This window comes from Halorubrum sp., from assembly GCF_046498025.1.
GTDB lineage: Archaea > Halobacteriota > Halobacteria > Halobacteriales > Haloferacaceae > Halorubrum.
Window position 1 is genome coordinate 1 of sequence record NZ_JAWOBM010000034.1, and the last position, 46,373, is coordinate 46,373.

Genomic DNA, 46,373 nt, shown 5'->3' on the forward strand with positions numbered 1-46,373 from the left:
GGCCGGTTCCGGCCGAAGCGCCGTGGCCACTCATACACGTAGCAGGTCACACAGGGAGACGGATAAAGGCATCTCCCTGCCGCGGGACGTGGTAGCACGAGCCGCCGCTGCTCGGGCCTCGAGACCGCGAAGAAGCCTCGTCTATAGCACCACCTTGTCACCAGAAGCACTTAAAAGAACGGCGCGCTCGAGTCCCCGTCGGGTTCGAAACCCGAGCGGGCGGACCGACGTTCGCCAGCGGGTTCCCCGTAGCGGATACTCCCGGTGATCGTATCCGGCATGCCGGCTTAATCGTCAGCAGCCGTGTGACGACGTCCGACGCCGTGGCTTGGCCTCGCGGGTACGGAACGAACGGCGACGAAAAACCCCGTCTGTATCTCCACCTTATCGCCAGAAGCACGTAAAGGCCGGACGCGACTCGAGTTCGCTCGGCGAGCGTGCGGCCGCCTCGAGCGTCGACGGGTCCCTCACGGCTCTCGATGGACGTCCGGCCAGGGAGCGATAGACCGTACGGTGGTCGAGGTCGTGACAGCTGGAGACGGCAATCGCTCGGGACGTCGAGAGGCGGTGAAAACCGGGTGGAACCCCGTCTATATCTCTACCTTGTCGCCAGAAGTACTTAAGGCCGAACCGGACGATCGACGCGACGATCGGCGACGCTCGAGTTCACCGGTGAAACCGAACGGACCGCGAGAATCTCCGTCTATAGCACAACCTTGTGACGAGAGGTACTTAAAGGACGACCCGACGTTCGTCGAGCCGCGGCCGGGAGTGCTCCTTCCGAAAGCCCTAATCGCGCGCTTCCCCGAATGGCCCTCAATGAGTCACCAGTTGCCGGACGTGCAGGCGACGGCACCCGACGTCACCGTCGGGCTGAGCCAGGTCGGCGTCACCGACGTCACGAAGCTCGTAAAGATCGCCCGCAACGGCAAACGACCCCTGATTCTGATGGCCGACTTCGAGGTGTTCGTCGACCTCCCCTCCTGGCGGAAGGGCGCGGACATGAGCCGCAACATGGAGGTCATCGACGAGATTCTCGAGGAGGCGACCCGCGAGGAGGCCTACCGCGTCGAGGACGTCTGCGGCGACACCGCCGAGCGGCTGCTCGAGAAACACGACTACACCTCCCGCGCCGAGGTCTCGATGTCCGCCGAGTTCATGCGCCGCGAGGAGACCCCCGCGACCGACCGGGAGACCCAGCACACCGTCGACATCGTCGCCTCGGCGACGGCGACCGACGAGGGCACCCGCGAGGAGGTCGGCGCCCGCGTCACCGGGATGACGGTCTGTCCCTGTTCGCAGGGGATGTCCGTCGCCCGCGCGAAGCAGAAACTCGAGGAGCTCGACGTCGCGGAGGCAAAGATCACCGAGTTCCTGGACGAGATTCCCCAGCCGGGCCACTCCCAGCGCGGCCACGCCACCCTGACCGTCGACTCCGACGGCGACCCCCAGGTCGACCTGAACGACGTGATCGACATCGCCCGCGACGCGATGAGCGCGCGGATCTACAACCTCGCGAAGCGCCCGGACGAGGACCACATGACGTTCCACGCGCACGCCGACGCGAAGTTCGTCGAGGACTGCGTCCGGGCGATGGCCGAGGGCGTCGTCGAGCAGTTCGACCACCTGCCGGACGACGCGGTGATCACGATGAGCCAGTCGAACGACGAGTCGATCCACCAGCACAACGCCCACGCCGAGCGCGAGGTCACGATGGGCGACCTGCGAACCGAGCTGAACGCTCGCTAGGCCGACGCGCGGCTCGGGCGCCGACGCGGACGCTCCCCGGCCGACCCGTCCGACCGACTCAGCCGAACGACAGCGGCTCCGCCTCCGCCCACCGCGGCTCGAACTGGTCTTTCACGCTCGTGGCGAACTCCGCGTCCTTCACGTCGATCATCGCGAACGGCTCGTCCCCCGAGAGCGGGTGCGGCACTTCGATACACACCTCGATCCCGTCGAACACGTTGAACGTCCCGTCGACGCCCGCGATCGTCCGAACCGCGAACCCCTCCATGTCCGAGAGACCCGCGGTGTACCGTCGACCGACGCTCCGCGGCAGCGCGTCGACCGTCTCCGGCGAGAGCAACACCCGGATCTCGACGCCCCGTTCGAGCGCCGCCTCCAGTTCGGCGGTGACCCGTTCGCCGATCGTCCCGAGGTCGAAGCCGGTCGCAGGCGCCCCGACGACGACGACCATCCGCCGCTCCGCGGCCGCGATTCGCTCTAAGAGGAGGTCCGTCGCCTCCTCCGCGCCGACGGCCGCGGTCCAGAACTGGCCGTCGACCGGCTCCCCCGCGTCGAGCTCCGTCGAGAGGTCGGCGACCACCTCCTCGTACTGCTCCGCCTGCGTCTGGAGCTCTCGCTTCTTCTCGTCGAGCAGCCGGTCGAGCGCGGCGTCGGGCTCGACGGCGGCGTACTTCTTCGGCCGGCTGGCGGCCTGACTCCGGACGAGGTTGTGCTGCTCCAAGCTGTTGAGCACGTCGTACACCCGTCCCATCGGAACCTCGCTGGCCCGCGAGAGGTCCTTCGCCGTCGTCGGTCCGGTACGCAGCAGCGCGCGGTACGCGCGCGCCTCGTACTCGGAGAGCCCCAGGTCCCGGAGAGATGCCATGTCCCCCCGATCATGCGGCTCCGATATAAACACGTCGCCCGTTTACACGCTTGTGTCGTGGGAAGCCGCGTTCCGGAAGCGCGACTCGATCGGCCGAACCGGGGAAGAGGACCGATGACGGCGGAAAACCTCGGATCCCGTCTGCTACTCGGCGGTATCGGCGACCCGCCGCATCAACTCGTCCGGCGTTTCCGCGGGCTCGGACGCCGCGTCTCCGGCGAGCACGACCGCCGAGCCCGCGGGGACGGCCCGCGGCGACGGCGAGCCATCCACCTGAGCGTTCGGGGCGACCACCTTCTCGTGGTCCGCGACGCGCCACGCCGCGCGGTGGAGGTCGCTGCCGGGGTCGTCGCCCACCGCGATGACGGTGGTACCGCGGAGGAGCCGCCCCACGAGGCTCCCGTAGCCGGCGACCTGCACCCCGAGCCGCTCCGTGGCCCCCGCGAACGACTCCGCCGTCTCGCGAGCGAGGTCGCGGTACCGGTCCTCGCCGGTCAGCGCCGCCAGGTCGAGGAGCGCGGTCGCCATCTCGACGTTGCCGTCGAGCGGGCGGAACGGTCGGTCGAGGAGGCCCGGTCCCGACCGCAGCCCGTCCACGAAGGACCCGTCGACGCGGAGGCGGTCGATCGCCCGGTCCGCGACCGCGCGGGCGACGTCGGCTCCCTCGCCGAGGACGCCGGCGGCCCGCACGTACGCGCCGACGACGCGAGCGACGTCGGTGAGGAGGTCCGACTCGCCGACCGCGTCGGTCCCGCGGTAGCGGGTCACCTCGCCGGAGTCGGCGTCGATCAGGTCGCGTTCGAGGCCGTCGAGGATCCGGTCGGCGTACTCGCGGGCACGCTCGTCGTCGGTGTAGGCGGCGACCGCGAGCAGCGCGTCGGCCGCGAGCGCGTTCCCGCCCGCGAAGACGGTCAGGTCGCGGCGCGGCGGGTCGAGCTCCGCTCGATCCTCGGCGGGCGCGGCGTAGTAGGCGCGGCCGAGCCCGGGGCCGAGACTCCCGCCGACGCCGTAACCGGTCCAGAGGTCGTCGGTGAGGAACGCGACGGCGTCGGTCGCGGGCGACAGGTACGCCTCGTCGCCGGTGTAGAGGTACGCGTTCGCGAACGCGCGCGTGACCGCCGCGTTCGTGTCGATCGGCTTCTCGTAGGCGACGTCGCCCCAGTCGCGGGTCCCCGCGAACCGGAAGAAGCCGCCGGCGACGTCGTCGGCGAGGTGGTCGCGCACCGCGTCGAGCGTCCGGAGCGCGCGGTCGCGGTCGCGCTTCAGCGCGAACTCCACCGTCCGCGGGAGCGGGAACTTCGCGTCCGTTCCCCAGCCGGCGTACTCCTCGTCGTACTTCACCTCGAGCTGCCCGGCGAGGTGGCTCTCGATAGCGTCGGTCAGCTCCCCGCGAGGCGGGAGGTCGGCGTCGAGCGCGCGGGGGACCCGTCCCGCCGAGCGCCCCTTATCAGCCCACATCCGCCGGACGGATTCGAGCACCTGCCGCATCCCGTCGACGTCGAGGTAGCCCGCGCCGGTGAGCAGCTCGCCGTCGGGCGTGAGGAAGGCGGTCGTCGGGAACCCGCCCATGTTGTACCGCTCCCGGACGCGGGGGTGGCGGTCGACGTCGACGCGGACCGGGACGAACCCCTCGTTGACGTTGGCGGCGATCCGGGGCTCGGCGTACGTGACGGCGTCCATCTCGTGGCAGCCCTCACACCAGGTGGCGGATAACGAGAGGAGGACGGGACAGTTCCGGTCGTCCGCCTCGGCGAACGCCTCGGCCCCCCAGTCGCGCCACTCGACGTGCGTCTCGTCGGTCATACCCGAGGTCGGGTCGGACAGTGGGTAAGCGCTTCGAGACGGGGCGGGGGACCGATCCCCGGAACGAGCGAGGAGGGAGGCGATCGGCGGTCGACAGACGAGCGAGCGAGGCCGGACTTCGGCGGCGCGATGGGAGAGCGGGCGCGGTCGAACGGTGCGGTGCGGCTGGAGGGCGGCGCCTCGGTCCGTCGGTCAGCGCTTGTAGTCGTGTCCGATCGCGAGCGCCAGCGCGTTCGCGAACAGCAGCCCGACGAACAGCAGGCCGGTGCCGCCCTCGAGCCCCATGTACAGCAGCACGGGGTACGTGGCCGGGATGGCGATCGCGGCCCAGAAGGCGGCGGCTTTCACCGTGCCGGACATCAGCCCGGCGACCCGTCGACCGGAGGCGAGGCGCGTGGGAGCGGGGATCGACATGGACACTACTCCGTACAACGGGGGATGTGATATAGCCGGGCGAGGGTTCATGGATTTTCATCACGCTTCTCAGCGGGTTAGTAGCCTTTTAACACCGCCTCAGAGACGGTTTAATCGTTTATACCAGAATCTAATCCTTTTTGTCCAGATCGTGAGATCGACGAGAGACGCTTCTGCTCGACCTCGAATTCGGTGAGTCGCCGTCGATCTCGGGACAGTAACCTCGCCGATCCCGCGACGCCGATCCCGCGGCTCGCAACGTCGACCCCGCGGCCCGCCCGGCTGCCGCGGGACCAACCGCTTTGGTCATCCGGGAGAACCTGAGGGCATGAGAGACACCGAGCCGACGGCGGGACGCGAGGCGCGCGACGAGGAGCGGACCGCGACCGACGACGGGACGAGACCGCACGTCGCGGTCGTCGCCTGCGGCGGTACCATCGCGTCCGAGCCGGACGACGACGGCGCGGCGCCGGCGAAGAGCGGCGACGACCTCGTCGCGGCGGTGCCGGGCGTCGAGCGACACGCGACCGTGAGCGCCCGCGAGGTCTGCTCGCAGCCGGGCTTCGACGTGCGGTGGCGCGACGTGCTCGCGACCGCGGCCGCCGCGCGCGAGGCGGTCGCGGACGGCGCCGACGGCGTGGTCGTCACCCACGGCACCGACACGCTCGCCGACACCGCGTTCGCGCTCGACCTGCTCACCGACCTCGACGCGCCGGTGGTCGTCACGGGCGCCCAGCGCCGGCTCGACGAGGCCTCCAGCGACGCGCCCGCGAACCTGACGCTCGCGGTCCGGGCCGCCGCGGACGACCGGTTCGCGCCGGGCGTCCACGTCGCGTTCGACGACGAGCTCCACGCCGCCCGCGACGCGGTCAAAGGCCACAGCAACGCGCTCTCGACGATGACGTCCCCGGGGACCGGCCCCGTCGCGACGTTCACCCGCGCCGGGTCCAGACTCGTCCGCGAGCCGCGACGCGGGGTCGACGCCGACCCGCTCGCCGACGCGATCGAGGGCGCGGATCGAGTTCCCGAAGTCCCCGTGATCCACTCCGGGACGGGCGTCGGCGCCGGAGCCGTCGATCGCGCGCTCGACGCCGGCGTCGGGGGACTCGTGATCGAGGGGACCGGCCTCGGGAACGCCACCGCCGCGATCGGCGACGCCGTGGGCGACGCCCTCCCGGAGCTGCCGGTCGTCGTCGCCGGACGCCCGCCGGCGGGCCCGACCGAGCCCGTCTACGGCACGCCCGGCGGCGCGGTCACGCTGGCGGAGCACGGCGTGACGTTCGCCGGCCCGCTCCCGGCGTCGAAGGCGCGGGTCGCGCTCGCGCTCGGGCTCGCGGCCGACCTCGACCGCGAGAGAGAGACCGCTGCGGGCGGCGCGCTCGTCGACCTGTTCCGGGCGCCGGAATCGGCCTGAACTCCCGGAAGGGACAGAGAGGTCTTTGCGCCTCCACGAAGCCCTTACGTGCGTCTCGCGTAGCGGCGGGTATGAACGAATTCACGCGGCGAACGGCGCTGTACGGTCTGGGCGCGGGGAGCGTCGCCGCGCTCGCCGGGTGCACGGGCGACGGCGGCCCCGGGGCGGGCGACGGGAGCGACGGCGGGGACGGCGGCGGTTCGGACGGCAGTGACGGCACCGACGACGGCAGCGACGGCGCTCCGGAGACCGAGGTGCATCAGGTCGGCGCCGCGCTCTCCGGTCCGGCGTGGCACCGCGAGGGACGGCGGGGCTTCGTCGCGCTCATCACGGAGGAGCGCGGCGCCTCGTGGCTGCTGCGGGAGGCGCCCGCGGAGACGACGGCGTTCGTCGAGGAGACCGACTTCGACGCGTCCGTGCTCGCGTACGTCGAGTCGGTCGGTCCGACGACGTGTCACGGCGAACTCGCGTTCGCCGACGTCGACGTGGCGGACGGGACGCTCGTCGCGAGCGCGACCGTCGAGGGGCCGGAGGACGACGACGTCGCCTGCGGGGAGGCGATCACCTTCTCCGGCGCCTTCCTCAGGGTCACGACCGACCCCCGTCCCGACGCGGTCCGGCTGTCGATCACGGACGGCTGGGGAGACACGAGCGAGGTGACCGGTGCGGACGGGATACTCGACCCCGAGATGCTCCCCGGCGGCGTCCGCCCCGACGACGAACCGGCCGCCGTCCCCGAGGCGTTCGAGTGCGAGACCGAGGGGTTCGAACGGCACCCGCGGATGTACGAGGACGAGGTCAACTGGGGCGGTGGCGGCGGGGTCGGGAGCGACGATGCCCGAGGCGACGCGGACGCCCCGCTCGCGCTCCGAGCCGTGATCCCGGGCGACGACGACCCCGCCTCCGAGCCGCTGGCGATCGGCCGCGGGACCGCCTTCCGGATCGAACTGACGAACGTCTCGGGACGCGTGGTCTCCGTCGGCAACCAGGGGAAGTACAACCTCGAACTGCGGACCGAGTCGGGGTGGACGGAGGTCCGCGGCGCCGACGGCGACGCCGCGTTCGAGTACACCGACGAGGCGATCGCCGTCCCGCCGGGCGAGACCCTCACCTGGGAGTTCGAGATGACCGAGACCGGACTGATCGAGGGCGGCCCCCACGCCGACGACCTCCGGGTCTGTCCCGACCTCGTGCCGGGGCGCTACCGGTTCGTCTTCTTCGGGGCCGACGACCTCGCGGTCGCGTTCGACTACGCGGGGTAGTTCGGCGGTCGCGTTCGATTACGCGGGGTAGTTCGGCGGTCCCGTTCTCGTCGCTACACGCGGACCTCGATCAGGAGGTCCGACTCCGGCGACTCGCCCATCGTCTCGCGGACTCGGTCCCACGAGAGGTCCGCGCGGGCGGTCACCGTCTCGGCCGCGATGGCCCCGCAGGCGTTGCCGACGAGCAGGGGCACCTGGTAGTCGCGCGGGTCGTGCGAGAACCCGCCGTCGACGATCTCGGGCCCCCGGAGGGCCGCGCCGAGGAACCCGGCCGCGAAGGCGTCGCCGGCGCCGGTCGTGTCGACGGGGTCGACGTCGAAGCCGGGGTGTGAGACGTCGCCGTGGGGCGTCCGAATCGTCGCGCCCTCGCGTCCGAGCTTGATCGCGACGACGCGGTCCTCGGGTTCCCACGGGTCGATATCGGTCGAGTCGGCGAGGGAATCGGCCTCGCGGTCGTTTAAAAAGAGCACGTCGGTGGCGTGGAGCGCGGCGTCGAACTCCCGGTCGCCGACGCGCCGGCCGGGGTCGAAGCTGCGGGTCGTGCCCGCCTCGCCGGCCGCGGTCGCCAGCGCGGCCGCCGTCTCCGGCTGCTGACCCGTCAGGTGGAGGTGGTCGGCCGCCGCGAGGGTGTCGCGGTCGAGCCCGACGGCGGTGAACGACTCGTTGGCACCGTCGTTCGCCAGCATCAGCAGCTCGCCGCCGCCGTCGACGATCACGTACTTCACCGAGGTGGCCTCGTCGGCGTCGACGAGCACCTGTCCGGGGTCGACGCCGGCGCTCGCGAGCTCGCGAAGCGCGAGCGCGCCCGACTCGTCACCGCCGACGCTCCCGTAGACGACGGACTGACCGCCGAGGTCGACGAGCCCCGCCGCGACGTTCGCGGCGCTGCCGCCCCCGGACTGCTCGAGGCGCTCGATCCGGGTCTCGCCGTCCGGCTCCGGCAGCTGAGCGACGTGGATCGTCACGTCCCAGTTGATGTGCCCCGCGGCGACGACCTTCGGCACGCGGCTCGACTCCTCGGGCGCGAGGTCGGGGTCGCCGTCGACCGAGTCGGGATCCTCGTCGACGGGGTCGGGGTCGCCGTCGACCGGGTCGGACCCCCCCGCCGAGCCGGCGTCGTCGCCGGGCTCCCCGCCGCCGCTCATGGTTCCGCCCACGGCTCCGCGGCGCCCTCGCCGAACAGCTCGCGCATCAGCGTCACGATGCTTTCGGGCGGGAACTGGCCGTGTTCGGTGACGATCGCGTCCATGTACCGCGGCGGCGTGACGTCGAACGCGGGGTTCTCGACGGCGATACCGCCGATCTCCTCGCGGGCCTCGGGCTCGATCACCTCGCTCTCCGAACGCATCTCGATCTCGACGGTGTGGCCAGTCAGCGTCTCCGGGTGGAGCTTGATCGTCTGGGCCGCGGTCATGATCGGGACGCCGCGCTCGCGGGCGTTGACCGCCAGCCCCGACGTGCCAATCTTGTTGATCACGCCGCCGTCGGCGGCGATCGAATCGGCTCCAACGATGACGTGATCGACCTCGTCGAGGTACCGCCGCGCCGCGGAATCGACGATCAGGGTGACCGGAACCCCGATGTCGCGGAGCTGCTCGGCGGTGATGTGACCCTGCTGGCGCGGTCGCGTCTCCTTGACGACCGCCGAGATCGACTTCCCCTGGTCGACGGCGGCCCCGACGCACGCGAGCGCGTCCGTCGAGTGACAGTGGGTCATCACCGTGTCGCCGTCGGCGAGGCGGTTCGCGCCCACCTGCCCGAGGTCCTCCTGCGCGCGGTCGAGCTGGCGGACGAACGCCTCGCTCGCGTCGACCACGCTCCGGCGGAGGGCGTCGACGTCGCCGCCGCTCATCCGCTGGAGGACGTATCGGAGGGCGTTCGGCAGCGAGACGGCCGTCGGGCGCGTCTCGCGGAGGTCCCGGGCGGCGGCGCGCATCGACGCGCGGAACGCCGCCGGGTCGCTCGCGGTCGGGGCGCTCGCCGCGGCCGCGCGGGCCTGCTCGGCGAGCGCCTCGGCCGCCGCGGACGCGATGGTCGCCGCCCCGCGGATCTCCATCGTCGCGATCTCCTCGGCGGTCTCGCTCACCGCGGCCGCTGGTTCGTACTCTGTCATACCGACTCGGTGGCCCTCCGGGTATTTATATAGCCGGGCGGTCGCCGACGGCGCCGGCGCTACTCGGCGTCCGGCTGCTGCCCGTAGCTCTCGAACCGCTCCTCGACGGTCGCCAGCTGGTCGTCGGTGAGGATGTTCGGCTCGCCGACCGCCGACGCCCGGAGGTAGAGCCGACAGAGGTCCTCGACGTGGTGGGTGTTCTCCACCGCCGTCTCCAGGTCCAGCCCGGTCACCACGAGCCCGTGGTTCGCGAGGATGGCCGCGTCGGAGTCGGCCTCCGCCATCGCGGCGACGACGTTCGCGGCCAGTTCCTCCGTCCCGTACGGCGCGTAGTCGGCGAGCGGCACCTCGCGGCCCACCGAGACGATCATGTAGTGGACGGGCGGTAGCTTCCTGCCGAGCGTCGCCATCGTCGTCGCCCACGGCGAGTGCGTGTGGACGATGGCGCCCGGCCGGCCGTGTTTGTAAATGCCCGCGTGCATCGGCACCTCGCTCGACGGCGCCATCCGACCCGCCAGCCGCTCGCCATCCAGACCGACGACCGGCACGTCGTCGGCGTCGAAGGAGTCGTACGGGACGCCCGTCGGCGTCACGGCGACCGCGTCGCCGTCGCGGACGCTGAGGTTCCCGGTCCGACCGGGCGTCAGGTCGGCGAGCGCCGGCGCGTACTCGACGACGGCCTCGCGGGCCTCTCGGAGCAGGTCCGGGTCGGGGTCCGTCGCGTCCCGGGTCACGCCGCCACCTCCGTCAGGTCGGCGAAGGCGTCCGGCCGGTAGTCGGGGCGTCGGTGCTCCGGGAGCTCCTCGTCGGGGGGCGCGTCGCCGTCGGCGGCGAACAGCGCGGTGTCCATCCCGACCGCGTTCGCGCCCGCGACGTCGGTGTCGACGTTGTCGCCGACCATCAGCGCCTCGCTCGGCCGGCAGTCGAACATCGCGAGGGCGGTCGTGAACGGGAGCGCGCTCGGCTTCTCGCGACCCACTTCCTCGGAGGTGACCAGCCGGTCGATCCGCTCGTCGATCGCGAGCCGCGAAAGCTTCTGCAGTTGGACGCGGGTGGTGAGGTTCGTCACGACCGCGACGTCGGTCCCCGCCGACGCGAGGGCGTCGAAGACGCGTTCGACGCCGTCACAGAGCGTCATCTCGGTCGCGTACCCCTCCCAGTAGGCGTCGCCGAGCGCGAGCGCGGTCGCGGCGTCGTGCTCGTCCGCGTGCCGGTGGAGCGCGCGCTTGAAGTAGATGTGCCGGTCGTGGGAGGCGGCGGTGCCCTCGGTCTCGCGTTTGGCCTCCCGCCGCGCGGTCGCGTACAGCTCGTCGAACGTCTCGCGGTCCATCTCGTAGCCGCGCTCGCGGAACGCCGCGAGCGCCGCCCGCTTGCCCGCCTCGTTGCAGGGCGGGTACGGGTACAGGGTGTTGTCGAGGTCGAAGAACACCGCCTCGTAGCTCATGGCCTCACTCGACCCGGCGGCATCTTAAGCGTGGTTCGACGTCGACGCTCGGTCTCTTTATCACCGATACCGCGACCATCGCGCCCGTGAGCTGATCCGTCGTCCGCGGCGGCCGAGGCGGGAGTCCGGCGCACCGCCGCGGAGACCGGGAAGTGCGCCGGCTGTTCGCCACGCCCCACAGCGGCGCGGAGCCCCGACGCGCTACTGCTCGTTCATCGCCTCGCTGGCGATGTTGCGGCCGCGGGAGTTGAGCGCCACCTCGCGGCGCACCCGCACTTGCTCGACCACCTCGAGGTCGACGAGCCGCTCGAACGTCTCCTCGACGGCGTCGACGTCCATCCCGAGGAACGACGGGATCTCGAAGGGCGAGACGCCGGAGTACAGCGCCATCAACACCTCCCGGTCGCGGCTGGAGAGGTCGACGTTCGTCGAGCTGCGTTCCTCGCCCTTCCGGAGCCACGCCTCGACGAACCGCATCCGACTGGGGTCGCCCGCGACGTGCGTCTCGATGCTGGTGCCCTCGTCGTCGGTGTGGGACACCTCGATGACGGGCTTCTTCTCGCCCCTGACGGTGCGTTTGGCCGCGTCGAGACCGCTGATGTCGTCCAGGTCGAACTTCACGAACGCGCCGCTCTCCAGGGCGGCGTTGAGTCCGTTCTCGTCGATCTTCACCCGGGCCTGCTCCCACTCGGTCTCTTGGACGACGCCGCCTTCGATCGCGGGGTGTTTGGCCATCACCGTCCGCTGGTCGAGCAGCGCCCGGTAGACGTCGCGCTCGAACCCCTCGTGGTCGGCGGCGGCGACCAGCAGCACCTGGTCGCCGAGGTCGAAGCTCACGTAGTTGGAGACGCGCGCGACCGACTGGTTGGCGTCGTGGCGTCCGCCCAGTCCACGGAGCTCCGAGAGGGGGATCACGCGCTTCCCGTCGTTCCCCGCGAGGATCAGCCGCCGGTTCGAGAGGAGCGCTCGTCCCGGCGTCCACGAGACGTCGCTCATCTTCCGACCCCCGCGGACGGCGATCGCGAAGCGCCCCTGCGTGTCCGTGATCTTGTACTCGCCGCCGCTGGCCATTTACGGACCCCCTGCCCGAAGCTTGGAGACGGCGGAGAACACCCGCTGCCGGACCGCGGAGCTCTCGTCGTTCGTGAGGTCTTCGAGCCGGTTCAGCGTCTCCTGCCCGCCGACCTGCCCGAGGACGAACACCGCCTTCGCTCGCGCGTCCTCCGGATGCTCGGTCCCGAGTCGGTCGAGCAGTCGATCCTCGACGATCGGTCCGCCGAGGCTATTGAGGCTCGTGGCCGCGAACTGGGCGGTCTGTGGGTCCTCGTCGGCGAGCGCGTCGGCGAGCGCCTCGACCGCGACCGCCGAGTCCGGCTCCGCGACCCGACCGAGGATCCACGCCGCGTTCCGTCGCTGACGGCTCTGTTGGCCGTCCGTGAGGATCTCGACGAGCGGCTCGACGACCGTGGCGTCGTCGGCCGACTTCAGCTCGGAGACGACGCGGTCGCGGACCGCGTGACTCCGCTCCGTCGGCACGTTCGACAACAGTTCGATGACCGAGTACACCGCGACGTTCCGGACGGCCGCGCTCTCGTCGCCGAGCGCGCGCGCCAGCGGCTCCACCGGCTCGGGGTTGTTCGCCTTCCCGAGCGCGCCGGCGGCGATCCGTCGGAGCGACTCGTCGTCGTGGTCGAGGAGGTCCAGCAGCGGCGAGAGCGCTCGATCCGTTCCCACGTTCCCGAGGGCGTTCGCCGCGGCCCGCCTGACCCGCGGGTCGTCGTCGTCCAGCCGCCCCGTCAGGGCCGGGACCGACCGCGGGTCGGCGAACGTCCCGCAGGCCTGGCAGGCGCGGAGCCTGACGCGGGAGTCCTCGTCGTCGAGCGCCTCGACGAGGTGCTGGAGACCGCTGGCGTCGTCGAGCCGGCCGAGCGCGTTCGCGGCCGCCATGCGGAGCTCCGGACGGTCGGCCTTGAGCGCCCGGGCGAACTTGCGGGCGGTGACCCACTCCGCCTCGGAGCCGCTGGTGCCGGTCAGCTCCGAGAGCAGCTGTTCGAGCGCGGCCTGTCCGAGCTCGTCGAGTGCGTCGACCGCGGCCCCGCGGACCTCCGCGTCGTCGTCGCTCGTCGCCGCGCGGAGGAGCCCGTCGACCGTCGCCTGGGTGTCGACGTCGCCGACCTCGCCGAGCAACTCGGCCGCCCGGCGCCGGACCGCGGCGCTGTCGCTGCCCAGCGCGTCCCTGAGCCGTTCGGCGTTCCCGTCTCGGGCGTACTGGTACAGCGACATCAGGCCCTCCCGAACACCCGTCGGCGCTTGTCGATCGGCTCGTACCTGTCGGATCGGTCCGGCGGGACGCTCTCGGTCATGCCGAGCACGAGCACCCCGTCCTCGGCGAGCGACGCCTCCAGCGAGTCGAACAGCGCCCCCTTGTGGTCGACGTCGATGTAGATCAGCAGGTTGCGACAGAGCACGACGTCGAAGGGGTCGCGCGCGCCGTCGCGGATCAGGTCGTGGGCCTCGAAGTCGACGAGCCGCCGGACCGCCGGGCGCACCCGGAACGTGTCGCCGTCGCGTTCGACGTAGCGGTCGGGGTCCGAGAGCGGCTCCAGCTCCGCCGCGATATCGGTGGTCCGAGTGGTGTGATAGACGCCCTCGCGGGCGTTTTCGAGCGCCTCCTCGCTGATGTCGGAGCCCAGCACCTCGGTCCGCGACTCGTCGATGTCGGGGTCGTCGCAGGCCAACATGGCGACCGAGTACGGCTCTCGACCGTCCGCCGATGGGGCAGACCAGACGCGGACCCGCCGCTGCTCGCTCGTTCGCTCACGGAGCACCTCGCGGAGCACGTCCCACATCTCGGGGTTGCGGAAGAACTCCGTCACGTTGATCGTGAGCGCGTCCATCAGCGCCCGTCGCTCGTCGTCGTCCTCGCGGAGCAGTCGCTCGTACTCCGCGTGCGACTCGGTGTCACGGCGGCGCATTCGCGCCGTGATCCGACGATCGAGGTACGACTCGTTGTAGTAGCCGGGCTCGAACGGAACGGTGTCGTGGATCTGTCGCAGGACGCCCGCGAAGGCGGTCTTGCCGCTCATAGGCTCACCACGTCGAGCACGGCCACGACGTCGCCGTCGCCGAGGACCGCCGTCCCGCTGAGTCCCGGCGTCCCCGACAGCGGACCGTCGAGCGGTTTCACCACCACTTCCTCCTGGTCCAACACCGCGTCGCAGTGCAGCGCGACCTGCCGCGTCTCCTCGCGGATGCGTACGAGCATCCCGGTGTCGGCGACGCCGCCGTCGGTGGTCGCGGGCTCGGCGTCGGTCCGTGACCCCTCCTCCGCTCCGCCGTCGCCGGTAGCGTCACGTTCCGCGGGTCCGCCGACGCCCGACCCGGCCGCGGCGGCGGCGCCGTCCGCGAGGCGCTCGTTCAGCCGGATCACCGGGTAGAGGTCGTCCTCGTGGCGGACAATCTCGTCGCCGTGGACCTCCTCCACGTCGTCGGTGCGAGCGACCTCGGCGATGGACTTGATCGGGATGCCGTACTCCGTGCCGCCGACGTCGACGAACATCACCTTCACGATGGCGACGGTGACCGGGAGCCGGAACCGGACGGTCGTCCCCGCGCCGGGCTCGCTCTCGACCGAGACGGAGCCGTCGAGGTCCCGGGCGGTCGTTCGGACGACGTCCATCCCGACGCCCCGCCCGGAGACGTCGGTGACCTCTTCGGCGGTGGAGAAGCCGGGGTGGAAGACGAGGTCGTAGATCTCGTCGTCCGTCATCGCCTCGACCGCCTCCCGGCTCTTGACGCCCTCGTCGACCGCCTTCTGGCGGAGCTGGTCCGGGTCGAGCCCGCCGCCGTCGTCGGCGACCTCGATGATCACGTGGTCGCGCTCGCGCTCGGCCGTGAGCCTGACGCGGCCGGTCGGGTCCTTGCCTGCGGCCTCGCGCTCCTCGGGGGACTCGATCCCGTGGTCCACCGCGTTCCGCAAGACGTGGACGAGCGGGTCGCGCATCTCCGTGAGGATCGTCCGGTCGAGCTCGACGTCGTCGCCCTCGATCTCGAAGTCGATCCGCTTGTCGAGGTCCCGCGAAATGTCGCGGACCAGCCGCGGGAACGAGTCGGACACCTGCGAGAACGGGATGAGCCGCATGTCCATCGCGGTGTCCTGCAGGCTGGAGGCGAGCTTGTCGAGCTCGTCCAACGCGTCCGACTGGGCGTCGGCCGCCTCCAGCTCCCGCCGGAGCTTGATCCGGCTCGTCACCAGCTGCTCGACGAGCCCGTACAGCTCGTCGACCTGGTCGACGTCGACCCAGATCGACTTGATCTCGTCGCGGTCGGCCTTGGCGGAGGCGGTGTCGTCCGCTTCCTCTTCGCGGTCGTCCGCTTCCTCTTCGCCGTCTGCGCCGAAATCCGAGTCGGACTCGTCCGTCTCCGCGCCGGCGACCTCCTGGACAGCTTCCGGGTCGGCGGGTTCGAAGCCCCCGGCCCGCTCCTCGGTCGGTCTCGTTTCCTCGGCCTCCGCGTCAGTCCCATCGGGGCTATCGCTGCCGTCGCCGCCGGTCCCGTCCCCGACGAGGGCGGTCGCGACCGACTCGACCTGCGTGAGCGCGCCGATCCCCTCGGCGACCACGTCGGGATCGGCGCCCGAGACGAAGGCGTCGAACCGCTCATCGTACTCGCCGTCCTCTAGCGCCTCCGGCTCTGGCTCCGTGACGTGACCGTCGAACCGATCGTCGAGCGCCCGTGAGACGAGGGCGGCGTCGACGCCGGCCATCGCCGTCTCGCCGATCGTCACGTCCGTGTACACGACGGGGGCCTCGAGCTCCGCGGCGCTCGCGGGGAGGTCGGGGACCGAGACGTCTGGCGCGTCGTCCGCGTCCACCTCGTCGACGGGGTCGGTGTCGCCGCCGGCGGCCTCGTCGCCGCCTGTCGCGTTCTCGGCGTCGTTCGATTCGGCCGTGGCATCGCTCTCCCCGGCCGTAGCGTCGTCCGCCGAGTCGTCGCCGACGGTGCCGTGCGCCTTCATTTCGCGGAGGCGAGCCTCCAGACCGGAGGGGTCGGTCGCCACCTCGCCCGCGTCGGCGATCTCCGCGACCATCGCCTCGACGGTGTCGACGCCCTCGAACAGCAGGTCCATCAGCTCCGGCGTCACCTCGCGGTCGCCTCGTCGGACCGCGTCGAGCAGGTCCTCCAGGGCGTGTCCGAAGCCGGAGACGTCGTCGTACCCCATCGCGGCGGCGTTGCCCTTCAGCGTGTGGGCGACGCGAAACACGTCGTCCATCGCCTCGGCGTCCTCGGGGTCGGCCTCCAGGGCGAGGAGCGCGTTGTTGAGGTCGGTGATCCCGTCTTCCGCCTCGGCGACGAACGCGGCGCGGTGGGAGTCCATCAGGCCTCGCCCCCCGCGATCGCGCCGGCGACGTCGTCGAGGTCACACACCTCGTCGACGCCGCCCGTCTTCACCGCGCGCTTCGGCATCCCGTAGATGACGCAGGTGTCCTCGCTCTGCGCGATGGTCCGCGCTCCCGCGTCGGCCATCGCCCGGATCCCCGCCGCGGCGTCGGCGCCCATCCCCGTCAACACGACGCCGACGAGCGGGTCGTCGACGACCTCGGCCGCGGAGCGCATCGTCACGTCGGCGGCCGGCGTGACCGACTGCGAGTCGTCCTCGGCGAGCCTGACGCGGAGCCGGCCGGCGCGGTAGCCGTCGACCCGTGTGTGGCTCCCGCCGCGGGCGACGAGCGCCTCCCCGGCGCCGATGCGCGCCCCGTCGCTCGCCTCGCGCACGTCGTACGCCGACGCCTCGTCGAGCCGGTCGGCGAACCGCGAGGTGAACGCCTCCGGCATGTGTTGGACGATGAGGACCCGGCAGTCCGCCATCGGCAGGGCCGACATCACGCGCTCGACCGCGTTCGGTCCGCCGGTCGACGCGCCGATCACGACCGTCAGCGGCGCGTCCACGTCGGCCGTCGCGTCCTCAGACGAACCGGTCGGCGCGAGGGGCGATGATTCCCCCGTCCCGCCGGACGAACGGCTCACGTCGCCAGGGCGGTCCCGCTCTCGACGGTCGCGCGTCGCCGCAGTGAGGTCCGCGTCCGCGACCGACTTGACGGCCTCCACGAGTCGGTCCGACTGGCGGGAGACGCCGGTCGACACCTCGCCGCCCGGCTTCGAGAAGAAGTCGACCGCGCCGCGGTCGAGCGCCTCGAAGGTCACCTCCGCCCCCGCTGCGGTGTGTGCGGACAGCATCAGGACGGGCGTCGGCGTCTCGTCCATCAGCCGCTCGACGGCCTCCAGTCCTCCCATCCCCGGCATCTCGACGTCCATCGTCACCACGTCCGGACGCGTCTCGGCGACCACCGACAGCGCCTCCGCGCCGTCGCCGGCCTCGCCGACCACCGCGACTCCGGCATCCGTCAGGAGATCGGCGATCAAGCCCCGCATGAACGGCGAGTCGTCGACGACCGCGACTCGCAGGGAGTCGTCGCGACCGCTCCCCCGATCCGTCGTCCTACTCATGTGCGGAAGCGGGCCCAGAATTAGGATAAACCCACGGACCCAGTAATCACCCCTGATAATTCAGGGGACACGGTTATTCACCCCTTCGCCGCAGGTCCGCCCATGGCAGCCACCGAGACGGAGGCCGAACCCACGAAGGTGCTGGAGTTCGGGCTCGGGGACGGGACGTACTGTCTGGACATCGGCGTCATCGACGAGATCGTCGACGCCGGCGAGCTCACGCGCATCCCAAACTCGCCGACCCACGTCGAGGGCGTCATGGACCTCCGCGGGCGGACGACGACGATCGTCGACCCGAAGACGCTCTTCGAGATCGAAGAGGAGGGACCGCGAGAGCGGATCGTCGTGTTCGACGACGACGAGATCGAGGAGGGTGGCACCGTCGGCTGGATGGTCGACGAGGTGTTTCAGGTCCGGGACGTCGCGCCCGAGGACGTCGATCGCGGCACCACCGTCGGCGACGACGGCATCCGGGGGATCGTGAAGTCCGACGACCGGTTCGTCGTCTGGGTCTCGCCCGACGTCGACGAGATCGCCGCGGCCGAGGCGGTCTCCGAAGAGGCCGAATCGTAGCGCGGCGCGGTCGGGGCCGGCCGCCGCCCGGGCTGGTCGTTCTCACCCCTGAGAACCGGGAGCCAACCCTTATCCGGCGACCGGTGAGTCACTCCGTATGCGCGCCTCAAGCGGCGTCCCCGGGTTCGACGGCCTCGTCGACGGCGGCTTCCCGGAGAGTCGCCTGTACGTTGTCAGCGGTCCCCCCGGAAGCGGGAAAACGACGTTCTGCTCGCAGTTCGCCGCGCGGGGCGCCCGCAACGGTGAGGACGTGCTGTACATCAGCATGCACGAGACCAAGGAGGGGATCCGCCGCGACATGAGCGGGTACGACTTCGGGTTCGACCGGGCGCTCGACACGGACCGGGTCACGTTCCTCGACTCCTTTTCCTCGGACGGCCGCCGGTTCTTCGGCTTACCCGGCGAGCGGCGGGACCACTCCGGGGTGACGAACCGGCTCACCGGCTTCATCAACTCCCGCGACATCGACCGCGTCGTCTTCGACTCCACGATGCTGTTGCGGTTCCTCCTCGACGACGACGAGGACACGATGATCCAGCTGCTCTCCTCGCTGAAACGGACCGACGCGACGACGTTGCTCATCTCCGAGATGACCGATCCGAGCGCCTACTCGGAGGAGCACTACCTCGCGCACGGCGTCGTCTTCATGCACAACTACCTCGAGGACGACGGAATGCGACGCGGGATTCAGGTGTTGAAGATGCGCGGGACGGACGTCGACACCGACATCCAGGACGTCGAGTTCACCGACGGCGGACTCCGCGTCGGCTCAGCCGCGACGGTGACCCACTGATGTACGACCGGACGTTCGGCACGGGGTGGGACGAGCTCACCCGCGAGGAGGCGGTCCGACGGGCGTTCGCGCTCGGCGTCGCCGAGGGCGTCGGCAACCGGCGCCCCGCCGAGCTCGAGCGCGTGATGGAGGCGTTCCCGAGCGCCTACGACCGGAGCCTCGTCGAGCTGGCGTACGACGAAGGGCGGACCAAGGCGCTCGCCGCCGCCGACGAGGCGGACGACCCCGAGGAGGTGTGGGAGTCGCTCGTCGACGGGAGCGGCGCGCCGCAGGAGCCGCCCGTGCGAGCCGCCCTGCCCGGCGCGATAAGCGATCTGACACTAACGCGGCCGCCCCGAGAGGGCCCCCCGTCGTCACTCGACCTCCCGCCGATGCTACGGAAGTGAACCCTCGGAAGGGTTTTACCCGATACCCACTCAATCCAGACACATGACCGTGCTTCCTGACGCTGTCCGCGACGCCGACAGCGTCCTCATCAGCGGCCCACCGATGAGCGGGAAGTACGACCTGTTCAACCGGCTGCTCGCCGAGTGGACGACGGAGCCCGTCGTCATCTCGACCGGCCGAACCGCCGAGAAGGTCCGCGGCGATTACGAGACGATCACGGGGCGGGACGGCGACGACGTGACCGTCATCGACTGCGTCACCCACGAGCAGGGCGACAAGCGCGACGACACGCCGACGACCAAGTACGTCGGCAGCGCCGGGAACCTCACCGACATCGGGATCAAGTTCACCGACGTCGTCGAGTCGTCTGCCGGCCGCGACCGGGCGGTCGGCGTCTACTCGCTCTCGCAGCTGTTGATGTACTGGGACCCCGAGCGGATCTACCGGTTCACTCGCGTCATGACCTCGCAGACGTCGGGCGAGGGGTGGCCCTTCGTCGGCGTCGTCGGGTCGACGGCGCACGACGAACAGGTGGTCCACACGCTCCACGAGCCGTTCGAAGTCGTCGTCGAAACGCGCGTGGAGGGCGACGACCGCGAGTTCCGCGTCCGGGGGCGGGTGGGCGGCCCGTCAGAGTGGATATCGTTTTAAATAAGACTGAGACGGTGACCCAATCGTATCTGTCAGCCCGCAACGCCGTCCGACTCCGCTCTTATCCGACTCCGATCCTATCCGATAAGCTCGAACTCCGTACCGATCGGCGGCGCGTCGACCACGCCCCAGTAGACGAACCGGTAGGTACCGGGACCGAGCGGCGGACAGACCCGCAGGTCGAGGTCGGGGACCGCCGACGCGATCTCCTCCTCCTCGAGGTCGATCGACCAGCTGTACGCCCCGTTCGAGTCGACCGTCTCCTCAGAGCGGGGCAGTTCGACCGGCTCACCCGTCGTCGAGCCGCGCACGTCGAGCCATCCCGCCCCGGTCTCCCGCTGGATCGAGTAGGCGTGGCGACCGAGCGTCGTCCCCGGCTCCTCGCCGGTGTTCCGCAGCACCAGTCGGATAGACTGGCCGTACGTCTCCGAGTTCCCCTCCGACGACAGCTCGAACGTGGTCGCCTCGGTCGTCACGAGCGTCCCCTCGATCTCGCCCTCGAAGGGCTGTGCGAGCCGGACGAAGTCGTCGTCCTCGCAGGACAGCGTCTCGGGGGTCCCCTCCGGGCCCTCCGGTCCGTCGGCGGCGGCGAAGTCGAGACAGCCGGCGGTACCGAGCGATCCCGCGGCGGTGAGCGCCACCCCGGTCCGCGCCAACAGGTCGCGTCGCGTGCGCTCCATGCGAACCGTAGGGGCGGGACGGGTTTGAAGGGTCCGAGTCTCCCCCGTCGATCGGCGGCGACTTCCCGATCGTCTGGCCACTCGTGTCACTCCGCTCCTCCCCTGCCCCGGGTTCGGAACCGCTTTCCGGTCGGCCGGCCCATTGCCGCGCATGGAGCTGTTCGGATCCAGCGGCATTCGCGGGGTCGCGCTGCGGTACCTCACGCCGGAGCTCGTCCTCGACATCGCGAAGGCGGCCGGCACGGTGTGGGACGCCGACCGGGTGGCCGTCGCCCGCGACACCCGCACCACCGGCGAGCTGTTCGCCAACGCCGCCGCGAGCGGGCTGGCCGCGGTCGGGTGCGACGTCGATTGGCTCGGCGTCGTGCCGACGCCCGCGGTCGGGAACTACTGCGAGTCCGCCGAGGTCCCAGCCGTGCTCGTCACGGCCTCGCACAACCCGCCGGAGTTCAACGGGATCAAGCTCGTCGGCGACGACGGCATCGAGCTCGCGGTCGACGTGCTCGAACGGATCGAGCGCCGCGTCCTCGACGACGACTACGACCTCGCCGACTGGCGGACCGCCGGGGCGACGACCGCGGTCGAGGGCGCGGCCGACGACTACGTCGACCAGCTGCTCGACGCGGTCGACCGCGAGGCGATCGCCGACGCCGACCTGACGGTCGCCGTCGATCCCGGCCACGGCGCCGCCTCGGTCTCTTCGCCGCGGATCTACCGCGAGCTGGGCTGTGAGGTGCTGACGGTGAACGCGACCCCCGACGGCCACTTCCCCGGCCGCGATTCGGAGCCGGTCCGGGAGAACCTCGAGTCGCTCTCGCGGCTCGTCGCGACCTCCGACGCCGACGTGGGAATCGCCCACGACGGCGACGCGGATCGGGGCGTCTTCGTCGACGAGAACGGCGAGTTCGTCGACGGCGACACGTCCTTCGCGGCGATGGCCGACGCCTGCGTGGAGCCGGGTGACGCCGTCGTCAGCGCTGTCAACGTCTCACAGCGGCTCGTCGACGTCTGCGACGCGAACGACGCCGACCTCGAGTTGACCCCCATCGGCGCGACGAACATCATCACCCGGACGCGCGAGCTCCACGAGGAGGGGGTGAACGTCCCCATCGCCGGCGAGGGCAACGGCGGGGTGTTCTTCCCGCCGTACCGGCTCTCGCGGGACGGCGCGTACATCGGTGCCCGCTTCCTCGAACTGCTCGCGGCCGCCGGCGAGCCCGTGAGCGAGGTCGTCGCGCCCTACGCGGACTATCACTTCGTGCGTCGGAACGTCGAGTACGCGGACGCCGACGAGCGCGACGACATGCTCTCCGCGGCGCGGGCGTACGTGGAGACCGCCGACGCGAAGCCGAACACCACCGACGGCTACCGCCTGGACTACGGCGACGCGTGGGTGCTCGTCCGGCCGTCCGGGACGGAGCCGAAGATCCGGATCTACGCCGAGTCCGCCGACGCAGACCGCGCCGAACGGCTGGCGACTGACATGCGGATCGCCGTCGAGAGCGGCCGGTAACGAGGGCCCGAGCGACGAGTCGGAACCGCCGAGAGCGACGCGTCTCCGAGTGCGGCGGCGCTCCCCCCGACGCGACGGTACTCCAGCGGCGACGATCCACGGGCGGACGCGTCGCGCTGCGTCCGACTCCGCCGAGCGGAGCCGTCGCGACGAGAAGCAGTCAGATCCGCGACAGCTACCGGTAGTAATATATTAACTCGGGTTGTAGTGAAAATTGACATGGCTACAATGGAGTCCAGAATCGCACCGAACACCGATCAGCGCAGTTCGACCACACCGACCGCTCTCGTGCGGGTGATGGAGAGCGAAACGGAGACGATTACTGGCGCCGTCGCGGCGGGCGCGGTCACGCTGGACGACCTCGACCGGTTCGTCCGGAGCATCGAGCGCGGCGAAGTCGACTGCTGCGGCGGAACCGACGCCGTCGTTCGGATCGTGCGGTCGCTACTGAGCGACCCGCGCCCCAGCTGGGAGGAGATGGAGCCGGCCGGCCGGGCGACGGGCGGCTGACGGCGCGTCCGAAACCGAAACGGTCTGCGGCCGCCCGGATCGCTCGTCCGTATTCGCGTCGCCTCTCGTCTGCGTTTCTCTGGAACCCTCTCGTCTGGGACGCTTTTCCGACCGCGCCGCTCCCGCTACCGGTCGAGCGCCGCGAGCGTCTCGGCCGCTTCGCGGGCCGCCCGCAGGTGGTCGCGCGCCCGTCGGGGGTCGTCCGTCTCCTCCGCCGCGACGGCGAACCGGTGTAGGGTCCGGGTGAGCGACGCGCGCGCGTCGGCGACGCTTCCGGATCCGCCGGCCGCAGTCGCGTTGCCGCCGGCGGCCGCGCCCGCCGACGGAGCCGAGCCGCCGGTGGGGGCGTCCGCCGACGGCGGAGATCCGGCCCTCGCCGGGTCGGAAGACCCGACTGACGAGTCGGGCACTGCGGTCCCGTTCGCACGGGTCTGCGGCGGTGAGTCCCCGCCGCTCGCCGTCGGCGACCGGTCGCCCCCGATCGCCTCGTCGTTCGCCGACGGCGCGTCCGAGGCGTCGACCGCCTCCGCTGCGGACGTCCCCGGCGTCCCCGCCGGGTCCCCGGCTGGTCCGGCTGTTTCGGCGTTCTCCACGTCCGCCGCGTCGACGGTGTGGCAGGTCGGGCAGAACTCCCGCCCGCCGTGCCGGAAGATGGGGTCGCCGCAGTCGTCGCAGTGGCGGTTCGTCATCGTCGCCCCCTTGAGGAGCAGCTCGGACATCCGCTGGGTGTGTTCGCGCTTCTCGTCGTCGTCCGCGAGCTTCTCGCGGAGCTTCTCTCGTTCGGCCTCCTTGTCGAACCCGTCGCTCATGGGCGGACGAACGTGGTTGACGAGCAAAAGTCCGGTGGGCTCGGGACGACCGTCACGGCCGGGACGCGACCGTCACCGCCAGGCGATGGCCGCAGTCGTCGGGAGACGACGCGACCCGCGTCGCCTACTCCTCGGTGATCGTGCGGTCGTCGGGGTCCAACTCGCCGCGGTGGATCTTCGAGCCGTCCTGTGCGACCTGCCGGCCGAGCACCGCGCACTTCACGCGCATCGGGGAGATCTCCGCGCCGAGCATCTCGGTGACGTCGTCGGTGTCGAGCGCGTGGAGGTCGTCGACGGCCATCCCGTGCAGCCGCTCGGAGAGCATGCTCGCGGAGGCCATCGAGATGGCGCAGCCGTCGCCGGTGAACCGCACCGCCTCGATCGTCTCGCCCGCCTCGTCGAGGCCGACGTCCATCCGGATCGTGTCGCCGCAGGAGGGGTTCTCGCCGACGTGCGTGAAGTCCGGATCCTCGAGTTCACCGTAGTTGCGCGGGTTCTTGTAGTGGTCGAGGATCTGCTGTCGGTACATGTCCGAGCCCAGTCCCATATCGGTCACAGATAGGCCGGTGCGCGTCAAAAGGGTTCCGTCGGTCCGGGCGCGAGGGTCTCGCCGGCCTACGCGAACAGGTCGCGCGCCTCGCCGACCGCCTCGACCAAGGCGTCGATCTCCTCGATGGTGTTGTAGAGGTAGAACGAGGCGCGCGCGGAGGCGGCGACGCCCATCTCGTCGTGGAGGGGCTGCGTGCAGTGGTCGCCGGCCCGGATCGCGATCCCGTAGTCGTTGAGGATGCTGGAGAGGTCGTGCGCGTGGACCCCGTCGACGTTGAACGCGACGAGCCCGCCGCGGTCGTCGCCGGGCGGCCCGTAGATCTCCACGCCCCCCAGGTCGGTCAGCTCGTCGTAGGCGTACTCGGCGAGGAGGTCCTCGTGGGCCTCGATCCGGTCCATCCCGATCTCCTCGAGGTACTCGATCGCCGCCGCGAAGCCGATCCCCTGCGCGATGGAGGGGGTGCCGGCCTCGAACTTCCACGGCAGGTCCTCCCAGGTGGAGTCCGCGAAGGAGACGCGTCGGATCATGTCCCCGCCGTAGAGGTACGGCTGCATCGACTCCAACAGCTCCTCGCGACCGTACAGCGCGCCGATCCCGGTCGGGCCGCACATCTTGTGCGCGGAAAACGCGAAGAAGTCGACGCCGAGCTCACCGACGTCGACCGCGCGGTTCGGCACCGACTGCGCCCCGTCGGCGAAGATGTACGCGTCGTGGTCGTGCGCGAGGTCGGCCAGCTCGGCGATCGGGTTGATCGTCCCGAGCGTGTTCGAGACGTGGACGACGGACACCATCTGCGTGTCGTCGTCGACGAGCGCCGCGGCGTCGTCCATGTCGAGCCGCCCCTCGTCGGTGACGTCGATGAAGCGCACGTCGGCGCCGGTCCGCTTGCCGATCTGCTGCCACGTCACGAGCGACGCGTGGTGTTCCATCTCGGAGAGGACGACGTTGTCTCCGGGGCCGAGCTCCTCGAGGCCCCACGCGTACGCGACGAGGTTCATCGCCTCGGTGGTGTTCTTCGTGAAGACGATCTCCTCGCGGCCCGCGGCGCCGACGAAGTCGGCGACCGTGTCGTGGGCCTGCTCGTAGGCGACGGAGGCCTCCTGGCTCAGCTGGTGGATCCCGCGGTGGACGTTGGCGTTGTAGCCGCGGTAGTAGTCGGAAATCGTGTCGACGACCTGGTCCGGCGTGTGCGAGGTCGCCGCGTTGTCGAGGTACACGAGCGGCGTGTCGTCACCCGGACCCTCCCCCGGCGACTCCGGATCGCCGCCGACCTTCCGGTCGAGGATGGGGAAGTCGGCCCGGAGCGCCTCCACGTCGAACGGGTACTGCTCCTGAACTCCCATTACTCCGAGTTGGGCCCCGAGCACTAACACACCTTCGGTTCGGCAGGTGTTGCTCGTGACTCGGAGGCGGAATAGTATATAAAGGACGCCCCTGTCGTCGCGGGCGCGTCCGAACACCCGGCCGCTGACTGATAGATACGTATCCGCGGATCACGGTGAAGACGTCCAAAGCCCCAGCTGCGACGACTCGCGCGCTTTGCTGCGCTCCTCGTCACTCGCTCCGCTCGTTCCTGCGGTGCTTGCTGCAGCGTGCTTCGTCCTCGCAGCTGCCCCTTTGAGGCCCACCCGACCGCAACCGTCCCGCACCGCACAACAGCCTCACGCCTCCCCAGCCTCGGCAGGCGGCCCGGCGCGGGCGACGCCGCGCCGGACCGCTGCCTCCCTCGCGTGCACGGCTCGCGGCCTGAGGGCCGCTCACCGGCACGCGCCACCGCACCGCCGTTTATAAACGATCGTGTCGGTGCTCCTCGCTCCGCCCGCGTTCCGGCGCGACGCCCGAACTAATGCCCTTTTGAACGCGGGGGACCTCCGGTCTGGTATGACCGAGACCCTCAGGCTCGCCACGCGCGGGTCGGACCTGGCCCTCCGGCAGGCCGGGACCGTCCGCGACGCCCTGTCGAGCCGCCGACGCGACGTGGAACTCCGCCGCGTCGAGACCCGCGGCGACCAGATCCCCGACGAGCTGATCCACCGGCTCGGGAAGACCGGCGCCTTCGTCCGCTCGCTCGACGAGGAGGTGCTCGCCGGCGACGCCGACCTCGCCGTCCACTCGCTGAAGGACGTGCCGACCGAGGGAATGGACGACATGGTCGTCGCCGGCGTGCCCGAGCGCGCGCCCTCCGGCGACGTGCTCGTCCACCCCGACGGGATCGGGATCGAGGACCTCCCCCCGGGCTCGGTGGTCGGCACCGGCTCGCTCCGGCGGACCGCGCAGATCAAGGCCGCGCGCCCGGATCTCGTCGTCGAGCCCCTGCGGGGCAACGTCGACACCCGGATCGAGAAGCTGCTCGCGCCCGGCCTGCAGGCGGAACACGAGCGCCGGCTGATCGCCTCGGGCGAGGCGAGCGCGATGACCGCCGAGGCGGGCGGCGACGGGGGCGAGGGAGCCGACGCGGACGACGATGAGGACGAGGAGAGCGAGATCGACGAGGAGTTCGACCAGACCGTCGAAGAGTGGTTCGACTCCCTCTCCGACCTGGAGCGCTCGGCGATGGAGCGGAAGGTCGAGACGGAGTACGACGCCATCGTCCTCGCAGAGGCCGGCCTCCGCCGCTCCGACCTGTTCCACGAGGTCCCGACGACCAGGCTCCCGCGCGAGGAGTTCGTCCCCGCGGCGGGACAGGGCGCCATCGCGGTGACCGCGACCGACCCCGACGTGATCGAGGCGGTGCGCTCCGCCGTCGACCACCCTCGGACCCGGGTGGCGGTCACCGTCGAGCGGACGATCCTCGGCGGGCTCAACGGCGGCTGTGTCGCCCCGATCGGGGTCTCGGCGCTCGTACAGGGCGAGCACGTCCACACGCGCGTCCGCGTGCTCTCGACCGACGGCACCGAGGAGGTGGCGGCCACCCGCGACCTCCCGATCCGATCGCACGCGAAGGCCGCTGAGTCGTTCGCGGCGGACCTGGCCGACCGGGGCGCCGCCGACCTGATCGCGGCCGCCCGCGAGGAGGCCGAGACGGACGAGGGGACCCGGCAGGAGGCGGACGATGAGTGAGGGGGAACGGTCGGACGACGCTCGGAGCGACGACGAGCGGTCGGATGAGGCCCCAGCCGACGACGAGCAGTCGGTCGACGACCGACCGGCTGACGTCGGCACCGTCTACCTCGTCGGCTCCGGTCCGGGCGACCCGGACCTGCTGACCGTGAAGGCCGCCCGGCTGATCGAGTCGGCCGACGTGGTGCTCCACGACAAGCTCCCCGGCCCGGAGATCCTCGGGGAGATCCCGGCGGAGAAGCGCGAGGACGTCGGCAAGCGCGCCGGCGGCGAGTGGACCCCGCAGGAGTACACGAACCGGCGCCTCGTCGAGCTCGCGCGCGAGGGGAAGTCGGTCGTCCGGCTCAAGGGCGGCGACCCGTTCGTCTTCGGCCGGGGCGGCGAGGAGGCCGAGCACCTCGCCGAGGCCGGGATCCCCTTCGAGGTCGTCCCCGGCGTCACTTCCGCGATCGCGGGCCCCGCGGTCGCCGGGATCCCGGTGACCCACCGCGACCACGCCTCCTCCGTTTCCTTCGTCACGGGCCACGAGGACCCGACCAAAGACGAGTCGGCGATCGACTGGGACGCGCTCGCCGCGACCGGCGGCACAGTCGTCGTGCTGATGGGCGTCGGGAAGCTCCCCGCGTACACCGCCGAGCTCCGCGCCGCCGGACTCGACGGCGACACCCCCGTCGCGCTGGTCGAGCGCGCGACGTGGCCGGAGATGCGCGTCGCGACCGGCACCCTCGACTCGATCGTCGAGGTCCGCGACGAGGTGGGGATCGAGCCGCCCGCGATCACCGTGATCGGCGACGTAGCGGCCACCCGGGACCGCGTCGTCGAGTTCCTCCGAAACGACGGCGAGCGGGGTGGGGAGGCGTGAGCGACGCCGACGGCGGGACGAACGAGAGCGACCACGCCCCTCGTGTCGCCGTCTTCCGCCCGGCCGACGAGCGGATCGACGACGCCGTGGCGCTGCTGGAGTCGCTCGGCGCCGACCCGGTCTCTGACCCGATGCTCGCCGTCGAACCGACGGGCGCGGTCCCCGACTCCGCGCCGTACGTCGTCCTCACGAGCAAGACCGGCGTCGAGCTCGCTGCGGAGGCGGGCTGGGAACCGGGCGAGGCGACCCTCGTCGCCATCGGTCCCGCGACCGCCGCCGCGGCCCGCGAAGCGGGCTGGACCGTGGATATCGTCCCCGACGAGTACACCTCGGCGGGGCTGGTCGAGGCGCTCTCCGACCGCGTCGACGGCCGGCGGGTCGAGGTGGCGCGCTCGGATCACGGCAGCGACGTGCTCGTAGACGGCCTCCGCGCGGCCGGCGCGACGGTGAACGAGACGGTTCTCTACCGCCTGACGCGGCCGGAGGGCGCCGGCGAGTCGGCCGAGTTGGCCGCCGCGGGCGACCTCGACGCCGCCGCGTTCACCTCGTCGCTCACGGTGACGCACTTCCTCGAGGCCGCCGAGGAGCGAGGGGTTCGCGAGGCGGCGATCGCGGGGCTGACCGACGCGGTCGTGGGCGCCATCGGTCCGCCGACCGCGGAGACGGCTGCGGAACACGGGATCGCCGTCGACGTCGTCCCGGACGACGCCGACTTCGCGGCCCTCGCCGAGGCGGTCGTCGAGACGGCCGAAGACGGCGAAACGACCGACGACATCTCGTCGAACCGGTAGGTTTCAACGACGAGATTCGTCCTCGACGAAACGGCCTCCGATCTCGAGCGGAGAGCACGAGGCCTCTCGCGGCGCTTTGAGCCAAAAATACTGGCATCCAATTTATCAGATTAGATAATCTAGTCCGTGGGTTTATTTACCGACAGGTTCGGGTTCTTGCCATGCAACCGAGCGAGCGCTGGTCGCTGCGGACCGACGACGAGGTGCTGGTCGTCGAGTTCCCGCACGGGACGGGGCTCAGCCCCGCCGACGGCGAGGCGCTGCTCGACCGGTGGCGGACCGTCACCGCCGACCGCCCGATCGACGCCGTCGTGATCGTCGTGCGAACGAGTCGGCCCTGTTCCGACGCCGGACGGCGGGCGCTCCGCGAGTCCGCGCAGATCGCCGTCGCTCGCGGCGTGAACCGGTTCGCCATCGTCGGCGAGCGCTCGAAGCGCCGCTATCTCAAGCGGACGATCGACGTGGAGGGGATCGACACCGAGGCGTTCAACGACGACGACGCCGCGCTGCGGTGGGCGAAGTCCCCGACTGCGGCCGTTCCCTCCGTGGAGACGTCCTCGTAGCGGCCTTCTGCGTGAAAAGAAATCGTCAGCGCGTCAGCCCGCTTCCGTGCGACGCGTCTCGGCGTCTCGTGATCAGCTCCCGTCGGCAGTCCCGTTCTCTGCGTCGTCGGTCTCGCTTTCGGTCGCCCCGTCTTCATCGTCCTCGTCCGCCGATTCCTCGCCGTCGGTTTCGTTCCCGTCGTCGGAGTCGCCCTCGTCGTCTGATTCGTCGGCATCGTCTGATTCGTCCTCGTCTTCGCCCTCGTCGTCGATCTCGTTGACCTCGACGTCCCGGCCCGCCACCCCGCTCCCGGAGATCACGGGCTTGAGGATGTAGCCGTTGTTCTGGCCGCGCTTGACGACGTTGATGTCGAAGACGAAGCTGACCGGCTCGTCGGGCGTGACCTCGAAGCCGTTCGTGATCTGGAGCTTCTCGCTCGGGAGCTTCACGTCGACCTCCTCGCCGTCGACGATCCCTTCGACCGTCGTGACGGAGAGCTCGACCTTCTCGTAGCTCCCGGCCGGGATCTCGCCGTCGAACACGGCTGTCGCGTCCTCGTCGATCACCTGTGTGAGGTCGACGGTCGCGTCGTCGAGGTCGACGACGGTGAAGCCGCGGTCGCCCTCGGTGTCTTCGTCGTCTTCGTCGTCCTCACCGTCATTCTCCGCATCGTCCTCACCGTCATTCTCCGCATCGTCCTCACCGTCGTCTTCGTCCGCAGTTCCGTTCGGGGAGTCGCTTTCGGTCTCGGTCTCGTTGCCGGTCTGGTCGGACCCGTCGTCCTCGCCGTCTGTCTCTTCATCTTCGGTCTCCGCGTCCTCGTCGTCATCGGCCTCGTCGTCATCGGCCTCGTCGTCCCCGTCCTGCGCCTCGAAGACCCGAGCCTCGTCGAGGGTGACGTTCAGCTGATCGAAGTCGCCGATGTCCGCGGGAGCGTCGCTGATGAGCAGTCGGAAGTTGCCGGTGAGCGTCTCGGAGCCGTCCGTGCCGTCCGACCCGTCCGAGGAGGTGAGGTCCCCGTCGCCGGCACAGCCCGCGAGCATCGTCGCGCTCACGCCCGCGCCGAGCGCCACGAACTCCCGTCGCCGGAAGCCGGCGGCGGAAGCGTCCTGAGAGCGATCCTCGCCCGTCGTCCGCGGTCGGTCCGTCATGGTGATTCACCCGACGCGCTCCGGACGGGTATATAACGGAGATCCTCAGTCCGAATTAATACGGATCAAACCGGTTTTCATCGCTCTGGATTCGCGGGGAAATCCCACCGAGGACCGCCGAAACGGCGGGCTACGACTCGGCCGTGTCGATTCCCGCTTCCTCGACCACCCGCTTCGCCTCTCGGGTGGCGCGCTCGCGGACCGCGTCGGCGTCGATACCGACGTGCTCGCCCCCGTCGTACCGGACCCGCCCGTCGACCACGGCGAAGACCACGTCGTCGCCGTGGGCGGCGTACACGAGGTGCGAACGCGGGTCGTGGACCGGGGTGGCGCGCGTGCGGTCGGTCGTGAGCCCGATCACGTCAGCGCGCTGGCCCTCCCGAAGCGTTCCGAGCCGGTCGAAGCCGGCGGCGCGCGTCGCCTCGGCGTCCATCGCGGCCTCCATCGGGAGCACGGCATCGAACAGCCAGTCGAGGAGGGCGGCGTCGTCGGCGATCCCGCGCCCGAGCGACTGCACCGAGTGCACGTGGCCGCCGACCAGTCCGGGCGCGACGAGGTCGAGCTCGCGACGCTCGTGGTCGGGGTACTCGTCGCGGAGGGCGTCGGACTCGCCGACCGCGGCGATCGTCGTCCCCTCGACGACGACCGCGCCGTCGGGAACGACGGTCTCCGGGTCGGCGATAACGGTTCCGGCGATCAACATGTCCGTCCGTTCCAGACGGTCGATTCTTAAGAGGGTGTCCCTCGCGGGTCAGCGGCGAGCCGTCTCGGCTTCCGGTGCGGGCCGTCGTCCGTCACTCCCGTTCCGTTTCGCACTCGCGTCGGTCGCGGGATCCGGCTCGGTCCCCACCGCCGGCGTCGACACGGTCCGCCAGTTCCTCCGTCTCGAGCAGTCGGTCGAGCCGTCGCTCGAACTCCGCCTCGTCGATCTCGCCCGTCGCGTACCGCTCGCGCAGCGTCGCCAGCGAATCCTCGGTCGTCGCGGTCGACGACGCGAGGTCCCCGTCCGCTCCCTCGGATTCGACGAGCGGGAAGTCCTCGCCGAGCAGCAGCGCCAACGGGATGATCACGAAGAAGCCGAGGACGAACGTGGCGGGGATCAGCGGTTCCAGCACCTCCGGAAGGAGGACGGCGAACAGGGACGTGAGGCCGAACGAGAGGATCGCGACGAGCCCGATCAGCCTCGATTTCTCGAACGTCGGGAGGGCCATGTGCGGCATATTTAGACGAACCAACAAAAACGTGCTGACGGGAATTCGTCCGTCGGATCGGCGGCCGCGGACGGCCGCGACCGACGGCTATTCGTTCCGGCCGTCCCCACTCGGATCCGTGCTCAGATACGTGACGACGAACCCCGGGAAGGTGCGCGAGGCGGAGCGCTACCTCCCGGACGGCTCGGTGGAGCGCCTCGACTTCGACTACCCGGAGATCCAGGCTCCGGAGCTCGGCCCCATCGCCGCCCGCGGCGCCCGGGAGGCGTACCGCCACGCGGGCGAACCGGTGCTCGTCGACGACGCGGGGCTGTTCGTCGAGGGGCTCGACGGCTTCCCCGGCCCGTACTCCTCGTACGTCGAGGAGACGCTCGGGATCGAACGGGTCCACGAGATCGCGGCCGACCTCGACGACCGGCGGGCCGCGTTCCGCTGCGTGCTCGGCTACTGCGACGGGAACGGCTTCGCGGCGAGCCCCGACCCCGTCGATCGGGGCGACCGGAACGCGGCGGCCGCCGCGGGGCCGGACGGGAGCGAGTCGGGCGGGGACGAGTCGGGCGGATCGGCCGATACCCTCCCGGTCAAGCTGTTCGAGGGGTACGTCCCCGGTCGGATCGTCGCGCCGCGCGGAGAGGGCGGGTTCGGCTACGACCCGGTCTTCGAACACGACGGCGAGACGTTCGCCGAGATGGACATCGACCGGAAGAACGCGGTGTCACACCGCGGTCGCGCGTTGGAGAAGTTCGCCGAGTGGTACGCGGACCGGTAAGTCGTCTCAGGCCGCGTCGGCGATGGCGGCGGTCAACAGGTCGCAGCCGAGTCCGATCTCGCGTTCGGTGACGTCGAGGGGCGGGAGAATCCGGAGCACGTCGTAGCCGCACGCCAGCGTGAGCAGCCCCCGGGAGAACGCGCCTTTCTGGGCCGCGTCGCGGCGCTCTTTCGAGTCGAACTGGAGCGCGAGCATCAGCCCCTTCCCGCGGATGTCGGTGATCCCCGGGAGGTCGGCGTCGCGCATCGTCTCTTTGAACTGTCGGCCCCGGACGGTGGCGTTGTCCATCAGGTCGTGTTCGCGGATCGCGTCGAGCGTGAGCGCGCCCTGCGCGGACGCGATCACATCGCCGGCGCCCCACGTGGACGAGAGCCGGCTCTTCTCCTCGGGGAACACGTCCGACCGGGAGATCGTCGCCCCGACGCGCAGCCCCTTCGCGCTGGAGATCACGTCCGGCTCGAGCGCGTAGTGGTCGGAACCCCACATCTCGCCGGTGCGACCGACCCCGGACTGAATCTCGTCGGCGATCAGCGTGATGCCGTGTTCGTCCACCAGGGCGGCAATCTCGTCGGTGAACGCGTCGGAGGGGAACCGGTAGCCGCCCTCTCCCTGGACGGGCTCTAAGATGAGGTACGCCACGTCGTCGGGGTCGATGTGGCCGCGCTCGGGGTCCAGCTTCTCGCGGAGTCGAGAGACGCCGTCGACGAAGAAGCCGCACGAGCAGGTCTCCGGGGTGCAGGTCCGGTCGTCGCAGAACGGGGCGTCGTGGACGCCGCTGATCTCCGGGAACTCCCGGCGGTAGACGGATTTAGAGCGGTTGAGCGAGAGCGCCCCGAGCGTCCGGCCGTGGAACGCGCCGTCGAAGGTGATCGCGTGTTTGGCGCCGCCGGAGTCGTCGTACGCGACCTTGATCGCGTTCTCGACCGCCTCAGCCCCGGAGTTCGAGAGGAAGACGGTGTCCATGTCGTAGTGGTCGGTGATCTCGGTGAGCCGTTCCATCAGCCCGGACGACCCGGGGAGGCCGTCGCCGGGTGACTCCCCGCCGGCGACGTAGAAGTCCTGGCCCGCGATCTTCAGCGGGTCGACCAGGTCGAACTCCGCCAGCGGCTCCATGATGAGCGGGTTGTTGTATCCGAGCGGCGCGGCGGCGACGTGGCTCGTGAAGTCCATGAGGACGTTGCCGTCGACGTCGGTGCAGAACGGGCCCTCGGCGGGCGCGGTGCGGTCCCAGACAAACTCGTAGACGTAGGTGCTCGGCGCGGCCGACTCGTGGTGGTAATCGACCCACTCCCGCGCGCGGTCGCCCGGGAGATCGGTGACCTCGGGCGTGGCCGTATGTCGATCCATGCCGACTCGTCGCACGCGAACGAAATAAAGCCGGGGCGATCCCGCGGTCGTTGGAGAAACGTCCAACTACGGCGCAGGGAACTGAAGCTGCCGGAAGAAACGGTCGCTGAGAGCGCGTAGGGAGGCGGAAGAACCGGGAGGCCGGAGGGTGAGGTGGAGAAAGCGAATCGCCGGCGCGGCCGAGCGCTCAGTGGTCGACGTACTGCGTCTCCCAGTCGGTCCGCGCCTCGATCTCGCGGCGGCCGCGGCGGGTCAACGTGTAGTAGTTCGTCCGGCGGTCGCGTTGACCCTTCTCCACGAGCCCCTTCTCGACGAGCGTGTCGAGGTTGGGATACAGCCGACCGTGGTGGATCTCCTTCTCGTAATAGTCCTCGAGCTCTTCTTTGATCGCGAGCCCGTGAGGCTCGTCCAGACCGGCGATCACGTAAAGCAAGTCACGCTGAAAACCCGTGAGGTCGTACATACAACTGACCGTATATTCCTGTTCTAAATAAATAAATTTACCGTTATAAACCACGTCGATCCGCGCTCCAGCGCGGGCAACAACCCGGTCCGCCTGATTCCGTTATGTCACTCGAATAACGGTGAATCCGCGGTTAGACTCGATTCGCGTCCGCAATTAGTGGTATAGAAATGACACATCGATGCGTACGGGCGGTCAGAGCGGTCGCCGCGCGATCGGTCCCGTCGCAGGGGATCGCCGGTTGCGCCGCTCGTCGCGAAGGCCGTCGATCCCGCGGCTCGTCAGTTTTGATTGTCGACTGCGCAGAAAGCCGGCGCGCCCGACGCGGAAAAAAGCCGCGTCGGGCGGCCGATTGGTCCCCGCTGACGCTTCGGCCCTCCAGACGAAGCGTCACACGGTTGTACACGGTTCCGACTCATAAATGTAACGAGGGCCGGCTACTGGTGTTCTGTCAGTAACACGTTACAGGGATTGCAACGAGGGTCGGGTCCGTCACGCCGGACGCGCCTCACATGTGCTCCTCCTCCAGCACCCACCCGAGAGCGCGCTTGTAGTGGGTGAACAGCTGCTCGACGCCGCGGTGGGACATCTCCTCGTCGTCGAGCTGTTCGCGGAGGAACTCGTACTGCTCGCGAACTTCGTCTTCGGAGCGCATGGGCGCGGATACGGCGCGCCCCGGGATAGTGTTGTGGCCGCCCGACGTCGCCGGCGAACGATACGTTGATACGTCGACCGCCGGTACTCGTGGAGACGATGGACGACCGGACGCGCGAGTACCTGAAGGGGCGGTTCGGCGACTACTACCGCCGCGCCTCGCCGTCGCTCCCGCCGGACGCGAACCTCCGCGAGTGGGGCCACATCCCGTGGACGCCGGGCTCCGGAACGACGATGGTCCGCCACCAGTCGCTGTACGACCTCGGCGACGTCGACACGTTCTTCGCGGACAACGCGCCCCGGCACGCCTACTTCTCGGCCGCGCGGTACGACGACCCCGGCGCCTCGACGATGTCGAAGAAGGGGTGGCGTTCCGCCGACCTGATCTTCGACCTCGACGCCGACCACCTCCCCGACGTGGACCCCGACGCGACCCCGTACCCGGAGATGCTGGCGGCGTGTAAAGACGCCCTCCGTCGCCTGCTGGACTTCCTCGACGACGACTTCGCCTTCGACGACCTCACCGTCGTCTTCTCGGGCGGACGCGGCTACCACGTCCACGTCCGCGACGAGAGCGTGCGCGAACTGGACAGCGAGGCCCGGCGGGAGGTCGTCGACTACGTGCGCGCGATCGACCTCGACACCGAGGGCCTGATCCGCACCGTCTCGGACCGCGGCACGACGAAGCGCGTGCTCCGCACCGAGGGCGGGTGGGGCGCCCGCGTCCACGAGGCGCTCGTCGCGTACGCCGACGACCTCCGCGACATGGACGAGGACGCGGCCCGCGAACGCCTCATGGAGTTAGACGGTATCGGCGAGGGGCGCGCGGAGACGATCCTCGGCGCGTTCGACCGCAACCCGACCGCGGTCCGCGAGGGCAACGTCGAGGCCGGGGGGCCGGGCGTGCGCCGGCTCGTCTCCGCGATCGCCTCGCGCGTGGCCGCGACCGACACCGCGCCGATCGACGAACCGGTGACGACCGACACGCGCCGGCTGATCCGGCTCCCGGGGACGCTCCACGGCGGCTCCGGCCTCGTCGTCACGCCGATCGAACGCGACGAGCTCGCCGACTTCGACCCGCTGCGGGACGCGGTGCCGGACCGATTCGCCGGCCGCGAGATCCGGATCGAGAGCGACGCCGAGCGGACGGTAGAACTAAACGGCGAGAGAGTGTTAGTCGAATCCGGTAGAAACACCGTGCCCGAGTTCGCTGGGGTCTTCCTCATGACCCGCGGCGAGGCACGGAAAGCCCCCGAATGATGAATCTCGACGAGCTCAGATCGGCCCAGGCGAAGGAACGCCGCAAGGACAGCCTCCAGCACCTGCGGGACTCCTTCTACGACGACGTGGCCGCCTACGTCGCCGACCTGCGCGCGGCCCGCGACCGGCGCGCCGAACAGGTCGACAAGCCCTTCTCCGACGACGACGTCCGCCGTCTCTCGGACGAGGTGGAGACCGCGGAGGAGGTCGCCGAGGCGCTGTACGAGCGCCGGGTCGGCAAGGTGGTCAAGCTCGCGTCGTTCGCGGCGGCCGACATGCCGGTCGACGCCGACGGGATGACGACCGAGGAGCGGCGGTTGTTCGACGACCTCGTCGACCGAATCGAGGGGAACAAGTCGCGCGTGCTCGACGTGCTCTCCGGCGAGACACCGGCTAAATCCTCGACCGAGGCGCCAGTAGAGTCCTCGACCGAGGCACCGGCAGAGCCCCCAAGCGAGGCGCCTGCCTCCGGCGTTGATCCCGCGGCGGACGGGATCTCGGAGGGTCGCCGGTCGACGGAGGAGGCCGCCGCCGACCCGGGCGACGAGCCGGCCTCACCCGCTCCGGATCCGGAGCCCGCGAACGGGGTCCCTCGTGCCGGGAGCGGCGGGGACGCCGACGCGCTCGCGGGCGCCATGGGCGGCGAGACCGACGAGGCGGACACCGGTGACGCGGCGGACGCCACCACCGACGGCGGTCCGACCGCGGTCCCGCCGGAGCCGGCGCCGCCCGGGGCACCGGGGGTCGACGAGCGCGAGGCCGTCGAGGAGCCGGATTCCGGAACCGAATCGGTCGAGGCCGCTATCGCCGCGACCGACACCGGCCCGGCCGACGGCGCGGCGGGATCCGAGGCGGACTCCGCGACGGAAGCGGGCGGCGACTCCGCGGTCGGCGACCGCGCGACCGTCCGGATCACCCGCGACGTGGGCGCCATCTTCGGCGTCGACGAGCGCGAGTACGACCTCGCGAGCGAGGACGTCGTGAGCCTCCCCGTCGAGAACGCGGCGCCCCTCGTCGAGCGGGACGCCGCGGAGCGGCTCGACTGAACCCGACGGATGGGCGATGACGCCGGCGCGAGGCCTCTCGACGCGAGCCCGACCCGCAGGACGCGAACCCTCGGCGCGACGGCGACGCTCCTCGCGCTCGGCGGCATCGCGGCGGCGATCATCCTCGACCCGACGTTCTCGTGGTCCAGCGACGCCCTCTCCGACCTCGGGATCCGCGGAGCGAGCGCGCCCGTGTTCAACTGGGGACTGATCCTCGGCGGCGCCGTCGGCGCGGGGTACGCGGTCGAACTCGGGCGTGCGCGAGACTCCCGGGGCGCCGCGCTCCGCGCCGTCGTCCTCGCGTTCGCGATGGTCGCGTTGGCGGGTGTCGGCGTCTTCGATCTCACGGAACCGCTCCACGGCCCGTCGGCAATCGCCTTCTACGCGCTTCTCACCGTCGCCTTCGCCGTCGACGGGACGGTCCGCAGGGGGACGACGACCGGGAAACTCGCCCTCGCGTTCGTCCCGGTCCACGTCGCGGTCTGGGCGACGTTCCTCGCGGGGCGGTGGCCGGTGACGGGGCCGGCGCTGCCGGAGCTGCCGGGCGCGCTCGCGCTCGCGGCGTGGGTGTGGTTCCTCGGGCCGGCGCCGGTGTTCGGATCGGTCGCGGCGCGGCTCGACGGCGCGGGGACCGACGGCGCCAGGACCGCCGGCGCCGGGACCGACGAGCACTAACGCCGCGGGCGGCTACGGACCGCCAATGAAGGTCGAGTTCCTCGGCGGCGCCCGCGAGGTCGGTCGCAGCGCGGTCCTCGTCGACGACGCGCTGCTCTTGGACTACGGCCTGTTGACCGCGGAGCCGCCGCAGTACCCGGTCCGCGACCCCGAGCCCGACGCGGTCGTGGTCTCGCACGGCCACCTCGACCACGCCGGCGCGGTGCCCGCGCTGTTGAAGGGCGACCGACGCCCGACCGTCCACTGGACGCCGCCGACCGCGGACCTGACGCGGACGCTCGCGCGCGACACGCTCAAACTGCACGGAAACAGCCCGCTCTGTCCCTTCTCGGAGGAGCACGTCGCCCGGCTCGGCGAGGTCGAAGCGCGGCACGCCTCCGAGGAACCGTTCGTCGCCGAGGCCGGCGGGACCGAGTACGAGGTGACGCTGTTCGACGCCGGGCACATTCCGGGGTCCGCGCACGTCCTGGTGGACGACGGAGAGACCCGCCTGCTGTACACCGGCGACTTCCACACCGACGATCAGCGGCTCGTCTCGGGGACGACGGCGCGCCCCGACGCCGACGCGGTGATCTGCGAGTCGACGTACGCGGACGTGACGCACGAGGACCGCCGCGCGGTGGAGGACCGCTGGGCCGAGAGCGTGCGGACGACGATATGGGAGGGCGGGACCGTCGTCGCCCCGGCGTTCGCGATCGGGCGGACCCAAGAGCTCATGCTCGTCGCCGAGGCGAACGGGCTCACTCCCTACGTCGACGGCATGGGGATCGAGGTGACCCGGCTACTGCGCCGACACCCCGAGTTCCTCCGCGATCCGGAAGCGCTCCGTCGGGCGACGGGCGCCGCGCGCTTCGTCACCGGCCGGGACGGGCAGCGCGAGCGGATCGCCGCCGACAACGAGCTGATAATCACCACCTCGGGGATGCTCGCGGGCGGCCCCGTCCACTCGTACCTCCCGGAGATTCGCGCCAGTCCGACGAACCTCGTGACGCTGACGGGCTACCAGGTCGAGGGGACGCCGGGCCGCGAGCTCCAGGACCACGGACGACTGGCGATAAACGGGCGGGTCCGCCCGGTCGGCGCCCGCGTGGAGTCGTACGACTTCTCCGCGCACGCGGACCGCGAGGGGTTGGAGTCGTTCGTGGACGCCTATCGCGACGCTCGGGTGCTCGTGAACCACGGTGACCGCTGCGAGGCCTTCGCCGAGGACCTGCGGGAGGACGGGGTCGCGGCGAGCGCGCCGCGGATCGGCGACCGGATCGAGCTGTGAGGGGAGCGCAGAACGAGGCCACCGAATCGGCACGCCGAGCGGCGGCTCTCGAAGCGACGCGACCGGAGAGAAAGAGCGTGAGACCGGGGACCGGTGCTCCGACTACGTTCCGCCGTCGGTGTACGTCCAGTCGCTGAGCACGCGCTCGGCGGTCGCGTTCGCCTCGGCGGGGCTTGGACAGTCTCCGGCGGCGACCTCGCCGGCGAGGTCGCAGGCGAGCGCGTAGACGGCCGAGCCGTCGGCGCGCTCGGCGACGCGCTCGAACGTGGGGCGGTATCCGGCGGCCGTGCGCTGTCCGGTCTCGTCGAGGGAGGCGTCGATGGCGTACTCGAGCTGACGGACCGCTTCCTCTGGGTGCATACCCGATCGATGGGTCTGGCGTTACTTAAGTATACTCGGATTCGGAATCGAGTTAATAATCTCGCGGCGACCGCCCTCGAAGAGGGCGAACCGCGGCGCGAGGGGGCGGACGCGAGGTCGCGGATCGACGTTTATACGCGTCGGGGTCACCGATGCCGGTCATGAGCGACACAGCCGAGCGCGCGGCCGTCACGGAGCGCGCGGCTCGCGCGGGCGGACGCGTGGCCGACGACCACTTCCGGAACGACATCGCCGTCGAGCGGAAGGGCGAGGACGACGTGGTGACGAAAGCCGACCGAGCGGCCCAGCGCACCGTGATCGAGTCGATCCGCGAGTCGTTTCCGGACGACGCCATCGTCGGCGAGGAGGAGGACGAACGCAAGACCGTTCCCGACGAGGGCGCGGCGTGGGTGATCGACCCCATCGACGGCACGCACAACTACGTCCGCGACATCCGCGTGTGGGGCACCGCGGTCGCGGCCGTCGTGGAGGGCGAGCCGGTCGCGGCCGCCACCGTCTGTCCCGCGCTCGGCGACGTGTACACCGCCGAGGCCGACGGCGCGTACCGCAACGGCGACCCGATCGCGGTCACCGACGTCGCCGACCCGCGCCGGGCCGCGGTCGACCCGACGCTGTGGTGGGACTACGACGCGCGCGACGAGTACGCAAAGGCCTGCGAGGCCATCGTCACGCGGTTCGCCGACATGCGCCGGTTCGGCGCCGCGCAGGTCGTGCTTCCGACCGTCGCGGCGGGCGGACTGGAGGGAACGATCTCCAACCTGCGGGCGAATCCGTGGGACTCCGTCGGCGGCGTCTTCATGATCCGACAGGCCGGCGGGCGCGTCACCGACCTGGAGGGGAACCGCTGGCGACACGACTCGACCGGGCTCGTCGCCTCGAACGGCGCCCTCCACGACGAGGTGCTCGCCGCCGCACGCGAGATCGAGGACCTGGACTGAAGACGGTTATTTACACCCAAGACGCGGCGGCGCGCCTCCGAGCGGCCGCCCTCAGCGGCCGCGAGGGGCCCGCGAGGGACGCGGCGAACGGAGTGAGCCGCGAGGCTGGGGAGGTATGAGGTGCGGTGCTGTGCGAGGTGGGACTCAAAGGGGCAGTCGCGAGGACGACGCACGGTGCAGTAAGCACCGCAGCGAAGGAGCGTCAGCGACTGAGCGAGGAGCGCAACGAGCCGCGCGAGTCGTCGCGACTGTGGCTTTGGAGGTACTCTCGGCCGCAGCGACTGCGACGACGTACCGCCGAGCGACTGGGGCTTTGGCGGTGGTCACCGTAGGGTAATCGAGCCCGTCTCGTCGGGGGGTTGGGGCTTTGAGGGCGTTCGCGCACAGAGCGGGTACGCAAACGGATGCGTACGGCCGAGGGTTCAAATCGGACGCCGCCGAACCACGCCACATGTACGCGGTCGTCGGCTGCAACGAGTGCGCGGCTATGTGGCTCCTCTCCGATCCCCGGACCAGCGACAGCGCGACCTGCCCGCGCTGCGGGAAGACCCATCAGACGGCGAAGCTCAAGCGGTTCTTCGAGTCGGAGGACCGGGCGGCGGCCCGGGAGGCCCGCGCCGCGCTGCTCGCGAAGAAGCGGGGCGAGAGCGCCGCGTTCGCCGAGGTCGACCACGTCTCGGAGCTCGAACGCGCCGTCGAGGACGCCGGGATCGACGACCGCGAGTACCTCGAAGCGGGCGGGATCGACGCCGACGCCGTCGACGAGGCCGGCGCCCGCGCGGAGGGCGGCGGGTCGACCTCGCGCACCCGAACCGAGATCGTCCGCGACGCGGTCGAGGCGGCCGCCGAACCGACCGAGGAGAACGTCGTCGCGCGCGCGACCGAGCACGGCGTCCCCGCCGAGGCGGCCCGCGAAGTCCTGACGAAGCTGACCCGACGGGGCGAGCTCTCCGAGTCGCGGGGGCGATACCGGGTGGTATAAATCCGACAAAGCACTTATATCGTCAGTTTGACGCATGGCGTATGGACACGCGAACTGCCCTCCTGGCGGCCGCGGCCGCGGTGCTCGTCGCGAGCGCGGTCGGGGTCGTCGCCGCGCCGGACGCCCTCGACGATCCCCGCGAGGAGCCCGAACGCCCCGGTGACCTCCGTATCGCCGACATCGTCGTGTCACCGGGCGAGATACGCGGCGAGACCGCGGAGCTCCGGCTCGGGGTCGACCTCTGGCACCGTGGATCGACAGTCGAGAACGTCACCGTTCGCCACCGCGCGATCGGCGCCGACTCGGGACTGCTCGTCGACGAGACGACGGTCGACGTCGGCACCGTCGACGGCGGCGGCGAGCGGACGATCAACGGCTCCGTCGACGTGGAGCGCGCGGGCGGCTACCGGATCGAGACCGCCGTGTTCGTCGACGGCGAGCGCGTCGAGACGCAGACGACGCGGGTCAGCGGGGTCGAGGCGCTCACGCCCGACTACGCCGACTCGAAGGTCGGCTTCACCGACGGGAGCGTCTGGCCGAGCGTGGCGGTGAGCGTCGTCGAGAGCGACAACGAGACGACGACGCTGTCGGTGTCGACGTCCGTGACGAACGGGGGCGACGACGCGTCGTCGGACGTCGACCTCAGGCTGCTGATCCGCCAGGCGGAGTCCGGGGTGATCGCCGACGAGGCGCGCGAGACGGTCGGGTCCGTGCGCCCCGGACGCACCGACACCGTGACGACGACGGTGGAGGTGCCCGCGAACTACAACTACTACGTCGACGCGGCCCTGTTCGACGACGACGTCCTCGTCGACGAGACGCAGGGCGTCGCCAACCTCGACCCCCGCGAGACGATCAGCGCGAACGAGACGACCGAGGACGTCGAGTTCGAGGCGGAGGACTTCGCGGGCGGCGGCGCGGACGGCGACGACGCCGGCGGGGACGCGAGTGAAGATGCGGACGCCAGGGACGGCACGGACGACGGCACGCCCGGATTCGGCCCGGTCGTCGCGGTCGCCGCGCTCCTCGCCGCGGCGCTGTACGCGCGGAGGCGACCATGACCGACGACGAGCGGCCCGCCGCGAGCGAGGACCGACCGACGAGTACCCCCGAAACCGACCGACCCGCAACCGATCCCATGACCGACATCGACGCCGACACGACGGACGAACCGACCGCGACCGCCGGATCGAGCGCCGAACCGACCGGAAGCGCCGAACCGACCGAAAGCGCCGAACCGACCGGCGGGCGGATCGGCCGGCTCCCGACCGATCGCCTCCGCGGCATCCTGGACCGGGTCGGGCTCGCCGCGCTGGTCCTGCTCGCGCTGGTCGCCGGGTGGAGCTTCTACAGCCAGACCGGCGCCGCGATCCGGACGTGGCTCGACCCGGCCTACCAGCCGATCGCGCTGGCGGCGTTCAACCTCGCGATACTCCTCGTCGCGCTCGCCGGCGTCGCTCACCAGCTCTCGCGCATTCAGGCCACCGAGTAGTCTGGGACGGCGGATCCGTCTGCGCGCCGACGCGACGTCTCACCGACGCGACGTCTCACTCCTCCGGCAGGTCGTCCGTGCTGGCGGGAATCCGCTCGACCCGTCCGGCGAGCGTCGCCGCGTCGCCGGCGACCGTGGAGGGCTCGACGCCGGCCTCGTTGGCGACCAGCCGCACGTGCGCCGCAAGGAGCGCGAGCGCGCGAAGCCCCTCGCCCTCGGGGCCGTCGTCGGCGCGCTGCGCGAACGTCGTGTCGACCTCGCCGTCGCGAACGACGCCGACGTGGATCGCCTCGATCCCGTCGGCGTCGAGGAGGTCACGGGCCCGATCGAGCTCCGCGGCGAAGGCCTCATCAACGGGCTTCTCGTCGGGGTCGGAACCCCCGTCGGCGAGCGTCTCGGCGTCGGTCGACGCGCCGTCGTCAGAGGAAGTCCCGTCGACGGGCGTCGTGTCGTCGTCTGTCATGGACGAACCTACGCGGAGCCGGTGCAAAAGCGCGGCGCTCACTTGACCGTCGACTGGAGAGCAGATACAAGACAAAAAGCGGCGAAACCGGTCTACTCGTCCGGACGCGGGCGGGCGATGAACAGCGCCTCTTCGAGCGTGAAGGGGTCGTACACCGACTGGTGACAGACGCAGTAGGTTCCGTTCTCGGCGTCGTACCGGGCGGACTCCTCGAGCACCTTGTAGTCGGGGATACAGCAGAAGTGCGTACAGACGTTCAGATACGCCATGAAGCCCTGATCGGTCGACGCTTCGAGCCACTCGTTGTTCGAGTTCGCGACGGCCTCCTCGATCCGCGGTGAGCGGATGACGATCGCGTTCAGGTCGGTTTCGGCGTCCTCGGAGCGCCACGTGACCGACGCGGGCTTGCCGACGCCGTCGTCGCCGATCCCGTTGCCCCACTCGTCGTAGTCAGCGAAGTCGTCGACGTGGATCTTGTCGCCTCCCTCGTACGTCTCGTCCTGCCAGTCGTACTTCCCGGGGGCGGCGCGGAACAGGTTGTCCGACTCGAAGTTCGGGTCGATGTTCTCCTGGGACTCGACACCGCAGTACTGGAACCACGCGCCGGCGTAGGTTTTCCCGCCCAGTTCCTCCTGGGCGACCTCGATCTCCATTCCCTCTTGCATAACCGTCGTCGTCTCGGGCCAGAGGCCCTCGATGAATCCGTCGTCGGTCACTTGCAAGGGGATCTGCGGGAGCCCGCGCGGCGCCGGGCCGCCGGTGTGTGCGATCGTCGTCGCGACCGTCGATCCCCCGCCGACCCCGCCTGCGGTCGTCAGCGTGTTCACGGTCGCCGACCCCATCGCGCCGACGCCCGCGAGCGCCGCCCCACCGACGACGCCCTTGACGAAGCGCCGCCGGCCGGATTCGGCCGGATACTTGTCGGACTTGCTCATACGCGAGGTACGAGGTGGATCGGTAAAAAGGGTAACGAAGCGACACCCGAGCCGTCGATCAGCCGGTCCCAGCCACCTGACCGGTGCCACGCGACGACGGTCGAACGCGGACGCGACCGCACGGGACGGCCGGAATCGATCGGTTCTCGTCTATCGATCCATCCCGACCGTTCGTCGTCGGGCCCGTCCGGGGGGAACGTGCTGTCAGCGATCGTTTCATGATCGTTTGGGATGTTTACTCGGGACCGAGGCAAACATTCGTTCAGACATCGGTTTTAACCCGCGGCAGCGGGTGATACTGTGGTATGGAGTTGCACAATCGAGACGTACGGACGGACGTCAGGGAGCTCGGTGCGCTCGTGGGCGACACCCTTTCCGCGCAGGCCTCCACGGAGGCGTACGAGACGGTAGAAGACCTGCGGAACGCGGCGATCCAGTACCGGCGCGGTGACGCGGAGAACCGCGACCGGCTCCACGAGGCCGTCGGCGACCTCTCGTCGACCCGCGAAGAGATCGTCGCCCGCGCCTTCACCACCTACTTCGAGCTGATCAACCTCGCCGAGGAGCGTGAACGGGTCCGTGCCATTCGGAACGCCGACGACGGGGGTGCCCTGCACGACTCGTTCGAGGCTACGATCGCGGAGTTCGCCGAGCAGGACGTCGAGGCGAACGAGCTGCGCGAGCTGTTGGAGGACGTGCTCATCGAACCGACGTTCACCGCCCACCCGACCGAGGCCCGCCGGGCGACGGTGAAGTCGAAGCTCCGATCGATCGCCAATCACCTGGGGGAGCTCGACGAGCGCAACCTCACAGAGCGCGAGCGGAATGCGATCTGGCGTGACGTCACCGCCGAGGTGACGAGCCTCTGGGGCACCCGACAGGTGCGCCAGCGCCGCCCGGAGCCGGAAGACGAGGCGCGCAACGTCGGCTGGTACCTGGAGAACACCCTCTTCGACGTCGTCGGCGACGCCTACGAGGAGTTCGAGGAGACGATTTCGAGCGAGTACGACGACATCGACTGCCCGAAGCTGTTCGAGTTCCGCTCGTGGGCGGGCTCGGACCGCGACGGGAACCCCTTCGTCACGCCCGAGGTCACCGACGAGACGCTCGAACGCCAGCGGGCGGTCGCCATCGAAAAGTACCGCGACCAGTGCAAGCGCCTCTCGGCCGTCCTGAGTCAGGACGGCGAGCGGTACGCGATCGACGACCGGCTTATCGAGTCGCTCGCCGCCGACGCCGAGCGGTTCCCGACCGTCGTCGAGGAGGCCCGCGAGCGGTACCCCGACGAGCCGTACCGCCAGAAGCTGAAGCTGATGCGTGAACGACTCGACCGCGTCGACGACGTGCGCCCCGGCGGCTACCCGGACGGCGAGGCGTTCCTCGCGGACCTCGACGTCATCGCCGAGTCGCTCTCGCTCGACCGCAACGACGTGGTCCGGACGTCGTTCATCGACCCGCTACGCAGGCAGGTCGACACGTTCGGGTTCGTCCTCGCGTCGCTCGACGTCCGGGACCACCGCGAGAACCACACCGAGGCCGTCGCCGAGGCGGTCGCGATCGAGGGCGTCGACTACCGCGGGATGGACGAGACGGCACGCGCCGAGTTCCTCACCGACGCGATACTCCAGGACGACCCCGTCGTCGACGTCGACGCCCTCGGCGACGTCTCGGAGACGACCGACCGCGTGTTCCGTCGCTTCCGCGAACTCGCCGACTGGCAGGCGGAGTACGGCACGCAGGCGATCGACACCTACTGTATCTCGATGACGGAGGAGCCGAGCCACGTCCTCGAGGTGCTCTTCTTGGCCGACCAGGTCGGCGTCGTCTCGCTTCCGGACCACTGCGGGCTCGACGTCGTCCCGCTCCTGGAGACGGAGTCCGCGCTCAACGGGGCCGAGCGGATCCTCGGGACGCTCTTCGAGAACGAGGCGTACGGAACCGCCCTCGAGACCCGCAGGGGAGTCCAGGAGGTAATGCTCGGCTACTCCGACTCCAACAAGGAGAACGGCTTCCTCGCAGCGAACTGGGACCTCTACAAGAACC

48 protein-coding genes are annotated in these 46,373 nt (G+C 70.6%); 23 read left to right on the forward strand and 25 right to left on the reverse strand.

The window, feature by feature from the left end; translation table 11 throughout:
- Nucleotides 1–819 precede the first annotated feature (819 nt).
- Complete coding sequence (gene mptA / locus R6U01_RS07070; RefSeq protein WP_410285757.1) at nt 820–1,749, forward strand: GTP cyclohydrolase MptA; 930 nt, start codon at nt 820–822, stop codon at nt 1,747–1,749.
- Nucleotides 1,750–1,807: 58 nt separating this feature from the next.
- On the opposite strand, the gene R6U01_RS07075 is transcribed toward mptA, so the two are convergent.
- The 3 genes from R6U01_RS07075 to R6U01_RS07085 all read right to left on the reverse strand — a co-directional run bounded on the left by R6U01_RS07075 (nt 1,808) and on the right by R6U01_RS07085 (nt 4,831).
- The gene (locus R6U01_RS07075; RefSeq protein WP_410285758.1) at nt 1,808–2,614 is read right to left on the reverse strand and encodes a TrmB family transcriptional regulator; all 807 of its coding nucleotides are present in this window, start codon (nt 2,612–2,614) and stop codon (nt 1,808–1,810) included.
- Nucleotides 2,615–2,758: 144 nt separating this feature from the next.
- A complete protein-coding gene (locus R6U01_RS07080) occupies nt 2,759–4,417 on the reverse strand; it encodes a DUF255 domain-containing protein (protein WP_410285759.1) in 1,659 nt (552 codons plus the stop codon).
- 192 nt (nt 4,418–4,609) lie between these two features.
- A complete protein-coding gene (locus R6U01_RS07085) occupies nt 4,610–4,831 on the reverse strand; it encodes a hypothetical protein (protein WP_410285802.1) in 222 nt (73 codons plus the stop codon).
- 328 nt (nt 4,832–5,159) lie between these two features.
- On the opposite strand from R6U01_RS07085, the gene R6U01_RS07090 reads away from it, so the two are divergent.
- On the forward strand, nt 5,160–6,245 hold the full coding sequence (locus R6U01_RS07090) for an asparaginase (RefSeq protein ID WP_410285760.1): 1,086 nt from the start codon (nt 5,160–5,162) through the stop codon (nt 6,243–6,245).
- Nucleotides 6,246–6,316: 71 nt separating this feature from the next.
- Nucleotides 6,317–7,507 carry a hypothetical protein gene (locus R6U01_RS07095; protein WP_410285761.1) on the forward strand — a complete coding sequence of 397 codons (1,191 nt, stop codon included), beginning with the start codon at nt 6,317–6,319 and terminating at the stop codon, nt 7,505–7,507.
- Between the two features lie 53 nt (nt 7,508–7,560).
- Here R6U01_RS07095 and R6U01_RS07100 read toward each other — a convergent pair whose 3' ends face one another.
- From R6U01_RS07100 to cheB, 9 genes are all read right to left on the reverse strand, one after another.
- Nucleotides 7,561–8,652: a carbohydrate kinase family protein gene (locus R6U01_RS07100; RefSeq protein WP_410285762.1), complete on the reverse strand. Its 1,092-nt coding sequence runs from the start codon at nt 8,650–8,652 to the stop codon at nt 7,561–7,563.
- Nucleotides 8,649–9,620, reverse strand: a complete 972-nt coding sequence (locus tag R6U01_RS07105) for a ribose 1,5-bisphosphate isomerase (protein WP_410285763.1) — start codon at nt 9,618–9,620, stop codon at nt 8,649–8,651. Before R6U01_RS07105 ends, R6U01_RS07100 begins: the two co-directional genes overlap by 4 nt.
- A 59-nt stretch (nt 9,621–9,679) precedes the next feature.
- Complete coding sequence (locus R6U01_RS07110) at nt 9,680–10,354, reverse strand: class II aldolase/adducin family protein (RefSeq protein ID WP_410285764.1); 675 nt, start codon at nt 10,352–10,354, stop codon at nt 9,680–9,682.
- Nucleotides 10,351–11,064, reverse strand: a complete 714-nt coding sequence (locus R6U01_RS07115; protein WP_410285765.1) for an HAD family hydrolase — start codon at nt 11,062–11,064, stop codon at nt 10,351–10,353. The genes R6U01_RS07110 and R6U01_RS07115 overlap by 4 nt, the downstream gene beginning before the upstream one ends.
- A 201-nt stretch (nt 11,065–11,265) precedes the next feature.
- Complete coding sequence (locus tag R6U01_RS07120) at nt 11,266–12,135, reverse strand: CheF family chemotaxis protein (protein ID WP_410285766.1); 870 nt, start codon at nt 12,133–12,135, stop codon at nt 11,266–11,268.
- Nucleotides 12,136–13,347 (reverse strand): HEAT repeat domain-containing protein, encoded by a 1,212-nt coding sequence (locus tag R6U01_RS07125; protein WP_410285767.1) that lies wholly within the window; start codon nt 13,345–13,347, stop codon nt 12,136–12,138.
- The gene (locus R6U01_RS07130; protein WP_410285768.1) at nt 13,347–14,150 is read right to left on the reverse strand and encodes a CheR family methyltransferase; all 804 of its coding nucleotides are present in this window, start codon (nt 14,148–14,150) and stop codon (nt 13,347–13,349) included. Before R6U01_RS07130 ends, R6U01_RS07125 begins: the two co-directional genes overlap by 1 nt.
- Nucleotides 14,147–16,441, reverse strand: a complete 2,295-nt coding sequence (locus tag R6U01_RS07135; protein WP_410285769.1) for a chemotaxis protein CheA — start codon at nt 16,439–16,441, stop codon at nt 14,147–14,149. Before R6U01_RS07135 ends, R6U01_RS07130 begins: the two co-directional genes overlap by 4 nt.
- Complete coding sequence (gene cheB / locus R6U01_RS07140; protein WP_410285770.1) at nt 16,441–17,571, reverse strand: chemotaxis-specific protein-glutamate methyltransferase CheB; 1,131 nt, start codon at nt 17,569–17,571, stop codon at nt 16,441–16,443. Before cheB ends, R6U01_RS07135 begins: the two co-directional genes overlap by 1 nt.
- A 102-nt stretch (nt 17,572–17,673) precedes the next feature.
- Here cheB and R6U01_RS07145 point away from each other — a divergent pair, with 102 nt between their 5' ends.
- The 4 genes from R6U01_RS07145 to R6U01_RS07160 all read left to right on the forward strand — a co-directional run bounded on the left by R6U01_RS07145 (nt 17,674) and on the right by R6U01_RS07160 (nt 19,975).
- Nucleotides 17,674–18,144 carry a chemotaxis protein CheW gene (locus tag R6U01_RS07145; RefSeq protein ID WP_410285771.1) on the forward strand — a complete coding sequence of 157 codons (471 nt, stop codon included), beginning with the start codon at nt 17,674–17,676 and terminating at the stop codon, nt 18,142–18,144.
- A 97-nt stretch (nt 18,145–18,241) separates the two neighbouring features.
- Complete coding sequence (locus R6U01_RS07150; RefSeq protein ID WP_410285772.1) at nt 18,242–18,937, forward strand: RAD55 family ATPase; 696 nt, start codon at nt 18,242–18,244, stop codon at nt 18,935–18,937.
- Nucleotides 18,937–19,323, forward strand: a complete 387-nt coding sequence (locus R6U01_RS07155) for a hypothetical protein (RefSeq protein ID WP_410285773.1) — start codon at nt 18,937–18,939, stop codon at nt 19,321–19,323. The genes R6U01_RS07150 and R6U01_RS07155 overlap by 1 nt, the downstream gene beginning before the upstream one ends.
- Nucleotides 19,324–19,366: 43 nt before the next feature.
- Nucleotides 19,367–19,975: a hypothetical protein gene (locus R6U01_RS07160; RefSeq protein ID WP_410285774.1), complete on the forward strand. Its 609-nt coding sequence runs from the start codon at nt 19,367–19,369 to the stop codon at nt 19,973–19,975.
- Nucleotides 19,976–20,052: 77 nt separating this feature from the next.
- Here the strand turns inward: R6U01_RS07160 and R6U01_RS07165 are convergent, their stop codons facing one another.
- On the reverse strand, nt 20,053–20,655 hold the full coding sequence (locus tag R6U01_RS07165) for a hypothetical protein (RefSeq protein ID WP_410285775.1): 603 nt from the start codon (nt 20,653–20,655) through the stop codon (nt 20,053–20,055).
- A gap of 151 nt (nt 20,656–20,806) precedes the next feature.
- Between R6U01_RS07165 and glmM the strand changes: the two genes are divergently transcribed.
- Nucleotides 20,807–22,168 (forward strand): phosphoglucosamine mutase, encoded by a 1,362-nt coding sequence (gene glmM, locus R6U01_RS07170; RefSeq protein WP_410285776.1) that lies wholly within the window; start codon nt 20,807–20,809, stop codon nt 22,166–22,168.
- Nucleotides 22,169–22,387: 219 nt separating this feature from the next.
- Nucleotides 22,388–22,678, forward strand: a complete 291-nt coding sequence (locus R6U01_RS07175; protein WP_410285777.1) for a hypothetical protein — start codon at nt 22,388–22,390, stop codon at nt 22,676–22,678.
- 125 nt (nt 22,679–22,803) lie between these two features.
- Here R6U01_RS07175 and R6U01_RS07180 read toward each other — a convergent pair whose 3' ends face one another.
- From R6U01_RS07180 to R6U01_RS07190, 3 genes are all read right to left on the reverse strand, one after another.
- On the reverse strand, nt 22,804–23,487 hold the full coding sequence (locus R6U01_RS07180; protein ID WP_410285778.1) for an Sjogren's syndrome/scleroderma autoantigen 1 family protein: 684 nt from the start codon (nt 23,485–23,487) through the stop codon (nt 22,804–22,806).
- Nucleotides 23,488–23,611: 124 nt separating this feature from the next.
- Complete coding sequence (locus tag R6U01_RS07185; protein ID WP_410285779.1) at nt 23,612–24,034, reverse strand: iron-sulfur cluster assembly scaffold protein; 423 nt, start codon at nt 24,032–24,034, stop codon at nt 23,612–23,614.
- A gap of 68 nt (nt 24,035–24,102) precedes the next feature.
- Nucleotides 24,103–25,380 carry an aminotransferase class V-fold PLP-dependent enzyme gene (locus R6U01_RS07190; protein ID WP_410285780.1) on the reverse strand — a complete coding sequence of 426 codons (1,278 nt, stop codon included), beginning with the start codon at nt 25,378–25,380 and terminating at the stop codon, nt 24,103–24,105.
- A gap of 538 nt (nt 25,381–25,918) precedes the next feature.
- Between R6U01_RS07190 and hemC the strand changes: the two genes are divergently transcribed.
- The 4 genes from hemC to R6U01_RS07210 all read left to right on the forward strand — a co-directional run bounded on the left by hemC (nt 25,919) and on the right by R6U01_RS07210 (nt 29,313).
- Nucleotides 25,919–27,097, forward strand: a complete 1,179-nt coding sequence (gene hemC / locus R6U01_RS07195; RefSeq protein WP_410285781.1) for a hydroxymethylbilane synthase — start codon at nt 25,919–25,921, stop codon at nt 27,095–27,097.
- Nucleotides 27,090–27,959, forward strand: coding sequence for a uroporphyrinogen-III C-methyltransferase (gene cobA, locus R6U01_RS07200; RefSeq protein ID WP_410285782.1), 870 nt, complete (start codon nt 27,090–27,092; stop codon nt 27,957–27,959). The genes hemC and cobA overlap by 8 nt, the downstream gene beginning before the upstream one ends.
- Entirely contained in the window at nt 27,956–28,750 is a 795-nt protein-coding gene (locus R6U01_RS07205) for a uroporphyrinogen-III synthase (protein WP_410285783.1), read from the forward strand. The genes cobA and R6U01_RS07205 overlap by 4 nt, the downstream gene beginning before the upstream one ends.
- A gap of 161 nt (nt 28,751–28,911) precedes the next feature.
- Complete coding sequence (locus R6U01_RS07210; protein WP_410285784.1) at nt 28,912–29,313, forward strand: hypothetical protein; 402 nt, start codon at nt 28,912–28,914, stop codon at nt 29,311–29,313.
- A gap of 72 nt (nt 29,314–29,385) precedes the next feature.
- On the opposite strand, the gene R6U01_RS07215 is transcribed toward R6U01_RS07210, so the two are convergent.
- The 3 genes from R6U01_RS07215 to R6U01_RS07225 form a co-directional block, all read right to left on the reverse strand.
- On the reverse strand, nt 29,386–30,444 hold the full coding sequence (locus tag R6U01_RS07215; RefSeq protein WP_410285785.1) for a DUF4382 domain-containing protein: 1,059 nt from the start codon (nt 30,442–30,444) through the stop codon (nt 29,386–29,388).
- A gap of 130 nt (nt 30,445–30,574) precedes the next feature.
- The gene (locus R6U01_RS07220; RefSeq protein WP_410285786.1) at nt 30,575–31,147 is read right to left on the reverse strand and encodes an imidazolonepropionase-like domain-containing protein; all 573 of its coding nucleotides are present in this window, start codon (nt 31,145–31,147) and stop codon (nt 30,575–30,577) included.
- Between the two features lie 91 nt (nt 31,148–31,238).
- A complete protein-coding gene (locus R6U01_RS07225; RefSeq protein WP_410285787.1) occupies nt 31,239–31,655 on the reverse strand; it encodes an SHOCT domain-containing protein in 417 nt (138 codons plus the stop codon).
- A gap of 118 nt (nt 31,656–31,773) precedes the next feature.
- Between R6U01_RS07225 and R6U01_RS07230 the strand changes: the two genes are divergently transcribed.
- Complete coding sequence (locus tag R6U01_RS07230; RefSeq protein ID WP_410285788.1) at nt 31,774–32,424, forward strand: non-canonical purine NTP pyrophosphatase; 651 nt, start codon at nt 31,774–31,776, stop codon at nt 32,422–32,424.
- Between the two features lie 6 nt (nt 32,425–32,430).
- On the opposite strand, the gene R6U01_RS07235 is transcribed toward R6U01_RS07230, so the two are convergent.
- From R6U01_RS07235 to R6U01_RS07245, 3 genes are all read right to left on the reverse strand, one after another.
- Nucleotides 32,431–33,771 carry an aminotransferase class III-fold pyridoxal phosphate-dependent enzyme gene (locus tag R6U01_RS07235; RefSeq protein WP_410285789.1) on the reverse strand — a complete coding sequence of 447 codons (1,341 nt, stop codon included), beginning with the start codon at nt 33,769–33,771 and terminating at the stop codon, nt 32,431–32,433.
- Between the two features lie 187 nt (nt 33,772–33,958).
- Nucleotides 33,959–34,234: a PadR family transcriptional regulator gene (locus tag R6U01_RS07240; RefSeq protein ID WP_410285790.1), complete on the reverse strand. Its 276-nt coding sequence runs from the start codon at nt 34,232–34,234 to the stop codon at nt 33,959–33,961.
- 508 nt (nt 34,235–34,742) lie between these two features.
- On the reverse strand, nt 34,743–34,889 hold the full coding sequence (locus R6U01_RS07245; protein WP_186310968.1) for a hypothetical protein: 147 nt from the start codon (nt 34,887–34,889) through the stop codon (nt 34,743–34,745).
- A gap of 98 nt (nt 34,890–34,987) precedes the next feature.
- Between R6U01_RS07245 and priS the strand changes: the two genes are divergently transcribed.
- The 4 genes from priS to R6U01_RS07265 are packed head-to-tail and all read left to right on the forward strand — an operon-like array spanning nt 34,988 to nt 39,139.
- The gene (priS, locus tag R6U01_RS07250; RefSeq protein ID WP_410285791.1) at nt 34,988–36,148 is read left to right on the forward strand and encodes a DNA primase small subunit PriS; all 1,161 of its coding nucleotides are present in this window, start codon (nt 34,988–34,990) and stop codon (nt 36,146–36,148) included.
- Entirely contained in the window at nt 36,148–37,194 is a 1,047-nt protein-coding gene (locus tag R6U01_RS07255; RefSeq protein WP_410285803.1) for a hypothetical protein, read from the forward strand. Before priS ends, R6U01_RS07255 begins: the two co-directional genes overlap by 1 nt.
- A 9-nt stretch (nt 37,195–37,203) precedes the next feature.
- Nucleotides 37,204–37,869 (forward strand): DUF998 domain-containing protein, encoded by a 666-nt coding sequence (locus tag R6U01_RS07260; protein WP_410285792.1) that lies wholly within the window; start codon nt 37,204–37,206, stop codon nt 37,867–37,869.
- A 25-nt stretch (nt 37,870–37,894) separates the two neighbouring features.
- Nucleotides 37,895–39,139 (forward strand): MBL fold metallo-hydrolase, encoded by a 1,245-nt coding sequence (locus tag R6U01_RS07265; protein ID WP_410285793.1) that lies wholly within the window; start codon nt 37,895–37,897, stop codon nt 39,137–39,139.
- Nucleotides 39,140–39,241: 102 nt separating this feature from the next.
- On the opposite strand, the gene R6U01_RS07270 is transcribed toward R6U01_RS07265, so the two are convergent.
- Nucleotides 39,242–39,499, reverse strand: coding sequence for a hypothetical protein (locus tag R6U01_RS07270; protein ID WP_410285794.1), 258 nt, complete (start codon nt 39,497–39,499; stop codon nt 39,242–39,244).
- 161 nt (nt 39,500–39,660) lie between these two features.
- Between R6U01_RS07270 and R6U01_RS07275 the strand changes: the two genes are divergently transcribed.
- The 4 genes from R6U01_RS07275 (at nt 39,661) to R6U01_RS07290 (ending at nt 42,932) form a co-directional block, all read left to right on the forward strand.
- A complete protein-coding gene (locus tag R6U01_RS07275) occupies nt 39,661–40,458 on the forward strand; it encodes an inositol monophosphatase family protein (RefSeq protein WP_410285795.1) in 798 nt (265 codons plus the stop codon).
- A 451-nt stretch (nt 40,459–40,909) separates the two neighbouring features.
- On the forward strand, nt 40,910–41,440 hold the full coding sequence (locus tag R6U01_RS07280; protein WP_410285796.1) for a DUF5817 domain-containing protein: 531 nt from the start codon (nt 40,910–40,912) through the stop codon (nt 41,438–41,440).
- 41 nt (nt 41,441–41,481) lie between these two features.
- On the forward strand, nt 41,482–42,501 hold the full coding sequence (locus R6U01_RS07285) for a PGF-CTERM sorting domain-containing protein (RefSeq protein WP_410285797.1): 1,020 nt from the start codon (nt 41,482–41,484) through the stop codon (nt 42,499–42,501).
- Nucleotides 42,498–42,932 carry a hypothetical protein gene (locus R6U01_RS07290; protein ID WP_410285798.1) on the forward strand — a complete coding sequence of 145 codons (435 nt, stop codon included), beginning with the start codon at nt 42,498–42,500 and terminating at the stop codon, nt 42,930–42,932. Before R6U01_RS07285 ends, R6U01_RS07290 begins: the two co-directional genes overlap by 4 nt.
- A 55-nt stretch (nt 42,933–42,987) precedes the next feature.
- On the opposite strand, the gene R6U01_RS07295 is transcribed toward R6U01_RS07290, so the two are convergent.
- Both R6U01_RS07295 and R6U01_RS07300 read right to left on the reverse strand, forming a co-directional pair.
- Nucleotides 42,988–43,395 (reverse strand): hypothetical protein, encoded by a 408-nt coding sequence (locus R6U01_RS07295; RefSeq protein WP_410285799.1) that lies wholly within the window; start codon nt 43,393–43,395, stop codon nt 42,988–42,990.
- A 92-nt stretch (nt 43,396–43,487) separates the two neighbouring features.
- Nucleotides 43,488–44,330 (reverse strand): ubiquinol-cytochrome c reductase iron-sulfur subunit, encoded by an 843-nt coding sequence (locus tag R6U01_RS07300; protein ID WP_410285800.1) that lies wholly within the window; start codon nt 44,328–44,330, stop codon nt 43,488–43,490.
- Between the two features lie 305 nt (nt 44,331–44,635).
- Between R6U01_RS07300 and R6U01_RS07305 the strand changes: the two genes are divergently transcribed.
- Nucleotides 44,636–46,373: phosphoenolpyruvate carboxylase (locus R6U01_RS07305; protein WP_410285801.1), on the forward strand; the 1,738-nt coding region annotated here is incomplete at its 3' end.

What these genes read in the sequence shown, in the direction of transcription:
- R6U01_RS07135 (WP_410285769.1), bottom strand. Translation starts at nt 16,441, where the DNA reads ATGGACTCCCACCGCGCCGCGTTCGTCGCCGAGGCGGAAGACGGGATC.
- priS (WP_410285791.1), top strand. Translation starts at nt 34,988, where the DNA reads ATGGACGACCGGACGCGCGAGTACCTGAAGGGGCGGTTCGGCGACTAC.
- R6U01_RS07180 (WP_410285778.1), bottom strand. Translation starts at nt 23,487, where the DNA reads ATGAGCGACGGGTTCGACAAGGAGGCCGAACGAGAGAAGCTCCGCGAG.
- R6U01_RS07275 (WP_410285795.1), top strand. Translation starts at nt 39,661, where the DNA reads ATGAGCGACACAGCCGAGCGCGCGGCCGTCACGGAGCGCGCGGCTCGC.
- R6U01_RS07245 (WP_186310968.1), bottom strand. Translation starts at nt 34,889, where the DNA reads ATGCGCTCCGAAGACGAAGTTCGCGAGCAGTACGAGTTCCTCCGCGAA.
- R6U01_RS07300 (WP_410285800.1), bottom strand. Translation starts at nt 44,330, where the DNA reads ATGAGCAAGTCCGACAAGTATCCGGCCGAATCCGGCCGGCGGCGCTTC.
- R6U01_RS07175 (WP_410285777.1), top strand. Translation starts at nt 22,388, where the DNA reads ATGGCTACAATGGAGTCCAGAATCGCACCGAACACCGATCAGCGCAGT.
- R6U01_RS07080 (WP_410285759.1), bottom strand. Translation starts at nt 4,417, where the DNA reads ATGACCGACGAGACGCACGTCGAGTGGCGCGACTGGGGGGCCGAGGCG.
- R6U01_RS07235 (WP_410285789.1), bottom strand. Translation starts at nt 33,771, where the DNA reads ATGGATCGACATACGGCCACGCCCGAGGTCACCGATCTCCCGGGCGAC.
- R6U01_RS07190 (WP_410285780.1), bottom strand. Translation starts at nt 25,380, where the DNA reads ATGGGAGTTCAGGAGCAGTACCCGTTCGACGTGGAGGCGCTCCGGGCC.
- R6U01_RS07295 (WP_410285799.1), bottom strand. Translation starts at nt 43,395, where the DNA reads ATGACAGACGACGACACGACGCCCGTCGACGGGACTTCCTCTGACGAC.
- R6U01_RS07290 (WP_410285798.1), top strand. Translation starts at nt 42,498, where the DNA reads ATGACCGACGACGAGCGGCCCGCCGCGAGCGAGGACCGACCGACGAGT.
- R6U01_RS07125 (WP_410285767.1), bottom strand. Translation starts at nt 13,347, where the DNA reads ATGTCGCTGTACCAGTACGCCCGAGACGGGAACGCCGAACGGCTCAGG.
- R6U01_RS07220 (WP_410285786.1), bottom strand. Translation starts at nt 31,147, where the DNA reads ATGTTGATCGCCGGAACCGTTATCGCCGACCCGGAGACCGTCGTTCCC.
- R6U01_RS07165 (WP_410285775.1), bottom strand. Translation starts at nt 20,655, where the DNA reads ATGGAGCGCACGCGACGCGACCTGTTGGCGCGGACCGGGGTGGCGCTC.
- R6U01_RS07115 (WP_410285765.1), bottom strand. Translation starts at nt 11,064, where the DNA reads ATGAGCTACGAGGCGGTGTTCTTCGACCTCGACAACACCCTGTACCCG.
- hemC (WP_410285781.1), top strand. Translation starts at nt 25,919, where the DNA reads ATGACCGAGACCCTCAGGCTCGCCACGCGCGGGTCGGACCTGGCCCTC.
- R6U01_RS07265 (WP_410285793.1), top strand. Translation starts at nt 37,895, where the DNA reads ATGAAGGTCGAGTTCCTCGGCGGCGCCCGCGAGGTCGGTCGCAGCGCG.
- R6U01_RS07260 (WP_410285792.1), top strand. Translation starts at nt 37,204, where the DNA reads ATGGGCGATGACGCCGGCGCGAGGCCTCTCGACGCGAGCCCGACCCGC.
- R6U01_RS07255 (WP_410285803.1), top strand. Translation starts at nt 36,148, where the DNA reads ATGAATCTCGACGAGCTCAGATCGGCCCAGGCGAAGGAACGCCGCAAG.
- R6U01_RS07270 (WP_410285794.1), bottom strand. Translation starts at nt 39,499, where the DNA reads ATGCACCCAGAGGAAGCGGTCCGTCAGCTCGAGTACGCCATCGACGCC.
- R6U01_RS07240 (WP_410285790.1), bottom strand. Translation starts at nt 34,234, where the DNA reads ATGTACGACCTCACGGGTTTTCAGCGTGACTTGCTTTACGTGATCGCC.
- R6U01_RS07150 (WP_410285772.1), top strand. Translation starts at nt 18,242, where the DNA reads ATGCGCGCCTCAAGCGGCGTCCCCGGGTTCGACGGCCTCGTCGACGGC.
- R6U01_RS07285 (WP_410285797.1), top strand. Translation starts at nt 41,482, where the DNA reads ATGGACACGCGAACTGCCCTCCTGGCGGCCGCGGCCGCGGTGCTCGTC.
- R6U01_RS07225 (WP_410285787.1), bottom strand. Translation starts at nt 31,655, where the DNA reads ATGGCCCTCCCGACGTTCGAGAAATCGAGGCTGATCGGGCTCGTCGCG.
- R6U01_RS07095 (WP_410285761.1), top strand. Translation starts at nt 6,317, where the DNA reads ATGAACGAATTCACGCGGCGAACGGCGCTGTACGGTCTGGGCGCGGGG.
- R6U01_RS07280 (WP_410285796.1), top strand. Translation starts at nt 40,910, where the DNA reads ATGTACGCGGTCGTCGGCTGCAACGAGTGCGCGGCTATGTGGCTCCTC.
- R6U01_RS07210 (WP_410285784.1), top strand. Translation starts at nt 28,912, where the DNA reads ATGCAACCGAGCGAGCGCTGGTCGCTGCGGACCGACGACGAGGTGCTG.
- R6U01_RS07105 (WP_410285763.1), bottom strand. Translation starts at nt 9,620, where the DNA reads ATGACAGAGTACGAACCAGCGGCCGCGGTGAGCGAGACCGCCGAGGAG.
- R6U01_RS07075 (WP_410285758.1), bottom strand. Translation starts at nt 2,614, where the DNA reads ATGGCATCTCTCCGGGACCTGGGGCTCTCCGAGTACGAGGCGCGCGCG.
- cobA (WP_410285782.1), top strand. Translation starts at nt 27,090, where the DNA reads ATGAGTGAGGGGGAACGGTCGGACGACGCTCGGAGCGACGACGAGCGG.
- cheB (WP_410285770.1), bottom strand. Translation starts at nt 17,571, where the DNA reads ATGAGTAGGACGACGGATCGGGGGAGCGGTCGCGACGACTCCCTGCGA.
- R6U01_RS07120 (WP_410285766.1), bottom strand. Translation starts at nt 12,135, where the DNA reads ATGGCCAGCGGCGGCGAGTACAAGATCACGGACACGCAGGGGCGCTTC.
- R6U01_RS07100 (WP_410285762.1), bottom strand. Translation starts at nt 8,652, where the DNA reads ATGAGCGGCGGCGGGGAGCCCGGCGACGACGCCGGCTCGGCGGGGGGG.
- R6U01_RS07090 (WP_410285760.1), top strand. Translation starts at nt 5,160, where the DNA reads ATGAGAGACACCGAGCCGACGGCGGGACGCGAGGCGCGCGACGAGGAG.
- R6U01_RS07130 (WP_410285768.1), bottom strand. Translation starts at nt 14,150, where the DNA reads ATGAGCGGCAAGACCGCCTTCGCGGGCGTCCTGCGACAGATCCACGAC.
- R6U01_RS07155 (WP_410285773.1), top strand. Translation starts at nt 18,937, where the DNA reads ATGTACGACCGGACGTTCGGCACGGGGTGGGACGAGCTCACCCGCGAG.
- mptA (WP_410285757.1), top strand. Translation starts at nt 820, where the DNA reads ATGAGTCACCAGTTGCCGGACGTGCAGGCGACGGCACCCGACGTCACC.
- R6U01_RS07085 (WP_410285802.1), bottom strand. Translation starts at nt 4,831, where the DNA reads ATGTCGATCCCCGCTCCCACGCGCCTCGCCTCCGGTCGACGGGTCGCC.
- R6U01_RS07215 (WP_410285785.1), bottom strand. Translation starts at nt 30,444, where the DNA reads ATGACGGACCGACCGCGGACGACGGGCGAGGATCGCTCTCAGGACGCT.
- R6U01_RS07160 (WP_410285774.1), top strand. Translation starts at nt 19,367, where the DNA reads ATGACCGTGCTTCCTGACGCTGTCCGCGACGCCGACAGCGTCCTCATC.
- glmM (WP_410285776.1), top strand. Translation starts at nt 20,807, where the DNA reads ATGGAGCTGTTCGGATCCAGCGGCATTCGCGGGGTCGCGCTGCGGTAC.
- R6U01_RS07185 (WP_410285779.1), bottom strand. Translation starts at nt 24,034, where the DNA reads ATGGGACTGGGCTCGGACATGTACCGACAGCAGATCCTCGACCACTAC.
- R6U01_RS07145 (WP_410285771.1), top strand. Translation starts at nt 17,674, where the DNA reads ATGGCAGCCACCGAGACGGAGGCCGAACCCACGAAGGTGCTGGAGTTC.